The following is a 57,671-nucleotide window of genomic DNA, read 5'->3' on the forward strand; positions in this document are numbered from 1 at the left end:
TAATACGAAACCAGATCTTTCATTAACTGCTTCCACGCCAGCTTCATCATCATCTACAACAACCGTGTTCGTAGCTAAATTTTCTGTTAATGAGATCGTTCTTCCCTTTGTATCAGCATTTACGAATACGTAATAGGTTCCTGTACCGTCCGTTGATTCATTTTTGTAACCAATGAGTAAGTCTTCTTCCTTAACCTCAGGTGCATCCACCAATGTAACGTGTTGGTCCACCTCATCCATGCTCCCAAGACGGAAGGCATTTGTTGACCTTCTTAATTCAATTAAACCTTGTGTATATTCCTGCGTTAAATTATTAACAGGATAAGCTGTTTCGTCTGTTACTTTGTCCCATTCAAACATGTTAATTGCATCGGAAGAATCATACGAATCAGGAACAAAATATGGATATTTAAATGGATCACCATTCTCACCTGTTAACTCATGATATTTTTGTTCAGGTACTCCTTCCGCCTTCCATTGCTTCGTTCTACCATATTCTTGCCCTGCATGAATAAATGCTGTACCTTGTGAAGTCAAGACAAGCGCGTTCCCAATACGTATTCTTTTATGGATTTCCAAGTCATTTTCCGGTATAGATGGATCCTTTTGAATGGATTGTGCAATCACATCATATAAAGGTAAATTATCATGTGCTGCAATGTATGGAACCATATCGCCGGGGTCATCTGCAGGTGTGTTCGACGGTTGACCTTTGATGTTATTTAAGATGGTCTCAATCTTTCTCGCACCACCTGTAATAAAGCGTGGCTCACCTTCTGAACCAAAGCCAGATTTTAATTCATTACGCAATTCGTCTGAAAAAACACCAACATCATCGGTTTTATCCATCCAGTCTTGGTCTGCTCCCATTCCTTCAAGGGATGGATCATCCAAGTGACCTGCAAATGTTCTCCAACCTTCTCCAATAAATAAGGCATCAGGATTAATAGCAGCGGCTGCTTCATATGCATTTTGGATCGAAGGATAGGTCGCATCCCCCATCATGTCAAAACGCATGCCATCAATTTTATATTCGTCAAACCAATATTCCACAGAATCAACCATAAGCTTTTCTGCCATTTTACGGTTTGTAGCAAGATTGTTTCCAAAACCTCCAAGAAAGTTGCCATCATCATCTTGAAATGCATAATAATTTGGCACAATGTCATTTAATATGCTTGTTTGAGCTGTATGAGTATACACAACATCCAGAACAACACCCATGCCAGCATCATGGATTGCATCAATCAATTCTTTCGTTTCTTTTACGCGTAACGCTGCATCCGCAACATCTTCTGAATAAGCACCATCTGGTGAGAAGTAACTGTGCGGATCATAACCCCAGTTGTATTTATTCCCATTCGCAGAATAATCAAGCTCTCTTTCGTCCATTTTTGTTTCATCGCCATAATACCATGCCATTACCGGTAGTAATTGAACGTGCGTAACTCCTAGCGATTTGATATAATCCAGCTTATCGATAAAGCTCTTATAAGAACCCCATCTCGCGTTTAAATCGTCTTCTATGGAAGGATCAGACGTAAAGTCACGAATGTGAACTTCGTAAATCACTGCGTCTTCACGCTTTTCATAACCATCAATCGATGCATGACTAAACCCTTCAGGATCTGTGTCACTTAAATCTACGATAGCCGCTTTACCAACGTTATCACCATCAGGGCCAGGGGTACCTTTTGTATCAACCGTGAAGGCTGCCATTGATTTCGCGTAAGGATCTAATACATTTTTCGTTACGCCATCATTGGTTACTTCATATTGATAATAATATCCTTCCAGGTCAGACACACCCAAGTCACTTGCAGCGATCTCTTTCGACCAAACACCATCTTCCTCTAACGTTAATGCTGCACTACCAATTGGTGTAGCTGCATCTTCTTTATCATAAAAGTTCGCTACTACCTCACTTGCTTTTGGAGCCCAAAGCTTTAAAGCAGCATCACCATTGTTGTAAGTTGCCCCTAAATCATTTCCTTCATAACCATATATGTCATCAATTAATTTCCAGCTTGAATCTGCCGAGACTGTTCTGCCTTCATAGGTAATTGATAAAGGTAGTTGATCCAAATCAAATGAAGCTGTTACTTTCGCTGTTTCATCTCCAGTAATCTCAGCACTATCTACTGTAATATCTGATCCATCTACACCTCTAATATCTAGACTAGATGTCAGATCATCGACATTTAAACCATCTGTCATCGTGAAGTTTAATAGAATGGTATCTTCAGATATAACCTCTCCAGATGTAATACCAGTAGCAACGTCCCAATAAGGAGAAACGTACACAGTATCATCCCCTTGCCGCACCCATAAGCGATTATATTTATCTAGTAAGTTGAATGTTTTATTTTCTCCTTCCTTACCAGCATCTCCTTTGCTTTCATCAAGGACAATAAAACCGATTTCTTTTGCATCTTCGGTTAGCTTAATATCTGCATAAGCACCATAGCGGTCTGCACCTGTGAAATCTGTAGCTCCTGTTGGCCAATTCTCTGATGGAGCTTCCACATCGCCCCAATTCCAAACACCAAAATTTTCATAGTCCGCATTATCACGAACATAGTGAATACGTACTGTGTCTTCTGGTAAATCAACAGGTTCGTAAGTGAATACCTTATCTGAACCTTGTTTAATCCAAATTTCATTTATCTCCGGGGAAGTAATGGTAAATCCTTTGTCCCCACCGTCTTTACCAGCATCACCCTCGGTCACATCCATGACAAGAAATCCAATGTTTTTTGCTCCTTCTGCAAGAGGGACATCAATGTAAGCGCCATAGCTATCTGTTTTTTCAAACATGGCAGCACCTTCAGGCCAGTTAGCTGATGGTGATTCCACATCGTTCCAAAGCCATGCACCATAGTTTTCATAATCTCCATCTGTACGTTGATAGTGGATACGAATGTTGTTATCTGGAATAGGATCTACTTCATCGCTATCCCCACTTGAAATAACATCAGTGATTGTACCACCTTCTACTGTTAACAATACCGTACCACCCTCAGCGTTAGACGGAACGGATAAAGTAACTTCTCCTGTTTCTGTTGCTTGATAAGTGTTACCGGAATAATGATCTGTAACAACTGCATCTGCGGAATCAACAGAAAGTGTAAGATCCCTCGCTTCCTTGGAAACGTTTAAACCTACATAAGCAGCTTTATTTTTAAATTCACGAGCAAACACTAAGAATTTAGAGCTATTAGATCCACCTACAGTAGTTCTGTCCCCTTTAGCAAAAATTTCAGCATGTGTTTTTCTAAAGTTAAAAATTTTCTTATAGTGTTCTAAAACATCATTGCCTTCTACTTGATCCCAAGCTAGGTCATATCTATTATCATAATATGGATAATTATTTGCTCCACTTTGTCCAAGCTCTTCTCCATAATAAATAACCGGTTGACCTTTGGCTGTTGCTTGAAGAGACGCTGCTACTTTCAGTTTACCTTCATCTCCACCAAGTGAATGTAAGAATCCTTCTTCATCATGACTTCCAAGAAACTGACCTAATGTCGCTGTGTTGTCAATGGAGTCGTTACGAGCACCTAATTCATTATGTGCTCCTGTTACATCACCTTTGACGAAAGATTGGGCAATATCTTTAAAACCGAAATCAAGAAGGGAGTCCATCATACCGGATTCCAAGTATCCATAGTCATTGTCCTCACTTGCACCCCATGCTTCACCAATCATCTTATGTTCCGGCATTTTCTCCGTAATGGCATTTTTAAATGCCATCCATGTTGTATTTTCTACGTGTTTTACTGTGTCTACACGGAAGTAGTCAATTGTGTTTCCACTAGGTGTTGTAGCTTTTTCAATCCAATCTGTTTGCCACTCGATAATCTGTTCACGAACGGAAGGATCCTCGGTTTTAAAATCTGGTAGTCCCGCTAACTCACCAACGACTTCATCCGTACCGACATTATCACCTTGACGAAGCATATCACTGAATTGACTGCGCTCCGCATTAGTTGGATACCCAGCTGGCTGCTCTTCAACTGGAACCTCTCCATCAATTTCTTTCAACCCATATCCAGTATGATTTAATACAACATCGACCATAATTTTAATGCCACGTTCATGTGCAGCATCTATTAGATTATGAAAATCATTCATTGATCCAAAATGTGGATTCAGCTTACTAAAGTTACTAGCCCAATAGCCATGGTTCGCATAATATGGCTGTCCTTCCACACCATCATTGGCATTGTAACGTACATCATATTTAATATTTTCCACAATCGGACTAATCCAAATTGTGTTCACACCGAGACTATCTAAGTAATCTAATTTTTCAGTGATCCCTTTAAAATCTCCACCTTGGTATGTACCACGCAAATCTGTATTGTAGTCAAGGCTATACGGATCATTATTAGATGCATCCCCATCAAAGAATCTATCGGTTAACATAAAGTAAATAATAGATTCATCCCAATCAAAGTCAGATTCTTCAACTGACTGTCTCGTTTTTACATTTACCTGTGTCGTTCCTTCATAATAGTTACCATATGAATCTACTACGGTTAAAGGAATCACCTTTGTTCCAGCTGTTACATCATGATCGACTGCAATCGTAACTTCTTTTAATGCTGGGTCAATTGCTAGCTTATCTGATCCACCTAATGAAGAAATATCTGCATAAATTTTTGATACATTTAAGCCTTTTGTCAGTCCTTCAATATTAACAGTAAGGACAGCGTTTTCATTATAGTCAATCTCTGTTGGTGATATAGAACCATTAACAGTCAAATCAGCTTTTTGAAAATCAATGATCGAAGTACCATCGACTGTATTGTAGGGGTCATTTTCCTCTGTCGTTACTCCATCTTTAGTAACAAGATATGTGTATGGATTTTCCCCATTTGGAATATTTTGATACGTAACTACGAACCTTTCATTTTCTGGCTCATAGGTCATTTCATGTGTTTCACCATTAAATTTTAATTCTACTTTATCAATAGTATCCATCTCATTACTTCTAAAAAGTTCTTTATCACGATAAAAGAAGGTTGCGTCTCCTTGATCAATTATTGGGGCCGATCCATCTGGTACTATTCTTATTTCTTCTTCCCCGCTTGTAATATAGGCCTTTGTTAGTGAGTCGTTCTTGTTCACTTGAATAAAGCGGTCACCAAACTCTTTTTCTGCAGTATCCCAGTCTTCTGTACTACGTAAAACAAACCCAAATTCATCCGTTTCAGGCGCAACAGCAATGTTGGCTACTGCTTTACCATCTTCATATAGATCAAAATCTATCTGATCATCCTTCACCCCTGTATTCCAAGCCCAAATGTTCCAGCCATCATATGTTTCATCATCACGAATATAGGTAAAACGGACTGAACGTTCACTTGTGTCAGTGGTTTCAAAAGATTCGTTCGTATTCGATGAATCTTTTGCAAAGGTATTTTGAACTGGAATATGTGGAATCCATAGACTGAGAAGCATAATTAGAACCATGAAAATGGACAACTTACAATTAATATGCTTTTTCATTTGAGTGTTCTCCTCCTTTAACTAATTCACACAAATGAAATCGTTTGCATCAATTGGTAAAAAAATAAAGAATCTATCTCAATATATTAGATCCCCCCTTTCTTCTTTTGTGCAAACGATTCCGTTAACTGTGTTTTTTAATTCTACTATACATTTCCTCTTCTATCAACCATAAATACCATCCGTTTTTCCAAACCACGTGATAAAACTTGCCGTATTTGTCACTTGGCTAACCTTCTTTAGGGCAATTTTCCATAGTTCACTCGGCTCGTTATCATTTCCCCTTTATTCCTTTTTCAATTTTCTATTATTTTATTTTCATATATGTAGTAGATTACCATTATACTTTTTCCACACATAAAAGTTGGAAATCCTTTTATGACAGTCTATTGATTTCTTCTAGTTTTATCGTCCTAAAAAAAGGGAACAGTAGAAAGGTCAACATATAATGAATAACCGAATTATTCAACGTTCAATCGTTTACTGCGCATATGCAAATTGTTTATACTTAATATAGGAGGAAAGCATTATGAGTACTTTTCAAACACCAAGATATATCTTAGAATCGAAACGACAATGCGAAGTATCAGGTATGGACCCTGATGAAATTTTAAGGCCGGCAGTTAATATGACCGATAGCCAATTAGAAGAAAAAAGAGAATCCTATAGTGAAATACTAGAGGTTGTGAGCTTTTTTTCGAATAAATTACTAAACTCCTTAAAAGGAACACCTATTCTATTAGTTGTTTCAGATGAGAATGGGTTTGTTCTGGATTTAGCAGGAGATAAAACGATAAAAGCGACAGTAAATCAATTAGGTATTAAACCTGGAGCGCAATTTACCCAAGAGGATATGGGGACAAATGTGATAAGTTTGGCTTTACAGCAAAGGCATCCCATACAACTTATCGGAACGGACCATTATCACAAATATTTACAACACATCGCTTGCTATGGGGTAAGTTTTCATTACACTGATGTGGATAACTTATTAGGCAGTATTTCTATAATGACAACGATTGAATTACAAAATCCGTTGTACCTAAATATGCTATCGAATGTGGTTGATTCCATTGAAAGAGAATTATTATTACGAAAACAAAATAGAAAATTAAATATTATGAATCAAGTGATGCTAACGAGAACAAGGAATGCCATTATCATCACAGATGCTAATGGTATCGTAACAGAATTTAATGAGTTTGCTGAAAAGTTATCAGGATTTACGAGAGAAGAAATAATAGGCAGGGATATTTATAAATCCCCAATAACAGGCAAGTATTTTCATGAAGTGATAAATAAACAAAAAAAGTTTACAGATGTAGAAATGAAATTTGAAAATAATAATGGAGACATGAGGATTTGCCTTTTTGATGCGCAACCGATTTATGACAATAAAAATTCAAAAATAATTGGAGCGTTTGCTCAGCTTCGTGACATCACTGAGCGTTACTTAATAGAAGAAAAATATAATTATTTAGCGTTCCATGATGAATTAACCGGACTTCCTAATAGGAGATACTTTCATAATGAATTAAATAAACTCTTAAATGACTATAACAACAATAAAAATATAGCACTTTTATTAATTGATTTAGATAGATTTAAATTAATAAATGATACTCTAGGTCATAGTAATGGAGATCGATTATTAAAATTAGTTTCTGAAAGAGTAAAAAATTGTATACAACCGGGAGATTTGCTTGCGAGAATTAGTGGAGATGAGTTTATTATCCTGCTTAAAAATATCAATGAAGTAAACGAAGCTACTAAAGTTGCTGATAAAGTCGTGGAACAATTCAAAAGTCCCTTTACTATAAATCATAACCAGTTTCATACAACAGCTAGTTTAGGGATTGCCCTTTATCAAAGTGACGGGACAGATATCGAAAATTTCATGGTGCAGGTGGATGCAGCAATGTATAAAGCTAAAGCCCAAGGGAGAAACGGTTATACTGTTTACAACCCTGATATGTACAAAGATTCTAGTAAAGAATTGTTTTTAGAAACTCATCTTCGAAAGGCAGTCGAACAAAATGAGTTTATCCTTCATTACCAGCCCATATTTGATATAAAAGCTGGTAAGGTTATCAGTTTTGAAGCATTGATAAGATGGGACCACCCTGAATTAGGTATAATACAGCCGAATGATTTTATATCGATAGCAGAAAAGACAGGACTTATTATACCAATTGGAGAATGGGTATTGGAAGAAGCTTGCAGAAAAAATAAAGAATGGCAAGACAAGGGGTTACCACCTTTTAAAGTTAACGTGAATTTATCTACTCAACAATTTCTAAAACAAAATTTAGTGGAAGTAATTAAAGAAATCTTGGAAAAAACGAAATTAGATCCTCAATATTTAGAATTAGAAATAACCGAATCAATGGCAATGGACTGTAAATATGCGGAAAAGGTATTAAGAGAATTAAGAAATATAGGTGTACAAATTAGCATGGATGATTTTGGAACAGGTTATAGTTCATTAAGTTATTTAAAACGTTTTGCTATTAACTGTTTGAAAATTGATAAAGCTTTTGTTCGTGATATAATTAATGATAGAAATGATGCACAAATTGTTCGAACCATTATAGCCATGGCACAAGGATTGGGCCTCAAAGTTGTAGCTGAGGGAGTAGAAGATAGTCATCAATTTCAATATTTAAAAAATCAACAATGTGATTATGCACAAGGTTATTACTTTAGCAAACCAATACCTGCTAAAGAGTTAGAAGATCATTTTTATACCATACAAAAAGGCTTTAAACTATTAAATTAATTTTGAAAGAAGTGGGAATAATGGAGAAGGTTGCGACTCTATTAGCTAAACATTTCAAAAAATGGGGCATATCTGATGTTTTTGGCATTCCTGGCAAGGCAGTAGTACCCTTAATTTTAGAAATAACCGACCAGGATATTAACTTTGTAACAAGTAAACATGAGTGTGGTGCCGGTTATCAAGCTGCTGGTTTTGCTTTATTAAGCCAAAAAATTGGAGTTGCTGTTGGTACTTCTGGACCCGGCGGAACAAATCTTATAACCGCTGCAGGTCAGGCCAAAGCATCTCACCTTCCCATTTTAATTATAACTGGTCATCCTTCCATAAAAGATACTGGAAAAGCACTTAGTCAAGACGCAACAGCATTTGGAACGGATATAGTTGAAATGTTTAAGCCTGTGACTAAGTTTAGTGCAAGAGTTGAAAGAGGAGATCAAGTTGAATCGTATTTTCAGCATGCATTAGAAAAAGCATTAACTGGATCAAAAGGCCCCGTACATCTATCAATACCAGCTGATGTATTAATAGAAGAAGTCCATCCCTTTGAAATGGATTTACCAGAACCCCAACATGTAATATCTACAAGATTAGAAGAGGTTATAGAATTACTGAATGATGCACAAAAACCCGTGTTATTCTTAGGAAAAGGTGTTCACTCCAGTAAAGCATATGAAGAAGTTAGGCAAGTTGCGGAATATTGGGATATACCTGTCATGACAACACCTGGTGGTAAGGGGAGTTTTATTAGTAATCATCATTTATCATTAGGAGCGTTTGGGCTTGGGGGCCGCGATGAGGCTCACGATTACACAGAACATGGTATAGATTTGATGGTAGTCATAGGCAGTAAGTTAAGTGATATGTCATTGGCTGGACTGCAAAAAAATCAATACCCTGAAAAGGTTATACATTTTGATTATGATCAAACATTTATTGGAAAGTCTATTAATGTACCTACCCTATTCATATCTGGTGATATAAAAGCAAATCTTAATATAATATTAGAAAATATAAATAGAAGAGAAAATCAGAGTAGTAACTATATATCTGCTAAACACGAAAAATCTATGAACGAGATAGGCATAGAAAATGGCATTTATATGTCCTCCAAAAGTGCTATTGAAATAATGAATGAGGTACTGCCAGAAGATACTATCATTTTTGGAGATGATGGCAGCCATACTTTTTATGCCATTCAATCTTATGATATTAAAAAACCTGGAACGTTCTTTTTTGATGATGTTTTTGGAGCAATGGGGCATGCTATAGGTTATTCGATTGGCGCTAAATTAGCATCTCCTAGTAAAAAAATTGCCTGTTTAACAGGAGATGGCTGCTTGCTTATGCATGGGTCCGAAATATCAACTGCTGTTAGCTCCAATTCTTCCGTGATATTTATTGTGCTTAATAATAGCGGATTGGATATGGTGGATAAAGGGATGAAAGTAAATATAGGTAAGTCAGTGGGTACAACTTTTGATCCACCAGTAGATATCTATCAATATGCTCAATCCATGGGTGCAACAGCATTTAAAGCTAGAACATCCAATCAATTATCAGACGCGCTGCATACAGCTTTAGTTATTAATGAAACATCCGTTATTGAGGTTATTGTCGATAATAATGAAATTCCACCAACTATGAGGAGAGGATAAAAATGACTAATCAAAATGATAACTATAAAAGAGGTATGGATATACTAAAAAAAATTACAGATGAAGAAGGTATAGATACCATAAAAAGTTTTGGTGATTTTTATCCGGATTTTGAAAAAATGATGGTCTCTTTTGGTTATGGAGAGATTTACGCTAGAAAAGAATTAGATTTAAAACAAAGAGAATTAATCACTCTTTCATCTTTAATTACACAAGGAGCATTTGAACAGTTAGATTTTCATATTAATGCTGCACTACGTGTAGGTTTGGAACCAAAAGAAATTGTAGAATTAGTGACACATTGTGCGGCATATGCAGGTTTTCCTAAAGCTTGTACAGCAATGGTAAAGGTAATGGAAGTATTTAAAAAACAAAATATAAAATTAAACGATGCTTAAATCATACAGACCTGTCACAAGTGGCCACCCCTCCAATCATGGCTGAATGAATGGACAAAAGTCACGCCTGAATTTTATTGGCCAATACTTTGGAGATAATGCGTTTGTTGCTGTTGGCATGGAAACGGAAACAACATTCGAATGCTTCCTCCCTCTTCCTACATTTACACCATCAAACAAGGATCTATTATGGTTCTAATGAGGATACAATATAACTTTCTATCTACGATTTTTCTTCGCTCGGTAAATGATGTATTGACATTATTGCTGTATGCGTTTACAATATTTTTTGATGATATAAGTTTATTTTATCAAAATTTTTCATACATACTTTCCATATCTTTTTTTAATTGCAAAATAACAACGTTGTTATAACTCCACTGTCTTCATAACCCTATCTATTAGCATAGTAGTTTTGCTACCTAAATATAAATAGTTAACATGCTTCATTTACTTTATCACGGTGAACAACCGTCCGTAAGACCCTCACATCAAGACTTTTATTAATAAAAAAAGTATAAGTAAAGGATAACGGACGCTAGGACCCTGATAAGTTTCGCTAACCATCGCGGGGGTGAACCCCCCACTGATAGAAGTCTCTCTTTATTCATTGTCATAGAAAACTTCATCAAGAAATATCCAAAAAGTCTAATCCATTTGTTTCTCATTGTTAGGCAACAATGTTGTTCTAATTTTAACAACGTTGTTATTCATAAATAATAGCCTAAATCTATTCAGAAAGGGGGATCAGGTTTTAACCTATTATAATTGAAAACCTATTAAAAAGTTAGGAGGCATTTTTTTGAAAAATCACAAACGTATGCTAGCAATATTAAGTATCTTTGTATTATTGTTATCAAACATCCAAGTCACGGCACTTTCAGCAAACACGGAAGATGCAGAAATGATCGACATCTCTAGTGATTGGCAAGGCAGCATCATGGGGAATGTAGGTGGTGATAATAAAATCACCTCAGAAAACTTTGGGATTACAGAAAATGATGATGATTCCGTTACGCTAAAAAGTATCAATAACCGAGGTAAAATAGAAAGTGGTTCAGAAGGAATTGCTTACTATTTCAAAGAAGTTCCAACAGATACAAACTATACGATTTCTGCTACAGCAAAAGTAGATTCCTGGGACGCAAACAGCCAGGTTGGTTTTGGTATTATGCTTAGAAGCAATGTTCTAGATAATGAAAACGATAGTAGTTTTACTGGGGATTATGTTGCTGCAGGTAATATCAAACAGGAAATGAGAGGATTTTATAAGTACGCAGATGAGGATTTTAAGCATCCAGAAGATTTATATACGGGGCCTGCTCCCGCTGTTGGTGAAGAATATGAGCTAAGTATTCAAAAGTCAGCAAACTTCTATACCATAACGATTGATGGAGTAGAAAAAACACTTGAACATACAGAAGATCTCAATTACGCTGGTCTATTCACATCAAGAAACACCGAAGTTACATTTAGTGATATCAAACTAGACATTGAAGGCCAACATAACTTAAGTGATCTTGACTTTAGTGTATTTGGTTCTAACACAGGGGATGATAAGAACCCAGACCCTACCTTCCATCCAGACAATTCCGTTACGATAGAAGCGAACGGTGGTAAGATCTCAAGTTCTGTAGATGGTATATCATACTTGCACAAGGATCTGCCGGCAAACGCTAACTTTGAACTAAAAACAAAAGCAACCGTTCATGATTTTGATGGAAGCGATAGCCAAGTATCATTTGGATTAATGCTCAGAGACGAAATTGGTGAACATAGAGATTCAAGTGGGCATGAATCTACATATGTATCCGTTGGTGCGCTTGATAAGGTCATGAAAGGTTTTTACAAGCAAGACAGCCGTCAAAAACTTGATGCTTTTGCCAATAACAGTGTACCTGCTGCAGATGAAGTATACGATCTAACTATTAAAAAATCAGGTGATACGTATGTGGTTACCTCTAATGGTGAAAGTGAATCCATCAGTGCTGAAAATTTATTTACAGATGAAGTGTACGCAGGGATTTTTGTAGCTAGAGGAGCTACGGTAACTTTCAGTGATTTTTCCATTAAAGTTGCTAAGAATGTAAACGGTTTATCTGTAGACGACAGTAACATGGAAAAATCAGAATATTTAATTGGAGAAGAATTAGATGTAACAGGTCTGGAAGTAACAGCTGAATATGATGATGGATCCACGAAGGTCCTCTCTCCATCTGATTATATTGTTACCGGCTTTGACAGCAGTGAAGCTGGGACAAATACGATTACCATTAATTATAATGGGATAACGGCAACAGTCGATGTCGAAATTGTTCCATTAACGGTTACAGAATTGCAAGTGAAATATTATCCAGCAAAAACTGTCTATTACAAAGAGGAGTCGTTTGATTCTCAAGGGTTAGTGATTACGGCTGATTATAATAATGGTTATAAAACAGCAGAATTGACAGATGATTTATATACGATATCCATTTCTGGTCAAGAATTACAAGAGGATGGCTATGTTTTTGAAAATGCAGGCACAAAAACGGTAACCGTTACATCAACGGAAACACCGGAAGAAACAACCACATTCAACGTCGAGGTAAAAGACGCTGATATTACAGGTCTTGACATTCGAAATCAGCCAACAAAACAAACGTACTTCCTAGGTGATGAATTAGACCTTTCCGGTATGTCTGTCTATGCAACATACAGTGATTCAAATGATGTACAATTAATGAAAGGTGAATACGACGTAACAGGATTTGATTCTACTACTGTTGGTGAGAAGGAAATAAAGATCTCCTACAAAGGCGAAGAAGCAACTCTCACAGTGAATGTAAAAGAAAAAGAGCTTCAAAATCTAGAAGTAACTTCCTATCCACAGACTACTTTTACAGTGGGTGAAGCGTTCAATCATAATGGACTAGACGTTTCCAAAGTGTATGACAGCGGGGATAAAGAATTGCTTGATGAATCTAGCTATACGGTCGATGCATCAGCATTTGATTCTACTACTGCAGGGACTTACGACATAACCATTCAACCAAACAATGAGGATATCTCCCCTATTTCTTACCAAGTAACCGTAAGAGATGCAGTAGATTATGAGTGGAAAGAGATTCGATTTGGACAGTCCACATCGCATGATAAAAACACGATTACGTTTTTAGACGATAATACAGTGGAACTTGCCGCTGTGGGTGGTGCTGGTAAAATTACTGGTGATCACGATGGTATCACGTTCTACTATACAGAAATTGATGCGCAAAAAGATAACTTCCAGCTATCTGCAGATATTAAAGTAAAAGAATACGCAAAAACGCCACATGATGGACAAGAATCATTTGGGATCATGGCGAGAGATGCCATCGGTACTGATGGTGATTCATCCGTATTCGCTTCTAATATCGCAGCTGTAGGTGGATATAGCGGCGGAACCAAGAATGATAATGGTACACAATTATTTGCTAGAACCGGTGTTGTATCTTCTGATGGGGAAGGCAGTCAAGGCATTCAAAAAAAAATGCTAAACAATGAAAAGCCTACCGCAGAAAATACGGAAAGCAACTATCGTTTAACCCTTGCTAAAACAAACAGTGGTTTCACAGGCCAATTAAATGATGGAGAAGAAGAAATTATTTTTGAGCCTGAAATATTAAACGTACAAGATGATAAATTATATATCGGCTTCTATACGGCACGTGTAGCAACCATTGAAGTGAGCAATATCGACTTCACTGTAAGTGCTGCACAAACAGATGCACCGAAAGTGGTACCACCGGAAGAACCTGTTTCCCCTTCATTTGATATTTTATCTTTAGATAAAACGTCAGATACTGATTATACATTATTGGCAAAATCTAATGTAGATGGAACGATTTCCGTGAAGGAAGGACAGGAAGTGATTGTCGAGGAAGCTCATGTAACAGCTGGAGAATTATTTGAATTGCCGACAAGCATTCATGAAGAACAAGACACAAACTTTAGCATTGTATTCCTTCCAGATGATACGCAATTCCTTACTGATTATAGTAAGATCGTTCGTAACTTTACCGTGACAAATAAAACATATGCAGATGCGGATGGGAATATCTATGTTTCTCCAGAAGGAACAAGCGCTGGAGCTGGTTCAAAGGATAACCCGCTAGATTTAGATACTGCGATTGAATTTGTGCAAAAAGGACAAACCATTATCGTACAAGAAGGGACATATGTACGTAACTCACCATTACACATTAAGAAATATAATGATGGTACAGAAGATGCGATGAAGTATTTAATCGCTGACCCTGAAGCAGAGACAAGACCTGTCATAGATTTTGATAAAAAATCAGCAGGTGTCGTACACAGTGGAAATTACTGGCATGTGAAAGGGATTGACTTTGCACGCTCAGCAGGAAACACAAAAGGCTACACCGTTGGCGGCGATCATAATATCATTGAAAATATAGCTGCATATGAACATGGGGATACAGGGATTCAAATTAGCCGTACAGATGGTTCAGATAATATCGAGGATTGGCCATCTTATAACCTGATTCTAAATAGTATCTCTTTTGATAACCGTGACCCTTCTGAAAACAATGCGGATGGTTTTGCAGCTAAGCTAACTACTGGTGTAGGAAATGTCTTTAATGGAACAATTGCACACAATAACATTGATGATGGTTGGGATCTATATACGAAGGTAGGATCCGGTGCAATAGGTCCGGTTACGATTGAAAATAGTATTGCCTATGATAACGGCTTTTTAACGGATGGCACTGTAGGATCTGGTGATAAAAACGGCTTTAAGCTTGGTGGAGAAGGTATTCATGTACCACATGTTATCAAAAACAGTGTAGCATTCGGAAATGGTGCCTCTGGTTTCACAAGTAATAGTAACCCAGGTATCATTGCGGAAAACAACTATAGTTTTGATAATGGTGGAGGAAACATAAACTTTACCACTTACAGTAATATTGAAGAAGATTTCTCTATTGACAACTTTGTTTCATTCCATACAGAAGCAAACCAAAGCCAAGACAGCTATCCATCTAGGCTAAATGCGGATCATAACTTTATGTATGATGGTTCCAACACTTCTAATGAGTCTGGCGATCAACTAACAGACGAACTGGTGGAGACATTAACATCTATCACCAATGTTCAAAGAGATGAAGATGGCAATATTCTTTGGGGCGACATTTGGGATACATTTAATGCCTTTATGTCTCAATATGAAACCACTCAACCTGATGATGAAGATGGTGATAGCAACTCAGATCAAGATGAACAGGAAAATGAGGATAGCAACACTGATCAAGGTGAGCAAGGTAATGAGGATAGCAATGCTGATCAAGATGAGCAAGGGAATGAAGACAGCAATGCTGACCAAGATGAGCAAGGGAATGAAGATAGCAACACGGATCAGGATAAGCAAGGGAATAATGGTAACAATACAGGTCAAGCTGATCAAGACACAGTTGTTACGAATCCAGTTGTAAATAACCAAGAAGCAACGGTAAACAACGACGACATTCATAACATCAAGCAAAATGGTCAGATTGTACTGGATCTAAGCAACCATAATTCTTCGGTAAATGTTCAATTGACCAAAGATCAAGTGAGCACGTTAAAACAGAAAAACGCCACTATTGATGTTCAAAAACAAGATGTTGAGATGAATGTTCCAGCAGCCTTGCTAACAAATGGTGAGGAAGCTGTTGAGATTTCGTTTGAAAAATTGAGCGATATCGAAAACATGGAAAACGCCTTGAGTGCAGTTTATGACTTCACCATTAACCAAGGCGGAAAGATCATTAGTGAATTTGGTGATCATACAGTTACACTGACATTTACAGTAGATGCTGATCAAGTTAATAATCCTGATAATGTATCTGTTTACTATTGGAATCCAGATACGGAAATATGGGAGCCTGTAGGTGGTCAGTATGAATCTGGCAAGATTAGAGTGGAAACGAGCCACTTCAGTACGTATACAGTATTTGAATCTACTGATGATGAATCACAAACGGATAAACCAGGAACAGATGCAGGAACAAATGATGGAAGTGATCTTCCAGATACCGCAACAAATGCATTTAATTGGTTAATCCTAGGTTTGTTAGTACTAGTTACAGGTGCATGCTTATTGTTTATGAACAAAAGAAAAGTAAAGCAATAATTTAAAAGGGGTGTCCTAGGCGGGCACCCCTTTTTTACACGTTAGGAAAGATAAGAGCAACTAGGCTACCGCACTGCGCCATAAGGCTTGGCGGATAGCCAAGTTTTTCTTTAGTTGGTCGAGAATCCCTAATACTTAATGCTACCAACAATTTGTAACACTAATTGTTTTTGATCTGATCTCTGAGGATAAATATTATTAATTTCACTTAATGTTTTTAATACAACCTGTCTAGAGTTTTGGACCTTATTGATTTCATCCCGAACTAATTCAAAAAAGCAAAGAAAGAGGCTGACGTTCAATCGCAACTAACTAATCACGATGTAAACGTCAGCCTCCCTCTTTTATTCTTCTTTGCTATCAGTAAAGGCCGTCACCTTCTTTCTGGTAGTGCTGATTTTTAAAAAGATTATGTATTCTTTATCATCCATCTCAATTCACGTTATATTTTCACCCGATATCAACGATTCCTACCTTTTTGTCAAAATCATTACTTCTATTAGTATAAATAATTACTCAATATATTACTTTATGAAGTCGGATATATGTCCAAGATAGAAACCTTATAAAAGCCCTTCTTATTCACCCCAAAAGTACCAGATATGAATTAATTTGTCATCAATTTAAAAGATTTATCGATCGGAGAAATTAAATTCACTTTTACACTTTTCGTTTTTGGATCTAACATAGGTTGACCAAGCTGTTTCTGCCAATGTTCATAGTTACCATCTTCCAGCATGAGTTTATTTTTCATTTGAGCTACTTGTAACCCATTGCTTTTCCAAAAGTAATCTCGACCCTCTATTTCTTCTAGCCCACTCCCCTCCAATACTGTATCCGGATGGAAGATAAACACAACTTGATAAAATACATCCTCTCTGTTATCTGATCGAATATGCAGATACCATTCATCGTTTTCTCTTGTAATATCAACTGTGACAACGTGTTTTTGATTGTGTGTCTTCATTCTATACTGATGTGGAAGTAAATACCATATACTTGTATCCGAATCAGACAAATATTTCTTCGGTATCGGTCCTGTGTAACCTTTTTCCAACTCTTTAGAAAGTCGATATCCGCCATTTATTCGCTCTATTTTATCGAATTCAACAATTCCTGGAGAAAAACTATTGTAGAGTTGAACTCCCAGTAAACTAGCATCACCATTGTGCAGAGAAAAGAAAGATGAATTTCTTCCCATGATAGTGGCGCTCCGTTCTTTATCACGATAGCGAACGATTGGTGCTGCAAAGGATGTATGCATACTGCTATGTTCTATTTTGGAATGATGTCCGACCTCTTCCATTTTTTCCAAATTGTCAATCAAGGGATAATTTTCATTAATAAATACTTCATATTCTGTTGGCAGATCTGTACTATCCACAAATGTATGTTGGATACTAGGGAAAGACAAATATCCGAGCATGATATGGTTATTTACTGGTCCTATGTCCGATAGGTGATCGAAGGCTAAGTTTGCCATTGCCATATATTGCTCATTATTATCATGAACTGCCATTAATCGATATATTAAATGATATGGTGATAAATCATATGTATGTGCTAAATCCTGTCGTCCAGAATAGTCTGTGACAACTTGACCGTTTGGGTGCACTAGATACATCATCATATTTAAGTTCTTTCTAACGTAATCAAGTAATTCAGGCTTTTCCAGCTGCACAGCTGTATGATAAAGACAAATATTACTGACCGAATTATATATACCATTACTTCTTTCTGTCCATTCACCATCTTCTGAAATATCGATACCTTCCGCTAACCATTCTTCTGCTCTTTCCTTTAAATCATCTCTATGATAGATGGCATAAAGATTCGCCAATGCTGAAGCTAGCACCCAACGATGATTCGGTGTATGACAGCCTCCGGTTATCATAGCAGGTATGGTATTTCGCAAGAACCATTCCATCTTTTCGGTTAACTCACTATCTCGAGTACTATGCAACAACTGATAAACTTGAGCAAAACCTGTTACAAGAAATGCTGTATCAGGAGGCGAGTGGTAATTGGTCCAGCCAGGTGAAATGGTGCCATCGTCATGTTGCTGGGCAAGCATATAATCTAAAGCGAATCCTATATTTTTCTTCAACTCTTCGTTTTGATAAAAGATAGAATCGCTATTCACATAAGAGCTAACCCAAGCCCCGATTACACTGCCAGTGCCAGTATGACTCGGGCTAGGAATGCCAGTCTTTTGATCAATTACACCTCCAAAGTAACGACTGTTTCTGTCTAGGACTTGATCCTTCATATATTTTTCTGTGTTCTGATCATTTTGTTTTACTAATTGATTATAGAAACTCATCTAAAAACCTCCTTGAGAAGGGATTTCTTTAAACCCGCCTAACCTTTCAAACCAGATGTTGCACTTGTATCCATAATATATCGTTGAAAGACAATAAAGATAATAATCATTGGAACTAAAGATATAATGGATGAAGATAGTAGTAACACCCAATCAATATTATCTGCACCTACTATACTGCGCAACGCGATTTGTACGGTATACTTATTTGGGTCACTTAATACAATTAACGGCCAAATATAGTCATTCCATCTCCACTGAAAGGAAAAAATCGCTAACGTAATGACAACCGGCTTTGCAATTGGTAACATTAAATTAAAAAAGATTTTCCCTTCATTTGCACCATCAATTCTTGCTGATTCCAATAGGTCATTTGGTACTGTCATGAAATATTGACGGAACATAAATATACCTGTTGCTGTGTTTATCGATGGAATAATTAAACCTGCTAAACTATCATATAACCCTAAATCTAAAATAACAGAAAAGGTTGGAGTCATAATAACTTCAGTCGGCAGCATTGTAGTTGCTAACATACATATTAAGAATACATTTAACCATTTATAGTTATACTTAGCTAAGGCGAATCCACAAGTTGCACTAGCTATAACCGTTAATACGGTCGTCAAAATTGCTACAATCAATGTGTTTATGAAATATTTAATAAACTCCATCGTACTCCATGAGTAAACATAACCATCTACTGTAGGATTTTCAGGGAGTATGTTTAAAGGATAAGAAAACAATTCACTACCAGGCTTTATAGAACTAAGTAATAGCCATACGATAGGAAAAAGATACATTAATGCCACGATAAAAAGCGCCGTTGTTAACATTATAGTAGAAAATCTATCATTAAGCTTATTCATCTACTTTCCCCCCCTTAGCAAAGCGGAATTGAAGTAAAGAGAATGCTAGAAGTACGACAAACAGTACCATGGATGCTGCACTTGCATATCCTACTTTCAATTGATCAAAACCTGTCTCATAAATATACTGCACAATGAATGTTGTATCTGAACCAGGTCCACCGTTTGTTAGAGATTGAACCATCGGGAATTCCTTCATTAGATTAAATACAGCCAATAAAATAACTAAAAAGGAAGTGGATCTAATAGATGGTAAAGTAATATGCCAGAACTTTTGCCAGCCTGATCCACCATCCACATCTGCCGCTTCGTAAAGTGATTTCGGAATACTAATTAATGCTCCGATAAAAATCAGCATATTAAAAGCTGTGCCAGCCCAAGCCGTTGCAAATAATACAACTAAAAAGGCGAAATTACCATCCGAAGACCATGGTATCGGATTCCCGCCAAGCAATTGAATCATATAGTTAATAAACCCAAAGCTTTCTCCAAACATCCATCGCCAAAGCACACCAACTACAATTGGCGAAACTAACCAAGGAAAAAAGAAAATAATTTTTGCTACGTTTTTCCCTTTTGTAAATTTACTAACAAGTAGCACCGAAACTAGAAGCGATGAAACATATACTAATGGAACACCTAACAATGTATATAAAAAGGTTCTTGACATTGCTTTATAAAAACTAGGATCTTGAAACAAATTAATATAGTTCTCTAGACCAATAAATGTTGCTACATTTCCGTTATACTCGGTTAAAGAATAATAAACACCTAGCAGCGCTGGCCATGCAAAGAATATGATAAATAGTACCAAGTTGGCAGCTATAAATAGAAATGCCCATTTTTTATTCGTATCTTTCATGCTACATAACCTCCTCTATTATATTAGACTGAAAGATGAGGAAGAATAGCGACCATTTTTCATGGTCGCTATTGTAAAATCCTATTCTACGTAAGCGTCAGTCATTTCATTCTTCACATTTTCAATGGCATCATCTACACTTTGCTCATCGTTTAATGCATTAATCACTTCGTCTGCTAGTGCACTACCTATACTTCTTTTAGAAACCAATTGTTTTTTAACTAGTTCATTACGTTGTTGACTTGCAATTGGGTCAGAGGCAGCAATCTCATTTTGGTAAATGGTATAAGCTTCTGGAGCAAGTTCATATTCTACTTCTGCATCTTCTGTAACAGGTAAATAACCACCATATGTTGCTAATTCCTCATAGTTTTCTTTTTGATATAACCAATCCATAAACTCTCTTGCTTGCTCCTCTTGTCCAGATCCTTCAAAACCTACTAAATAGTTACCACCAAGGTTTGTTGCTCTAACTTCTTCATACGGCATATATACTGATTCCCACTCAAAGTCTTCGATATTAGCAGCGAAATCAGTAATTTGCCAAGACCCAGACATATAAACAGGAACTCTGCCACTCTTGAACATCGATGAAGCATCTTCGCCCGCTGTCCAAACAGATTTTGGCATGATCGTATTATCATTTAGTTCCATAAATTTTTCTAATGCATCTTTTGTCTCTTCATTTGTTGTGTATTGATCTCCTTCTTTATAAAAACCTTTACTTCCATGTTGATAGAGGAAAGCGTTTAATCTGTGATCAGAGTTATCCATAACCATACCGTACTGAGCATCTGTTTTGTCTAAAATTGTATTTATCGAGGATATTAGTTCATCCCATGTCCAAATATCATCTTCACTTGTCGGATAACTTACGCCTGCTTCTTCAAATAAGTCTTTGTTAACAAACATACCCACTGCTGTAAGATCTAATGGCGGTGCAACTAATTGATCGTCAACGGTTATCCCCATATCTGTCATTACATTATTGTCCTCTGCAATTTGTGTTAGATCCATTAATTGACCATCCCATGCCGAGTTAAACCCTGTGACACGAGCTAGTGCAGGCGGTTCTCCAGCTCGGATCATATTGGTGATTTTCGTGACCATATCGCTATATGGTACATCAACAACTTCGATTTCTACACCCGTCTCTTCTGTGTATTTTTCAGACATTTTTGTTAATGCAGAACCTTCTACCTTATCACCTGAAACATAAAATTGCATAACTTCGCCATTTGTATCAGTATTGGATGATGCATCTGAATCATTATCACTTCCAGAACATGCCACTAAAATAGTAGATATTAATACGAAAATCATCAAAAATAATTTTTTCATAGTCTACCTCTCCTTTTTTCTTATAAGTAAAGCGTTTCCAAAACAATGTAAGGGTTTTCCTTGTCTTCTAAAAAAACACCACCTCTTAACTCTAAGTAAAATTAGTTAAGCGCTTTCTTGTTTTATATACTATCAACTTTCGCATAGTAACACAAGTGCTTTTTCGACTTTTTTTAATTAATTTTGATAAATGTTGCTGTAACAAGACATCTTATGCCATAAAAAATGACATAATAAAGAACAGCACATAAAGAGAGACTTCCAACAGTGGGGGTTAAAAGACGATTGTTCACCGTTAAAACGAGTGCTATCCTTCAAAGAATTTCGATTATTTAGTTAAGCGTTTAATTTATTGACCAAAAAAAAATGGTTATACCATTTTTTTATTAACATACTGATTCCGAGCCGATGTATTCCTCACCATTAACGTAGGTTTGAAAAGGATTCGTTCTGTTGTCGGCTCTTCGTTATTAATATTGTCAACAATCACATCCACAACTTTTCTGCCCATTTCATTAATTGGTTGAGCGACTGTTGTAAGGGACGGAACCGTGGTTGTCGCTAAAATAGTATTATCGAATCCAACAATCGACAAGTCTTCTGGTATACGGATACCATTTTCTCTTGCTCCTTGAATAACGCCAATAGCAATTAAATCATTACACGCAAATATTGCAGAAGGGAGCTCATCTCTATTAAGCATCTGTTCTAAACATTTCTTTCCATTAGCAATCGAGGCAGTTGTCCTAAGCACCATATCACTATGGTATTCATAGCCATGTGTTTCATAGGCTTCCTGGAAGCCATAAATCCGCATTTTACTGCTTAGCCTTTCTTCCGCAATAATTACTATCTTCTGATGACCTAACGACAACAAATGTGAAGTTGCATCATAACCACCTGTGAAATCATCGACAGATACAGAAGTAACACCTAGTGAGCCAGCATCTTGTGTCAGCATTACCATCGGGATTTGCGTACTTTTTAAATCCTGTAATAATTTTTTATCATGAAAGGAGGAAGCAATAATAAAGCCATCGACTTGTTTTCTTCTTAATAACTCTAAATATTTTTTCTCTTTATCTTCATCTTCATCGGTACTACACATGATCACACTTAGCCCTCGTTCATGTGCACGATCTTCAATCGTTCGAGCCATTTCCGAAAAGAAAGGGTTTGATATATCTGGAACTAATAAACCAAGTGTCTGTGTCCTTTTTCCTGTTAAGGCTGACGCCATTACACTTGGATAATAATTTAATTCTTCCATCACTTTCATTACTTTCGTTCTAGTTGAATCCCGCATATTCCCAGTATTATTGATTACTTTTGATACTGTAGCAATCGATACTCCTGCTTTCTTCGCCACATCATAAATCGTAACCTTCACTTTATTACCAACTTTCCGTCCAGATCTCGTATAAATATCTCAGATAAAATTTCAATACTATATTATCATATTGTAATGACAATATAGTATTGTATCCATTTATAAAGATGCCTATTTTTATGATCCGAAAAGGTTGTAAAAAACCGTTTCGCTGATTGCTGAATCATTTGCTTCTTCACTACATTTGCTACGCCAACATTGAAATACAAATCTTGTGTTGGATTGACCTTATGATAATATGTATCTTGTTCTGTTTGCGGGGACGAAAACTTGATGTGTTACCATCAGGGCAATACTTCTACTTTATTTATATCTCACTTAATAGTACAGGGCGCTTTTCTTTCCAAGCTTTTTTTGTTGCAATGGCAAGCCTTTGTGCTTGAAGCCCATCTTCCCCAGTACAAGTTAATGCTTCCTGATTCATAACTGCTTGTGAGAATTCTTGAATTTCCTGTTGAAAGGCGTCTTTGTATCGATCTAAGAAAAAGTACTTTGGTTGATCCATTTTTACGGCATCTTGTGTTGCGACTTGAACATTTGATTTTCTCTCATTGTCAGCTGTAACCATACCTTTTTCCCCAAAAACCTCTATCCGTTGGTCATATCCATATACCGCTTTTCTGCTATTATCAATCACTGCGATCGATCCATCTTCAAAAGTTAATGTTATAATAGCTGTATCAACATCATCATGTCTTTCAAAACGCAAATCGATTAAATTAGCGGTCGCTACGGATACCTCCTTTACTTCACTAGGAGATAAATACCGAATCATATCAAAATCATGTATCGTCATATCAAAAAACATTCCACCGGATGATTGGATATATTCCTCATTTGGAGGCTCAGGATCTCGTGATGTAATTTTAATGATATGGGGCTTTCCTATTTGGCCACCTTGAATCGTATGATATACCTTTCTGAAATGTGTATCGAACCTTCTATTAAAACCAATCTGTAGTTTCACGCCTGCTTCTTTCACTTTTTCCAAAGCCGCTTTTGTTTGTTCTAAACTAAAACTTATTGGCTTCTCACAAAAGATATGCTTGCCCGCATTCGCACACTTTTCAATATAATCACAATGTGTATCAGTAGACGAGCAGATAAAAATAGCATCAATCTCATCGTCTTCAATTAACATAGAAGCATTTGTTGTAATCATTGGAACATTGTGTTCAATTGATGTATCCTTTAAATGAGCAATTTCTAGATCACAAATTCCTTTTAGCCTTAGCGATGAAGAATTGATGATGTGTTCTGCATGTAACTGCCCAATCCTACCTGCGCCTATAATTCCGATTGTCATATTCGCCATAACATGCTCTCCTTTTCAAAAAGTAACAAAATGAAACGCTTAAATATTTAAGAATAAATTACTTACAAATTCAAGCAAGGTAAAATTCAAATAAAAGGAAAGCGCTTAACTTCCTTTATCATAATATGTATTACGGTGTAAGTCAATATCTATCCTTTCATAATTTTCTATTGTTTTCTTTATGTATGACTTGTGATTTGTTAATCAGAGATCTATCTAAAGAACAAAGCATATATAATAAACACAACGATGATCACCACTAATAAAATCCCTGTTCCTTTCCATCCGAGACTTCCTACTAAATCGACAAGGCTGCCACTTTGCGCACGGTCAAACCCATCTCCGATATTACTTGCACGATTTCTTTTGATTTCTTCTTGTCTCATTCTTTCACGTCTATCTTCAGGACTTTCATTATTTCTATTCATTTCATGACCTCCTATTCTTTACATAGAAAATAGTGGTAGGTTTCCTTTCCTTATTACCATATCATTTACGATTATTAATAAATAAAGTTTCATAGCTTTGCTTAGGAATATTACAAACAAATGAATAAAACAATACAAAACTCCCTCCACCCTTTCAAATTAACTCTCTAATTAACAGGTATAAAGCGATTACATCCCAATATTTCTCTTCCTTTTTTTGTAATATATTTGTAAATGGGGTGTCATTGCTTTTCCACAGTTTTGATACAAGTCTTTGTTATGCTTTAAGAGAAGTCAAAATTGAAAGGAGATTGAGGATGAGAATGAATACTAACAAGATTCTAACAGGTGTGATTTCCATCGGTACTGCCTTGACTTTAGCTGCTTGCTCAGGAGATACGAATGAAGAAGATAACATGGAAACTCCACCGGAAACGGATCCAGGTATGGAAGAAACAGATCCTGGCCAAAATCCTGAATCAGATTCTGAAGAGCCTGCTTCAGGGCCAGATTCCGAATCAGATTCTGAAGAGCCTGCTACTGGGTCAGAATCTGAATCCAATCCTGAAGACCCTGCTGCTGGGTCAGAATCTGAGTCTGAAGAACCTGCTGCTGGATCTGACTCTGAGGACCCTGCTGTTGAGTCAGATGCGGAATCCGAGTCTGAATTCGAGCTAGAATAATAGTAAGTTAACTTTCATTTCCCCCTTTATATAGAAGACTGTCTACAGGAATGTAGGCAGTCTATTTTTATTTATAATTTTTTAATTGTTTAATCACATGTTCATTAAATCCATTTTCATATGAATGATCGATTCGAACACTTTTGCCAAAATGGTACTCGCTCGCACCAACGTTTTGATGGATTTGCTTGATATTGTCCACATTAAGTCCTGATCCTGGCATGATAGCTGGTCCGTTTGATTCTCTTGCCATTTTCACTAATTTTTTCAAGCTATCCATTCCTTCCACACAATTCGTTTTCCCACCAGAAGTTAAGATACGTTCCACTCTCCCTTGATAATTCGACAATGTATCATAAGCCTCTTCTAAAGAACGGACATGGTCAAAGGCCCGATGGAAAGTGAAGCGAATCTGATCATTTAAAGCGATTACCTCATCTACCAAACGAAGATTGATCGTGTCATCCTGATGTAATGCACCAAACACAAAATGGGTTGCACCTACTTCTAACATTTTTTGAAATGATGTTTTAATATTGTCCTCATCCTGTTTGTCATAATAAAAATGATGATCATGCGGCCGTATCATCACCTGTACAGGAATGGATACGCTATTTACCACTTGTTCTACCATTTCCACACTTGGGGTCAATCCATCCTTATCGATTCGAGAAACTAATTCTAATCGATCCACGCCCAATGATTCAGCTTGTATGGCTTCCTGTTTATTTTGTACAATGACTTCTAAAAACACCTTTCACCAATTCCTTTCATGAGTGTGCTACCACTAAAACTTTCCGCATTTGTTACTAGATCCCATTATACTATTTTGGAATGAGAGAAGAAATAACTTTGGCGGACATTGGTTCCTTTATTCAGCTAAAAGGTATTTGTTTTTCTAAGGTTTTAAGCATATAACGTACCTGATGTCCGCAACTCCCTTTATAAAGCTATTTTTTTAGAAATTAGGAATCCTACTGCGCCTCCAACCGTATTTAAAATTATATCGTCACATTTATTCAACGTGGCTAGAGTAAACTGTAAAAAAGCTGACTTCCAATTAGAAAGCCAGCTATTACCCTCTTCATTCATCACCATATGGATCAATCGTTTGAATTGTTCCGTCAACGTTATATTGGATTTCCGTAAATTTCACCGAGCGCTTATGGTTCACGCCATCGGATAAGGAGCAATCATGATAGAACAAATACCACTTATCCTTAAACTGAACAATCGAATGATGTGTCGTCCATCCAATCACAGGCTTCAGAATCGTTCCTTTGAAGACAAATGGCCCCTGTGGATTCTCGCTTACCGCATACACAATTTTGTGAGTGGTTCCTGTAGAATAGGATAGATAATACAGGCCATTGTATTTATGAACCCATGCCCCTTCAAAAAATCTTCGGTCCTCATCACCTGCAAGAATAGGATTGCCATCCTCATCCACAATCGAGATTTCCTGCGGCTCATTTTTAAACGTTTTCATATCTTCGCTTAATTCAGCTACTATTGGGCCTAAAGCAGGTTCTGTCGGTGCTGGACCTTCAGCATCCGCTTGATATGTTCGGGTCTGCCACTTTTCTAATTGTCCTCCCCAAAGACCTCCAAAATACACATAGGCACTTTCATCATCATCCACTAACACAGCGGGATCAATGCTGAAGCTTCCTTGTATATAATCTTTCTCGGCTTGAAATGGTCCTTGTGGATTCGGGCTTGTCGCAACACCAAGTCGGAAAATACCATCTTTATCTTTTGCAGGAAAAAATAAATAATAAGTGTTATTTTTATACGCAGCATCGGGTGCCCAAACCTGTTGACTTGCCCAAGGTACATCTCTTAAGTGAAGCACTTCTCCGTGATCTACACATGGTGCGTTCACATCTTCCATCGATAAAACATGATAATCTTCCATCGCGTATTGGTCACCATTATCATTAGATGGCCCATCATGATCAAGATCATGTGATGGATAAATATATAGTTTTCCTTCAAAAACATGCGCAGAAGGATCTGCAGTAAAAATATGTGTCACTAATGGTTCATTTTGCTTTGTCGTTTTCTCCATCCAATACTCCCCCTTTATATAATAGTGAAGTTTTGTACAATGCTAATATACTAGATTTTTGTAACTTTGTATATTAAATGAACGAACTTTTGTAAAAATAATAAAAATAGTTTTTTCTTACCGAGACTAGCAAGAAAAAACTATCTTTAAGAAACAACATATTTACCGTCCTCTACGCACCTCATGTCCGGCAAACCGATAAATTATTTATTATAATGAAAGTAAGCATGCTTATTCATGCCATAACAGTATTTTTGAATGAGAAGAGGAGGACTATCTTTGCCACAACGTTTACTGCAAGTGATTCATTCTTATATTCCTATAGGGTTGATGATATGGGTGCTGACTTGGCTTGCTCCAAGTTATCACTTTACAGAGCGGATTATCTTATTTGCTGTCTTTGTCGTAGTGCCCTTAACTTTATTTCGAGTCATGTTATCATTTGAATACATCAAGGAACATGTACGTTTTATCAAACTATTAATCTATCTTCTCCCGATTGGAGCATTTGCTTTGCTTTTCTCTTTTGCCATGCATCCAGGAATCACGGCTGGATTATTTTCCATTCCTTGGAGCCTAGTAACTTTTACTGTTGCCATAAAAGGAATGGCATTACTGAAGAGATCTTCTACTCTTTCTGAAGTATCAAAAGCAATTGGTTTTATATACATAAGCATTAGTGGCATTTGGCTGATAGCTTACCAACTCTCTGTACCTCTTTTGGGATTTCAAGGAGAAATCATGTTATTAACGGTTAATCATTTTTTATATAGTGGATTCGTCGTTCCTATATTATTTAGCTATTTATACGAAAATGTGAGGAGCACCCTCCTCTCTAAGACGATCGTCTTTATTGGGACTATTGCTCCGATTTTCATTGCACTTGGCATGACCATTTCTCCATTACTCGAGTGGTTATTTGTCGTTCTTTATGTGGGGGCACTTCTATCCTATAGTGTTCTTGTCATGATGCACATCATTCCAACCGTTACAAGCTGGACGAAGGTATTACACCTCGTATCAAGTGGAATCATTGGGATAACCATGTTATTGGCAATGATATATGGCTATGGAGAATGGACAGGCAATACAACAATTCCGATTCAAACGATGGTTTTATTTCATGGTTGGGGGAACGCGATCCTATTTTCTTTCTTAGGTGTATTAGCATGGCATGCTACGATCATGGATCGAGAAACGAAAAGCATTCCATTCAGTCAAATTCAAGCGAAGGGAAAAATAGGTTCAAATATATTCTCCCAAACAAATGTGATAGATTCCTTTACCCAAAAGCCGCCAAAAGGATTAGTAGATAACTTAGATGACTATAAAAGCAAGCATCTTGACCCTAAGCAGCTTCACAGGGAAATCATTGATTTCTATGAACATACCGAGGATTATGAATTACTGCTCTCTCCTCATTGGAGCAAACCCTTTGCTCTGTTAGCTATATTTTACAAGTGGATCAGTAATAGGTTAGAGCAAATGAATTTTCCTCTTACAGCAGAAACAAGTGAGCAACAAGTGACAAGCAGGATTTTACCTATTGATGACAAAAAGGATGGTCGTGACTATGTTCGGGCATGGGTGCGCACTTATACAGAAACGAATAAAGCGATTTATGCTGCTCTCTATTCCACACATATCTCGAACCAGATTCGCTATATGAATATTGCATTTCCATTGCCGTTTTCACAAATGACGAGTATTTTGTTTCTGGAACAAGGCAACGATGATTCCTTATCCTTAACCTCTTGGGTGAAAGCACCAAATCAAGACCAGGGAGTTTACCTTTTCATCAAGCAGAAAGCGGTTCGTCTTCCGATTAACGAAACCATAACGGTTTGGAAAGATCTAAATAAACCGAATGGTCAAATAGAAGCCAAACATGACATGTGGTTATTTGGGATTAAATTTCTTACCTTAGATTATAGTATTAAGGCTCGTACTGATATTGAATAATCATATAATTTTAATTAGCAAGAGGGAGAGGTAAAATGGAGCTATTTGCATAAAATTTTCATACCAAAAAAATAATGAGTATACTTTTCTTTTTTAAAAAATATTCTATACAAACTGCTCATATATACAAAAGATCAAACGATACAATCCAACCAAGTTGGAGGTGGGAGGTTGGAACATAAACCAATTCGTATTCAAATCAGAAGTCGCTATAACACAAAAAATGCGTTAATTCTTTATGGTGGTGAAGGTCACCAACCATTGGCAGTATCTGAAATTCTTAGTGAGCTACTAAAAAAAGAGAAATTTAGTGTTCAGATGTCCAATACGCTGGATATCCTCCTAGATAGTCATCTTATGAAACATTTAGATCTGATTGTTTTTACATGGACTAGAGGAACTATTAAAAAGCAACAATTAAACTCATTACTCCGTGCAATAAAAGGAGGAACTGGATTTGTAGGAATTCATGCATCAGTGGGTGCATTTCGTTCAGAACTTAAGTACCATGAAATGATTGGAGGTCAGTTTCTGTCCCACCCCGGTGGGGACAACGTCACTTATAAAGTTTCCATTATAGATAGGTTACACCCTACTATGAAAGGAATGAACGACTTTACAGTTAAAACGGAAAAATACTATATGCTTATTGACCCTGCCATTCATATTACAGCCGCAACATGTTTTGGAAGTGTACTTATGCCAGTGGTATGGACCAAAAATTACGGAAAAGGAAGAGTGTTTTACAATGCTTTAGGACACTCACTTGATATCGTTAAGCAACTAGAGGTTTTACAAATGATGAAAAACGGCATGGTCTGGGCAGCAAAATAATATTTTAAAGTAAATCTAGGAAACTTGCTTTGAACTTGATCTTTCCATGTATGAAACTTCTTTATAACTTTTTTCAAATTTGGAATAGAAGGAAAGGATGTAGTTCATTGATGAGCATGGGAATTCCTTTTTGCCCGACAGATTTTCCGGATGATTATATGGAGGAATGGATTCCGACAGTCCCTCTTTCTGAAATGGAGGAAAAAGAGTATGATGTTCTTATAATTGGTAGCGGGGCAGGTGGAGGATCACTCCTTTGGAGACTTTGTCAAAAGTGGAAAAATACAGATAAGAAAATAGGAATGCTTGAAGCAGGAGATGCCTTGCTACCTACACATGTATCAAATATTCCAACAATGAATATTGATAGGTTAAGAAAATATTTAAGCAATCCGAAAATTTCAGAAAAAATAGGTGAACAGCTTCCTCAATATAAAGGGGCTATGATCCTTAAGATTTTAGGAGGAGCAACTGTATTTTGGGGAGCTGTTTGTCCACGTATGCCTTATTCTGAACTAAAAACATGGCCCATTCCTTTATATGAGATGGATACATATTATAATATAGCAGATGAAGCGATGAACATTACACCCGATTATTTTCAAGATTCTCCTTTTACAACCGTTTTATTAGACCGGCTTCGGTCAAATGGCTTCCCTTTATCTGTACCTATGCCAATGGCAATGAATCTGGAACCGACTCAATATGGCATCATTCAATCTAACGTCATATTTAGTTCTATCGAATTTCTCGGTAAAGCGTTACAAATGCACTCCTTTGATTTGGCCATAAATGCCCGTGCCACTCGCCTTTGTTATGAAGGTGACTCCATAACTGGTGTTGAAGTGATGTCCCTTGAAAAAAAACTGTATAAAATAAAAGCTAAAAAAGTGGTGGTTTCAGCTGGAGCACTAGAAACACCTCGTCTATTGCTGCATTCTAACATTCCTGGGCCTGCAATCGGTCATTATTTATCAAACCATTCGATATCTATTGTGTCTTCTACCATAAATAGAAATACTTTTCCAGCATTGTTAGGGGCACTCGGGATTTTGATCCCATCTGGTCCTAACAGAGACTATCAAATCCAAATTGAAAGTAGTAAGTGGGATCAGCCGAAAGAGTCACCCTTAGAGAAGAAATTAGATATTGGTTTAAGTGCTTTTGGTAAAGTAGAATCTCGTTTTGAAAACAAGGTCACATTGGATCCAAACCGTGTCGATGAATATGGAGTTCCTAAAATTCAGGTACAATTTTCTTATAGTAAACAAGATGATAAGATTATTCACGAGATGTCTAAAGCCTTACTATATGCGAGCTCAGCTATGGGCTCCAACCTAGTAGTAAAAGATGGGTTTTTAGATCTATGTTTAAGGCAACCTGGTCGACCCTTTCATGATTTAGGTACATGTAGAATGGGGGTAGACTCTTATACTTCAGCTGTAAACCCTTACTGTAAAATTCATGGAATTTCAGGATTATACGTTGCTGATAATAGCATTATTCCTACTGCTGGTGCGGTGAACCCAACACTGACTACAGTTGCACTCTCAATCAGAACTGCCGACCATATTGCCTCATCTCGATAAAAAAATGACCTCAATCCAATATCGAGATCATTTTCTACCATCCAACACTATATAAACTTGTCCCGCGTACTTTACCCAATCAAATCCTTAATCTCCTTCACCTGCTCCCTATCTAACTCCATCACATCACTATTTTCCATACTAGTATCAGGAGCCTCTATTAACGCTAGTTTGGTATCTTTTTGTGTAATCGTATTATGCCACAAGGTCTTCGGAATGTTATATACTTTATTCTGCTCCATCTGAACACTGCTGAATGCAAGCCTTCCATCCTCTTCTTCTGCATAAACCAAATGGCATTCTCCTGAAAGCAAGACAAACAATTCATCTGTTTCATTGTGTCGTTCTAAGTTGTTGAATCCATTAATATCATTCTCTGGCTTCCAATTCTTTAACCCTACCATCCAATTGTCATTCACATACACCTTTTTCATGCCGTCTTGATCAAACGCAAATTGTTCAATGTTCATTCACACTACCTCCTATACAGAATCTATCCTTTCACAGAACCTGATGTCATGCCTTCAATTAATTTCTTCTGTGCAAAGAAGAACATAATACAAACAGGGATAATCGTAATAATACCGCCAGCTGTTAGCAGGTCCCACTGAACCCCTAATTGACCAATTAAATTTTTCAATGTTACGGGAATGGTCCTTGTATCTTCATTCGTAAATAGCACCGCAAACGTATATTCATTCCATGACTGAATAAATATATAAACCCCTGTGGCAATAATCGAAGGCATCAGTACTGGTAAAATCACTTTAATAAATGCTTTCGCTCGATTTGCACCGTCTATCAAGGCTGCCTCTTCTAGAGATGATGGGAGGTCTTTTAAATAACCTGTTAACATCCAAACCGAAAATGGAATAGTAAACGTTGCATAGGCTACTACTAGTGAAGTAGGAGTATATAATAAGTTCACACTACGCATGATCGCAAATAGCGGGATCAATAATAAGACATGCGGAAACATATTATTCGTTAAAAATAATCCCATAAATAATTGCTTTCCTTTAAAATCGAATCTAGTAAAAGCATACGCTGCAAGTACAGACACTGTTAATGTGACAAGTGTTGTAATGGTTGCAACTAAAAAACTATTAAACATCGGTTGTAGGAAATTAAACTCTCCAAATAGTTTTCGATACGAATCAAATGTCATATTTTCTGGCCAATAGGTGACCGTTGGGCCATATAATTCTTCTTCTGGTTTGATCGACGTAATAAACGTCCAATAAAAAGGGAACAGTAGAAAAATTAAAATAGTGGATATTGGAAGATATAGCATGAATAATTTTTGTAATAGACTTTCTTTTTTCACTTTGTCCCCTCCTTAAATGAGTTTTTCAGGTATGGAACAGCGACTACTGCTAGCATAAACATTAGGAAAAGCGCCATACTAGAGGAATAGCCTAAATCTAACACATTAGCTTTATTAAAAATGTATACACTTAAGGTTTGCGTAGAATAAGAAGGGCCACCGCCTGTTATGTTGTGGATAATATCAACAGAGTTCGCTACCCAAATAACTCTTAATAGGATTGTAATAAAGATTACATTTTTCAGAGAAGGGATCGTGATTCTAAAAAGTTTCTGCAATTTGGTTGCACCATCAATATCTGCTGCTTCATACATTTCTTGAGAAATCCCTTGTAACCCTGCCAAAATCATAATGGCAAAGAAGGGAATACCTTGCCAGATAATTGTTACAATCACCGATCCAAAAGCAGTAGAAGTTTGCGATAAAAACATGATAGGTTGATCAACCAATCCAACCTTCATTAATAGATCATTTAACACACCATAATTCCCATCATAAATCCACTTCCACATTAAACCGATTAAAACCCCTGGTGTAGCCCAAGGAATCAAACTAACAGACCGAACAAGTCCACGTCCGATAAATTTTTGATTTAACAACAGGGCTAAGATAAAACCAAAAAAGAACTGCAGCCCAACACCGAAAACGACCCAAATTACTGTATTTTTAAAAGCTAACCAGAAAATAGGGTCTGCAAACATTTCGGCAAAGTTTTGAAAACCTATATAAGCGATCTTATCTGGCCTTCTTAGATCATAATTTTGAAAACTCATAAAAATCGCTTCAAGTACTGGTAAAAACACGACAAAAGTAACGATTAATAAGGCAGGGGATATTAATAAATAGGGCCATATATTAAATCGCTTTTTTTGCAAGGATACTCACCTCTGCTTTCTATAAAGAGTTCATGGGGTTGTATCAATAGCTAAGTTTGCGGATGAATGAAATATTCAGCAACTGGAATATGCGAGACTCCTGTGGGAAAGCGAGCCTAAGAGACCCCGCAGTGAGCGGTTTTTGCTCACGAGGAGGCTCGTGGGGAGCCCACGGAAAGCGAGCATATTCCAGTTGCGTGTACAGTGAGCTATTTTTGGAACAACTCCATGTTCCATTGAATCGTTTACAACTTATTCTTCATGTAACGCTTCTTGTAATGTTTGCATCGCTTCCTCTGCTGATTGATCACCTAATAGAGCAGCTGAGGTTGTATTAGGCCATATAGTACTGATCCATTCTGTCGTCGTGTCTTTAATTGGGATAATCCCTGCATATGGCATGCCATCAATCGACGCTTTCATAAATTTATTGTTTTGAAAGTGATCCAGTTGTTGAACAGTTTTACTAACTGGCACATTACCAGTCGCAATCGTCCAATCTTCTTGCCCTTTTCCAGTTGCTAAATAAGATACCCATTCAAATGCTGCTTCTTTATGCTCTGTTGATTCAAAAATGACGTTTTCTGTGTCACCCATTGATGTCCATTGGCCTTCTCCAGCTGGGAAAGCAAATGCGGAAACATCATCGCCAAACGTTTCTACCATTTCTGCAGATGATCCAGTATGATGAATCGTCATTGCTGTTTTGCCTGATTTAAAGTTCGCAATGATTTCATTAAATCCATCTGTTGTAGCAGTCGGCGGGACATAACCATTTTCGTATATGTCTATGAAATCTTGCATTCCTTTAATTGATGCTTCACTATCTAACTCATCAAAACTGCCGCCTCGACCATGAATAAAGCTTCCCCATGGCTCATGACCACCTGTAGCTCCTCTCATACCAAACCCATAAACGTCAGTTGTGCCATCACCATCTGTATCCATAGTCGTTTTTTCAATCGCTGTCAGGAATTCTTCATAGGTAGTTGGAACTTCCACACCAGCCTCTTCGAAAATAGATGGGCGATAATAAACATATAAGATCTGCGTATTCCAAGGCATCACATAAATGCTGTCCGTTCCACTAGCCTTTTTCATTACGTTATAGAGATTTTCGTCAATTTCATCCTTGTCTTCCCAATTGTTAATAAAGTCATCTAGATTAACCAGCAAATCATTTGCCGTGAATAGTGGAGTTGACGTTAATTTAAAGGAAGCTACATCTGGTCCACCACCGCCTACTGCGGCTGTAAATAATGTTTCACTATATCCTCCACCATCCCAAGGATATTCTTCCCCTACAACGGTAATCCCTTTATCATTCGTTTCATTAAACTCTGCGATAATATCTTGCATTAACTGCGAATACTCGGAATTATCTGCCCAATACCAATAGGTGATGGTGGCCCCTTCTGAATCATCAGAGGCCTCTTCTTCATTCTCACCTTCATTTTCTGCTTCATTCTCTGTTGGCTGTTCATTTTCCTCATCCTGATCAGACGAATTCTGTGCAGCTGTACAACCTAATAGAGCTGCACCGCACCACAACATAATAAATAATAATAATAGCTTTTTCACAAATATCATTCTCCTTATAATCATTTTTTGATGATATCCATTACTTCGAAAAGCCTAAACGTTCACATTATTTTTCTTAGACATCGCTTGTTTGGTTACTTCCACTATTTTTTCACTTGTTAAACCGTATTTTTCTAATAGTTCTTCAGGAGGCCCTGATTCGCCAAATGTATCTTTCGTACCAACACGAAGCTGCGGAACCGGATGATTCTCTGCAAGAACTTCTGCAACAGCACCTCCAAGTCCACCAATAATGGAGTGCTCTTCAGCGGTCACGATACAGCCCGTTTTTCTTGCTTCTTGAATAATCGCCTCTTCATCAATCGGTTTGATGGTGTGCATGTTAATAACAGTAACCTCAATCCCTTGAACCGCTAATATTTCACTTGCTAGAAGTGCTCTCTCCACCATAATGCCACAAGCAATAATCGTAGCATCTTTTCCTTCACGCATTTTTCTTGCTTTGCCAATTTCAAAGTTCCCTACGCCCTTTGTCAAAGCAGGGACAGGGACTCTTCCTAATCGAAGATACACAGGTCCGTCATACTCGGCACTTGCCTTCGTTGCTTCATATGCTTCATCCGCATCAGCAGGAACTAACACGGTCATTTCTGGCATGGCTCTCATTGAAGCAATATCTTCTAACGCTTGATGGGTAGCCCCATCTTCTCCGCATGTTAGCCCAGCATGACTAGTCGCAATTTTAACATTCGCTTGATTGTAACAAACCGCTAGCCTGATTTGTTCATTTGCTCGTTGTGCAGCAAATACGGCATACGTTGTTGCAAATGGTACAAAGTCGGATAGTGCCAAACCTGCTGCTGTTCCAATCATATCTTGTTCGGCAATCCCAATTTGAAAATATTTCTCCGGATATTTTTCTGCAAAATAATGTACTTTGACTGACTCCGCAAGGTCTGCACATAATGCAACCACCTTTTCATTCTCGCTTCCTAATTCTAATAATGCTTGCCCAAACCCTTCACGACCTGCTTTTCCCATGAAAAAACCTCCTTGTCATTAATTAAAAATTAAATCGTTTTCAAAATTACTTTCGCCAATCTCATCCAATGCTTTTTGTGCTTCATCTTCTGATGGAGCTTTCCCATGCCATATCGCTTCATTTTCCATATAGGAAACGCCATTTCCTAGCACGGTTTTCGCAATCACAACAGTTGGAGAACCAACATTATTCTCAAACTGATCAAATGCTGATTTAATTTCCTCTAAATTGTGTCCATCTATTGATATCACATTCCAACCAAATGATTTGAATTTTGCGTCGATTGGCTCAATATTCATCACATCTTTAACATGACCATCTATTTGGATATTGTTCCAATTAATAATCAGTGCTAAATTATCCAACTTGTGATGGGCTGAAGTCATCATGGCCTCCCAAACCTGGCCTTCTTGCAGTTCTCCATCCCCGACTAAACAATAGATATTGGCATTACTCTTGCGTAATTTTTGAGCTAGTGCCATTCCATTTGCGACAGATAAACCCTGCCCTAAAGGCCCGGAGGCTGTCTCTAACCCTGGTAAATCATGTCTAGAAGGATGTCCTTGAAGTCGTGAATTGATTTTTCGGAAGGTAGCTAACTCTTCGGAGCTAAAATACCCTGTTCTAGCCATAGCTGAATATAGTGCGAGGCATGTATGACCATTGCTTAAAACAAAACGATCTCGATCTTCCCAATCTGGATTTTTCGGATCATGCCTCATGCGACTAAAATATAACTCCGCAATTATTTCTGCTGCCCCAATCGCTCCACCTGGATGACCTGTATTGGCTGAGGATATTTGAATAATATCCCGTTTAATACGTGTAGCTATTTGCTTTAACTCCTTAACATTTGCCATTACACTGATTCCTCCTCTTTATGGTTAAGCTTCATCAGAAATCTGGTTGCCCATATATTCCTTAATTCTTTCTCTAATATCTTCAAATTGCATTTCTAATAGCTTTCCTGCTTCTTTTGTATCTTGAATCACAATTGCTTCATACAGTTGTTTATGAATAGATGCTGCTTCTACTAAATTTTCAGAACGTTGGATATCACTCATTTGATCAAATATATCCCAGAAAGAATTGAGTAATTGATCTAATAACATATTCTCTGTTCTCGAATATAAAATTCTATGAAAAAGTTGATCCTCTTCTTTAAATATTTCGTTTCGTGATGCTTTTGCTTCCATTCTGTTTATCAGATCCCGCATCATTTGCAAATCCTCTAGCTCTAGTGAATGAATCACAAATGGGAGAAACCCTTTTTCCAAGATATAGCGAACGTCTAACAATTCTAATAAAGTTTTTGGTCTGGCTCTCAATAATATATTCCATCCGCCAGTTATCGATTGACTTACATCTGGTAATCTAACCTCCCTTCCTTTACCTTGTGTTGTCACAATAATCCCACTTGCCTCAAATTCTACTAATAATTCTCTTAAACCAGACCTGCTTACATCTAGTTGTTCCTTTAACGCCTTTTCTGATGGAAGCTTGTTCCCTGTTGATAAACAATCTACAATAATGTCAACAATTTTGTTTTTCTTCATACTTTTTCTATCTTGTATGTTAGCCATTGATTATCCCTCTCAAATATCAGCGTTAATACATGTTATACAAATGAGTTCATTTGTATGACAACTTTTTAATTGTTCATACAAAAATACAAAAATAAAAGTAGTTATGGAATTTGTCAGACAAAATTTTCCTTTTACTACCACCTCACTATGAACTAAAAGTGACTGGGACAAAATAAAATAATCTGCTCAAAAGACGAACATTGAACCGATAAAAATATAAACGCAAATATTAAGCGTAGTCAAAATACGTAGACTCCGAGGTATAGAAATCTTGGCTTATCGCCCAAAATGGCGAAAGCCTTAGATTTCTTATACTATGTACCATTCGTTTTTATAAGTCATAGTGGAACAGCACGAGCTGAAGATCCCGCAGGAAAGCGACTTTTGCTTTCCGAGGATGTAGTGCGTGCCCGCGGAAAGCGAAGTATTTTGACGGAGCGATGCATAAAACTCCTTTTCAATAAACAAAAATCCGAACTGATTCGAGGAATCGTTCGGATTTCCTATGATTAAATTAATTATGTCCCAGCCACTTTATTACTAAAAAAAGTATTGACTTTTATATTCGTGACCACTAAAATTCATTAGGTGTTTTTATTACGTATGAACGGGAGTGTCATCTAAATGAATTATGTATATAAATATGCTGTGCTTTTTGTCTTTTCTATTATTCTAGGACTTGCTTTTAATATGTTCCTGCTTCCACATGAAGTATTAACAGGTGGAGTAACAGGTCTAGCTATGGTGTTTGGACTGCTATCTCCCATAAACCCTGGTATTTGGCTTGTTGTCTTAAACATTCCGATATTGATTATCGGCTGGATGAAGCTAGGCAAGGAATTTATTTGGAACAGTATCTTTTCTGTCTTCATTACCTCTATGACGATGCAATACACACCCATTTTTCAATTAACCGACGATGCGTTGTTATCGGCCGTATTTGGTGGAGTCATTGCAGGGATAGCTGTCGGATTTATTATCAGATTTTATGGATCAACGGGTGGGTTTGATGTTATCGGACTTGTGCTTACTTTAAAAAAGGATATCCCTTTAGGCGGATTGATTTTCAGTTTAAATAGTGTCGTAGTATTTATATCTGGATTTGTTTTTTCTTGGGATCAAGCGTTATATACGATGGCGTCAATCTATATTACAGGTATTGTGATTGACCGTGTTCATACTCGTCATATCAAACTAAATCTAATGGTGATCACCAATCGAGGAGAAGAGCTGAAGAGTGAACTAATTAAAAATTTAATTAGAGGAATTACAGTAATGGATGGGCAAGGCGGCTATTCGAATACGGAACGCAAAGTGCTATATACAGTGATTTCCCGCTATGAACTAGCAATCGTGAAATCTCTTATTAAAAGTGTGGACCCAAAAGCGTTTGTTAGTATTAGTGAGACAGTCGAAGTCATCGGGAACTTCAGGAGGTAATTAGATGTCTGTCATTCTCTTGTGAATTTTAGGGGATCTTGTCGAACATTCGTCAAGCTCCTCCCTAAGCACTATATCTTCTTAAACCTTAAATTCCCTTTCACCACTTGCTTCCCTTCGACTGTCCCTCTGATTTCCACCCATGGTGAAGGGCTTGGATCCTTCACCACCAGTTCAATGACGTCATCGACATATACTGGTTTCTGGAAATTCATTTCATAATCTGATACAAAAAAATCCTTGTTACGTAGAACAGAACAGATTTCTGCTCCCATTCCCATAATGAGCATTCCATGTGCAATGGGCCGCTTAAACCGGTATTTCTTTGCTTCCTTCTTATTTTGATGAATCGGATTTTGATCCCCTGATAATAACGAATATTGCTTTACTTTTTCTTCTGTTATCTTAACCGTACAGCGAGTTCGGACACACATCGAAAACACTCCCTCCCTTTGGAATCAAAGCCGACAAGAGATTGTTTATAAAACGTGTTCTTTCCTCTTTTGACTTTTCGATCAAGCGTGACTTCACATACATAGCTCTCTCCTATTAGCAATTTCCTCTGACAAACACAACTTTGCTTGCGATGAATCGGGACTGCTTCATACTCCCAAGGTATATCGATAAACTGGTAAAATATCATTGGGAAAGTCGGAGGCAGGTGGTTTTGTTGTCCAAAAATCCCTTCATACCTATCGACCATTTCTTCTGTGATAGTAATGTTCACTTTTTCCGATTTCATCCTACCATCTCCCACAATACCGCAATCCCAAGTCCACCGCCAATTCCAATCGTGGCAAGGCAGTAGTTGGGCTGATACCTTTTTGCCTGATGAAACAATCTAGTCACCAGATTCGCTCCAGATGCGCCGTAAGGATGACCCATTGCAATCGCGCCGCCTTCTCGATTTATCTTGTCATAAGGAATAGAAAACTCTCGAGCAAATAATGCAACTTTCACGGCAAAGGCTTCATTTATTTCAATCAGATCAATGTCTTCTATCGTCAGATTATTTTTGGCCAAAAGCTTAGAAACAGCTGGAATTGGACCTGTGGCCGGAAAATGAGGATCTACCCCGATGACGGTACTATCTACAAACCGCAGAATAGGCTGGAGATGTAATTCTTTTGCTTTGTCCTCTGACATCACTAAAACAGCAGCTGCACCATCGTTAACCCCAGACGAATTCCCCGCTGTCACTGTTCCATTTTTCTTAAAACAAGAAGACAATCGCTTCAGCATCCGTTCATAATTCAAACCCGGCTTTAATCCTTCGTCTCTAGCAGGAATACCGGTAATGCTGACCAACTCATCAGAAAAGTACCCTTTCCTTAAGGAATCCAGAGACCTTTGATAGCTTAACCGTGCAAATTCATCTTGTATTTCCCGGGAAATTCTATATTTTTCGGCAACATTTTCGGCTGCTATGCCCATGTCAGGGTCTCCGATATGCTTTGGAGAAAAACGAGCTCGATTTTTGTATGGGGAAGTGCTTGTGCTTTCGACACCACCCGCAACATAAGTGTCTCCTGCTCCCCCTTGAATCAGGTGACAGGCTAAACGTATCGCTTCTAACCCTGACCCGCATTGCCGATCCACGGTCATTCCAGGTGCAGATAATGGCTGGCGGCTTTCTAAGGCAGAAAGGCGAGCAAGATTACCGCCAGGGCCAACTGCATTTCCTAATAGGATATCATCCACTGGTTCATGCAGATTTTCAGTTAGTTCTTGAATAACATAGGACGCTAATTGTTCAGGTGAATAGTTCTTCAACACACCATTTTTCTTTCCAATTATGGTTCGCTTTGCATTCATGATCACTGCTTTATTCATATAGAACTCCCTATTTCTAAGCCTTTTTTCAATGCTTGGCGGGAAATCTTCCCACCAGATGTCTGAGGAAAAGCATCTATTTTTCGCCAAATTCTAGGAATCTTGTAAGCAGCTAGGTTATCCAAACAATAGGCTTTCAAGGAACGAATAGATACTTCTCCCTTTACAAAAGCCGCCACTTTTTCTCCCCAATAGGGATCTGGAATGCCAACCACCGCTGCTTCTTCCACACCATCATAGTTTTGGAGCACTTTTTCTATCTCCTGTGGATAAATATTGTGCGCTCCATATAAGATCATGTCATTTTTCCGGCCTAAAATATAAATATAACCATGTTCATCGACTTTAGCGATATCATTCACCGTCGCCCAATCTCCCGTTAAAACTTCCTTTGTTTCCAACGGATTATGGAGATAACCGTCAAATAACATATTACTTTTTACATATAAAAGGCCTTCTTGTCCAACTTCTGCTTCTTCCCCATCTTCCTTTCGAATCGAAACTACGACATTATGAAAAGGTCTGCCCACCGATACATCATATTTCTCTTCGTCATCATTTTTTATGACCGACACAAAACTAAGTTCGGATGCACCGTAAAACTCATGAATCACAGCGTTAGAAAAGCTCCGACGAAATAGTTTCTTTACACTTGGCAGCAGTTTAGCACCTGTTGAAATAAAAGCCACCTTTTTTTCACTCAAGTAATTTTCCTTTAATAATGCCTGTATCATCGTAGGGACAACATAGACTACAGAGATGGGATATTTGTCTATACATCTCATGACATTTCCCGCAGAAAATTTTCTCAGCAAATAAACTGTTGCCCCTTCAAAAAGCGTGCTGATTGCTCCATAGAGAAAAGTAGAATTAACAAATGACCCCGGTATCAACACATGATCATCTTCTGTCATGCCAAGATCTTGCTGATTACATCTAAATGTTTCCACCCAAGAAGCATGAGATCGTACAAATGCTTTTGGAGTTCCCGTCGATCCAGACGTAAAACCAATATAGAACGGGACATCCTCCTCCATATCCTTTGGATGAAACTTTTCATCACTAATCCATTCATCTATTTCATCCGAAAAAAGTACTTTACACGGTATGTCTGGAAGCACTTTTTTCATCCGTTTATCCGCTATAATCAGATCAGGTGACGTTTGCTTCATTCTTTCTTCGATTTCAGCCTTTTTCCACCTCATATCCCCAACAATACTGGCCCATCCAGCTTCACAGGCACCAGCAAACACCAGTAAGAACAACTCATCATTGGGAAGAAAAATAGCCACTCTTCTAGTGGCAGCATTTTCCCTCCCAAAAGCGGATGCTGTCCGCTGTACGCTATCATACCAATCGCTATAGGTGATCATTTTTTGATCTGTTACAATCGCAGGCTTGTTGGGATGAATTTGTTTATATTTTTGATAGGTACTCGTCACTTTCACTTTATGCCCTAGCCTCCTTCAAAAGCGGGACACTGTTTTGCAATTTGACAGCAAAAAACGCTGCAACAAATACTTTGGTGAAATCACCTGGAAGATATACAAGATTTAATATCGCAGCATGTCCGATCGAAATCTCCATCATCATTGCCTGATACGGTATTCCGAATAAATAAACTACTAACATACCACCAATAATGTTTGCAAAGATTAGTTTCAAAAAGGAAACACCTTTCATTTTACTACATATGTACCCAATCAGATAGGCACCTGCAATCCAACCAATCAAATATCCTCCTGATGGGGTTAAAAATATTCCAAGTCCACCTCTGCCGCCGGACAATAATGGCACACCTGCTGCTATTAATAACAAAAATAAGACCTGACTATATGCAGCATATTTTGGTCCAAAACGCACCCCCAGCACACTGCCAGCAAGCATGACGCCAAGCGTTTGAGGAGTTACCGGAACAGGTGTAAACCCTAATGGAATAGGCGGCATTAGCCCTAATACCCCCATAACCGTTGCAAATAAAGACACATAAACAAGTTTTCTTATATCCATTTTATCGTTAACCACCTTTTCACACAAGTTAACAACAGTGTATAAGGAATTGCCTTTTTTGTAAATACTTTTTATGATGAATGCAATACTCAACTAATAAAAAGTCGCCTTAAGAATCAGGCAAAACCCGCCCGATCCTAGCGTGGCTTTCTACCATTCTTTCTTAGGTGAGTGCTAGTCCTACGCTGCGGAAAAACGCTCCCTTTCACCCAAGGGCACAAGTGCGACAAGTATCTTGCCGGAGCGATTCTTAGCACTCAGCTTCGGGAGAATGGGGAAAAATCTCTTCTCTAAACCGCAGTTTATATTTTTGTTCACTATTTTTATACTATTTAAAAAAGAAAAGCATCATTCCAAGTACTAGAATGATGCTTAATCGCTCCTGCTCTACCTCATTACACTGCCTCCTGAGATTTTCACTGATTCGCCTACAATATTTTTTGCAGCATCGGTTAGCAGAAACGCTATGGTGTTCGCGACCTCTTCAGCTGAAGTTAAACGACCGGAAGGAAGCCCTTTTTTCACTTTATCTAACGCTTCATCATAAGAAACTTGGCTGCGCTCCGCTTTTTTCCGAATCAATCCTTTCGCCATATCCGTCTCCACAAATCCCGGACAAACGGCATTGACCCTCACATTATGCTCGATCGCCTCCACTGCCATCGATTGTGTCCATCCGACTAAGGCAAACTTGCTCGAAGCATAAGCACTATTGCCATAAGTCCCTCTCAACCCCGATAAGGAAGCAACATTGACGATATCACCTTTTTGATGCTTGATCATATCACGATAAATCGCTTTGGTTAAACTAAAAGTAGAAAAATAATTGAGTTGCATCATATTTTCGATATAATCTTCATCCAGCTCCTCCACTTTTTCACCACCAGCAACACCAGCAGAGTTAACTAATCCGGAAATGAAGCCCAGCTTTTTTTTCGCACCCTCGATTAACTTAGTCCGATCCGCTTCATCCGTAATGTCAGCTGCCACACTATACAATCTCTTTTCATCCGTCAGATCAAGCAACTCTGCTTCCAATTGACTCAACTTTTCTTGATTTCTACCCGTAATCGTCACCTTCGCCCCCATCGTGGCGATGACCTTTGCTGTCTCATAACCAATACCACCCGTTGCCCCAGTCACCAATATATGTCGATCCTCTAAAGCATCCTTCGCAAATATTGTCATTGAAATCCCTCCTAATCGATTCCTCTCTCTTTTATTCTATATAGAAAGGCCGGATAACCGCAAATCTCCTTATTCTTTTAACTCCTTCCACCGCCAAAAGGTACATTTCTTGAGACTCCCCTTCATCTTCCACCCATTGCCTATAGTCCATTTCAGCCATGGCACGATCTTAAATGCATTAAGATGTATACACTAACCCCCCTTTTTCCCAAACCCTTCCTTTTTCTTACGCATAACTTCATCAATGATTGGAATCCTAAAACGGAAAAAGCAAAGGTTTGAGGTGGAAAAAGTGAAGGCTGTTACATATCAAGGAAAATATCAAGTGGCGGTTAAGGAGGTTTCTTTTCCGAAAATAGAAGATGAAGAAGATGTGATTGTCAAAATTACATCCACCGCGATTTGCGGGTCTGACCTGCATTTATATCAAGGAAATTTCCCGTTGCCAATTGGCTATCAAATCGGGCATGAACCGATGGGGATTGTAGAAGAAGTCGGACCGAAAGTGACAAAAGTAAAGAAAGGGGATCGTGTCGTGATCCCGTTTACCGTCGCCTGCGGAAAGTGCCCTTATTGTGAATCCCATCATGAAAGCCAGTGCGATAACGCAAATCCACACTATGATTCCGGTGGGTATTTAGGTTACTCCGAAAAATTTGGCAATTATCCAGGAGGGCAAGCGGAATACTTAAGAGTGCCGTTTGGGAATTACACCCCTTTTTTAATTCCACAAGATTGCGAATTAGATGATCCGTCCCTTCTATTCTTATCAGACGTCCTGCCAACTGCTTTATGGAGTGTGGAAAACGCTGGCGTAAAAGCTGGCGATACCGTGATTGTCCTCGGCTGCGGCCCAGTCGGGCTGATGGCACAGCAATTCGCCTGGCAAAAAGGAGCAGAGCGCGTCATTGCGGTCGATTACATTTCTTACCGATTACAGCATGCCAGAAGAGTGAACCAAACAGAAGTTTTCGATTTTACCGAATATGACGATATGGGTGAAACACTAAAGGAAATCACCAAAGGCGGAGCCGATGTTGTGATTGATTGTGTAGGGATGGATGGGAAGAAATCCCCGCTGGAGTTTGTCGAACAAAAATTAAAGCTCCAAGGTGGTACACTTGGCCCAATTCAAATTGCCACCAAAGCAGTGAAAAAATGCGGCACTTATCAAATTACAGGTGTCTACGGCGGGAACTACAACCTCTTTCCATTAGGTGCTTTTTTCTCCCGAAATGTGCAGATTAAAATGGGACAAGCACATGCCAGAACTTTTATGGAGCCGATTTACAAACAAATTGTGAATGGCGACATTGACCCAACCAAAATCATCACACACCAGCTCCCATTAGAAGACGCCGCACACGGATATGATATTTTTAACAAAAAGGACGATAACTGTATGAAAGTGGTGTTGAAACCGTAGTGGAGATATATCTGAAGAACAGCATACATGCTGTTCTTTTTTATAAAGCGATTCTGCTATAGATATTCAAATGGCTAGAGTGGCCATTAAAGGCAAATGATCTGAAGCTAAGGGGAAAGAGTCGATGACCTGCACATCGATTATTTTTATATCTTCACTAACAAAAATATAATCTAACCTTTTTCTTGGTTTCTTCGAAGGATAAGTAAAGCCAGATGTATTTCCGGCTGTTTCCCATACATCTTCATACTCCTCGACAATCTTTTTCCATCTCTTGGAGAGTCCTTTCATATTCCAATCTCCTAAGATAATCGCAGGTTTCTTCGCTTTTCTTATGATAAAATCACTTTGCTTTTTATGAAGATTAGGACTCAGGCTTAAATGGGTCACATAAACGTTCACTAATTTTTGATTTAGTTCAATGGTTGCTTCAAGTATAGCCCTTCCTTCAATAAAACAAGGTCCTTTGTCAAACAAATGATTATGAGATGTTTGTAGTGGGAAGCGCGATAGAATGCCATTCCCATACTCTGGAATAAAACGCTCCTTTTTGGATTTTAATGACAAGGAGGGACCAAAAGCATAGTAGTAATTTAATTTATTCGCCAGAAAATCCATTTGATCCACATAATCACTTCGTTTTGAAAAGTGCTTATCCACTTCATTCAGGCCGATAATATCTGCATTACTTTTCGTTATCACATCAGAAATTCGGTTAAGGTCTAATTTTTTATCTATGCCTTCCCCATGATGAATGTTATATGTCATGATCTTGATATACATCGTTGGGTCCCCCATTGTTCATTCTTTACTGTTGCGCATCTTCCTTTAATATCCTTAATATCCAACCTTTCAAATCAACCATTCGCTCATGATTTGGTTTTAAATCGGTTCCCGTAACGACCATAGGAAAATAGGAATCATCCTTATATAAAGAACCATGGCTAGCTCCATTCAAGTGAGTTGGTGACCCTTCTCCAATAAATTCAAATCCAGGCTTAGCATCGACTACAAGATAATTACCTGTATGCGAATAAAAAGAACTATACAATCGTGCAAGTCCATCAGGAAAGTCTCCGTAAGAAACCTTATTGTCCTCCGATATGGAGAGATCTAAAATGTTCATATTCCCTTCTATCGTCCAATTTTGCCCATAGGAATCGGTGAAGTCTCCTCCAGGTTTAAAGGAAAGCTCATTTTTCTTATCTCCTGAAATGACCTGAACCATTTCCCCATTCTTCCACGCAATGAAATTTATTCGTTTATCCTTTTGTAAAAGTGCAGCAATACTCTCTTGTTTTATTTTTTGATCTAGCAAGTAAATAAAAGACATTCGTTCATTTAATCCAAGCACAATTTGATCGTGTTCTTGGATCGGGCCGCTAATTTGATGTATCCTGAATTCTTTCAGTAAATCTCTTAAATCAATGAATGCCTCCTCTTTATCTTCTCCAATGTCACTTTGACCACTATCTCCCATGACGATCCAAACGTTATCCTGAATCGCTTCTTCCCATGAAGGATGAGTATTAAAGAGTTCTTGTAATTGTTTATCTGCGTCTTCTATTCCTTTGGTTTCCTTTGTTCCATTTTTATGGACAACTTTGTCATTATCAGAAAAATAAACAAGAGAAAAAGTCGGAACACTTTTTTTCTCCATTAAAAATTTTAACTCTTGAGTCGAAAATTTATCATTAAAGCCAAAAGCCTGCCAAAATTGGGTATTCTTATTGTGAGGATTCATCTTGGACAATAATCCATACGAAAAATAGTGAGGTCCCTTTATCGAATCACCTTTTTCTAGAAAACCTAACAGATTTAAAATTCGTGGTACATTTAGTTGTTGAGATTGATTCGCCCGGTATACAAGCGTATTGATGGAGGCAGATTTTCCATTCAGTTCCTCATGAATCGTTTGGACATCTTGACTTAAGTGATTTTCATTTAAATGAAACAAACTATTCTCAAAAACTTGCTTTGGTCCTAGTTTCATTATTTCTTTTCGGGCGCTTCCATAACTAATAAACTGTTTATTTTGTTCATCATACCAGACAAGTGCAGGAACCTTATGTTCGTTTGAATACGTTCCTGTTAATAATGTGCTGTCAATGGTAACCGACATGGTCGGAAAACTACTCACCATATTTGGGTAGTAGTCTCCCTTTTTTATCAAAAATTCTAATGCAGGTGCTTTTCCTTCTTTTATCGCTTCTTGTAACGGTTCGTCCATAATCGAATCAATAACAATCATCACAACCGGTTTAGAAGTAGGACTAGGAACATGATTTATTTTATTTGTTTTCCCAATTGGTTGTATCACATAGATATAAATAAGAGTCAATAGGAACAGAATAATGAGAATAGATATGGTTAGTTTTAACAAAGCCCGTTTCATCTCCTTCCTAAAAATACATGCTAGAACCTGATCACACTAAAGTGAGCTTTCCATCAGTGAAGGTTCCTTCATCCCCCACTGATGAGCGAAACTTAAAATCTACTTTCCATGGCAGAGTTTAACTCGTTCTCCACCAGCGATAAAAAGGAATCACGATGATTATGAATCCCAAATATATGGAAAGACCTAAAATTAACGATTGAATCGATTCAAACAACTGATTTCCTATGTAGGCATACATAATCATGGCCGGAATTTGGCCAATGGCTGTTGCTAGAATATACGTTTTAAATAACATAGAACTTAAACCAGAATAGATGTTAACTACAGGTGGAGGAATAATAGGAATCATTCGACTGAATAAGACAGCTAAAAAAGCATTATCACTAATAAGATCATCAAACTTTTTCAACTTGTTAAACCTTGATACAAACTGCTGAAATTCTTTAATAAAAACAAAACGAGCAAATAAGAATATGATAGCTGAAGCTCCTATTGTTCCTGTCCAATTAATGATTGCACCAACCCAAACCCCGTATTTCACACCCATCATCCCACCGAAAACTGTAAATGGAACAACAGGTATAATACCGAATAAAACAGCAAAAAAAAACATGAATGGAAGCTGTGATGAATCACTTTCGTTTAACCAAACTAATAACGAATCTCGAAACAAAAATGCTATGAACAACATCGTTCCATATACAATGACAACACTAAAGACCTTTCGCATGTCCATACTCCTTAACCGGTTTCAACCTCATTCCGTTTATATACCCATTATCACTTCTTCCTAAATGTTGCCCAATATGGTGTGTTTTTATGAATAAAAACCGTCGTGGTAATCGCTCTATCAGCAGTTTTATTTCTAGTACCAAAACAAAACTTTTATTAGATGCGCTTTATCGGCAGTTTTTTACCTAGTCTCCAATCAAAACTTCTGTTAGACACGCTCTATCAACAGTTTTTTGCCTTGCCTCCAATCAAAACTTCTGTTAGACACGCTCTATCAACAGTTTTTTACCTAGTCTCCAATCAAAACTTCTGTTAGACACGCTCTATCAACAGTTTTTTGCCTTGTCTCCAATCAAAACTTCCGTTAGACACGCTCTATCAGCAGTTTTTTACCTAGTCTCAAATCAAAACTTCCGTTAGACGACCTCTATCGGCAGTTTTTTGCCTTGTCTCCAATCAAAACTTTCATTACAATACCTCTATCGGCCTTGAACTTATCACAAACCGCTGAAAAACCTCACCTAAAAAAGCTGACGACTCCTCCCTCAAGAGGTGCCGTCAGCTCACCATTTCCGCTAATCTATCTTCATCCATTTTCGCTCTTTTGCTGATTGCTCAATCGCTTCTAATAACATCTGATTTCTCACACCATCTTCAAAGCTTGGGGCTGGCTGATAATCTTCGGCAATCCCTCGAAAAAATTCATCAATCAAATGAATGAACGTATGCTCATAGCCGATAATATGCCCCGGCGGCCAATACGCACCAACATATGGATGCACTTCCTCCGTACAATTGATCAAACGAAAGCCTTGCTCCCCCTCTTCATCATCAGCAAAATATACCTCAAGATTATTCATATTCTCCATATCCCAGCGAATCGAGCCTTTCTCACCATTAATCTCAAATTGGTTTTTATTTCGGTTCCCTGCCGCAAATCGCGTTGCTTCAAACGTTCCTAATGCGCCATTTTCAAAGCGAGCTAAAAAGGTCACCGCATCGTCCACCGTCACTTCGCCCATTTGATTGGCATCGCCTTTAGCGCTCAAGCCGCCAGTCATTTCTCCAACAGGTCGTTCCTTAATAAACGTCTCCATCGTCGCCGTTACCTCGGAAAACTCGCCAATTAAAAAGCGTGCCAAATCAATACTATGTGCACCAATATCACCTAACGCACCAGATCCAGACACCTCTTTCTTCAAACGCCATACAAGTGGAAAGTTCGGATCAATAATAAAATCCTGCAAATACTGACCACGATAATGATAAACTCGCCCAATCCTGCCATCGTCAATCAATTTTTTAGCAAACTGTACGGCAGGAACAAAGCGATAGTTATGACTTATCATGTGCTTTACTCGATTTTTTTCAACAGCAGCTAGCATTTGCTTCGCTTCGTCTACCGTTAGAGCTAATGGCTTCTCCGTTATAATATGTTTGCCGGCCTCAGCCGCAGCAATGGCGATTTCCGCATGCGTATGGTTAGGAGTGACAATATCGATCACATCGATATCGTCACGCTCGATTACTTTTCGCCAATCGGTTTCATAGCTTTCCCAACCCATTTTCTCCTGTGCTTCTTTGACTGCTTTTTCATTTCGCCCGGCGATTGCCTTAAGTTCCGGCTTCAACGGATTATCAAAATAAAAAGGTAAGTCGCGATATGCATGGCTATGCGCCTTGCCCATAAACTGATAGCCGATCATGCCAACTCGTACCGGTTTTGCTCCTATGCCCACCATAATTCCTTCGCTCCTTCTGCGATCAGCATATCTTCTAGAAAATCAACCGCTTTAGAGAATCCTTCTTCCACACTCATCAGTCCGTCTTCATGCTCAATACTAACTGCGCCATCATAGCCTATCACTTGTAAGGCACTGATGATATCGCGCCATTCTCTTTCATCATGCCCATACCCTACCGTTCGGAACACCCAAGAACGATTGGCAATATCCTTATACGTTTTCGTATCGAGTACGCCATTCAGCTCGGTATTACGCGGTTCGATCTGTGTATCTTTTGCATGGAAATGATACAGTGCATCACCAATTTGTTTAATGCTCTGTGCTGGATTCATGCCTTGCCAGAAGTAATGGCTTGGATCAAAGTTGACACCGATTTGCTCCCCGCATTCTTCACGAAGACGCAACGCCGTTTCGTTATTGTAGACAACAAAACCAGGATGCGGCTCAATCGCTACTCTAACATTATGTTGTTTTAAAAAGTCATTCTGTTCTTTCCAGTAGGGGATCGCTTTTTCCTTCCACTGCCACTCCACGACATGAGAAAAATCTGTCGGCCATGGACAAGTGATCCATACAGGATTTTCCGAATACTCCGATTCACCTGGACAGCCGGAGAATGTCACGACAGTATCGACATTTAAGAGTTCCGCTAATTTGACGGTCGCGACAAATTTCTCATGAAAATCCTGCGCGATCTCTTGATTCGGGTGTAACGGATTGCCGTGACAGCTTAAGGCACTAATGTTAATATTACGTTCCTCGAACGCTTGTTTAAACCTCGCAAGTTTTTCCGAATCAGCTAACAGCTCGATTGGTTTACAATGCGCATCTCCAACGAATCCGCCCGCTCCAATTTCAACGGTGTCGATCCCTTTTGCCTTGACGTGATCTAACATTTCTTCTAATGACATGTCGGAAAATAATACGGTAAATACTCCTAGTTTCATAGAAAACCCTCCATAAAAATTATTTTTCTGAACCAGCGGTGATTCCGCTTACAATATGTTTTTGAAACACAAGGAATATGATGATGATTGGTGCTGCTGCGATGGTCGAAACGGCCATCAGGTTATCCCATTGTGTTCCATATTGCCCAATAAATTTTTGAATCCCCATCGTTAACGGCCGTACCTTTTCATCTGTCGCAAGAGTTAAGGCAAAGATCAAATCCCCCCATGCGAAAAGAAAACTAAATGTGCAGACGGTCAGGATAATCGGCTTCGTTAACGGTAAAATAATGCGAATAAAGGATGTGAAGATGTTACATCCATCAATGACCGCTGCTTCTTCTAGCCCACTTGGTATCGATAAAAAGAATGGGCGCATAATCACAATAGCGAATGGTAAGGCCGTCGTGGTGTTCCCTACAATTAATGCGAGATAGCTGTTTACTAGATCAAATTTACTGAACATGATGTACAGCGGCATAGCCATCATAATCCCTGGTATCATTTGCGTAACGAGTAAAATAAGCAGAAAACCATTCGCCCAAGCTAGTCGAAATCTTGCTAATGCATAGGCACATGGAAGTGCAAGCACTAAGGTAAATATGGCAGTGCCGGCTGCGATGATAAACGAGTTTCGAATATATGGCAGTAAGCTTTGATCTTTGATTAAATTATCGATATAAGCGTCAAATCGAATCGTTTCTGGGATGATCATCGGTGGTGATGAGAACACGTCCTCAATTGGTTTCACCGATGTTGTGATCATCCAATAGATTGGAAAGAGGAAGGCTGCGGTAATGATAATGGCGCAAACAAGTAAGAAATACTGTTTCGGTGTATACTTGTTGTTCATTGTGCTTCCTCCTTTTTGATCATGTATAAATAAAGTGATGCAATAGCTAGCAAAATGACTAGTATAACGGTTGCGACAACACCACTTTCGCCAAAGTTGAAGTTCACAAAGGCAAGCTCATAACCATAAAAAGGTAAAACGGTTGTGGCATTTACTGGCCCGCCACCTGTCATAATTAAAATCAGGTCAAATACTTTAAAAGTGTAGATAATCCCTAACACTAAGATGACTAACAACTGTGGCTTTAATAATGGTAACGTAATATGCCAAAAGGTTTGGATTCTTCTGGCACCATCTACAGTAGCTGCTTCGTACACATCTTTTGGTAAGGATTGCATCGCTGCTAGAATCAGGATCATATTAAAAGGAATCCCAATCCAGATGTTCGTGATAATCACGGCTAATAATGCCGTATTTTTTTGGCCTAGCCAATTAATCGGTTCTTGGATGATGTTTAAGCTTGTTAGAATGAAGTTGAACACCCCATAATCGACATCAAATAACCATGTAAAAAGCGATCCGGTAATGACTAATGGCGTCATCCAAGCTAATAACATAATCGAGCGAAAGAAATTCCGGAATGGAAAATCTTGATTCAAAAAGACGGCTAATAAATAACCGATGACAACCTGAAAAAATATACAGGAAAAAGTGTAGATCAACGTGTTCCTTAAAGAGATAGCAAATTTATCGTTTTGTAAAATCTTAGAATAGTTGTCCAGTCCTATAAATTCCGCTCCAACTTGTAAGTTCATTAAGGTTAAATTTTGAAAGCTTACGATAATGTTGTAAATAATCGGGTAGATCATAAAAGTTAATACAAAGAGAACAGCAGGCAGCAGGAATAAATATTTCGGTACTCTATTTCGTAATTGCCCATACACTGAAAAAAACCTCCTATATTGATGAGAGGGGAATCCCCCCACTCCTTCTTCATGTTATGGAAGTAGCGGGTTGATTTCTTCCGCTGTACTTTCCATCACGGTGTCTACGTCTTCACCAGTCATGACACGCTGGATGGCTTCTTGTATATGTGTGGAGATTTCCGGATAATTCGTGCCGTAAGCTCTTGGCTTCGCTGTTTCCAACTGTTCCATAAACACTTTGACATGTTCATCCTGTGCCCAATTATATTGCTCATCGTTTGCAACATCCGCTCGGCTTGGAAGTCTTCCGCCTAATTCATGCATTGGACCTAATACGTCTGGTTGCTGTGTCCATTTGATGAATTCCCAAGCTTCGTCTTCTACTTCTGAATTAGCCGTAATCGCCCAGTTTTCTCCACCTAAAATCGATGCCGTTCCTGCTTCGCCTGCTGGCATTAAGAATACGCCCCAGTCCAATTCAGGAGAGTCTTCTTTTAGGATCGGAATTTGCCACGGACCATTTTCCATCATCGCTGCTTTTTCCGTTTGAAATTGTACCATGACATCAGACTGATCCCAGTTAATCATGTTAGAAGAAACAAGACCGTCCTCTACCATGCCGTGTACAAAACTCATCGCATCTTTTGCTGCATCACTTCCAAAGCTATCTATATCTGCTCCTGCTTGCCATAGGTATGGTAGAAATTGAAACGTTCCTTCTTCACTTTTGACACCTGACATAGCAAATCCTTTGACGTCACCTTCTGTTAAAGTTTCTGCAACCGATCGGAATTCTTCCCAAGTAGTCGGAAGCTCAGTGATGCCAGCTTCTTCAAACATTTTTTTGTTATAATATATCGCTAGTGCATTACTGTTATTTGGAATACCATAATATTTTCCATCTAACATCGCAGACGACATTGGGCCGTCAAAATATTGACCTGCCTCGCCCCACTTTTCGACTTTTTCTGTGATATCAGCAAACACACCCGCTTGGGCAAAAGATTGATGATCTGGGTTATCAATCACGACAATATCAGGTAGATCGCCTGCTCCTAACCCTTGGAGCAGCTTGGTTTTCAAATCAGCAAATGGCATGTAGGTCCTTTCAAAGGTTACGTTAGGGTTTTCTTCTTCGTATTGTTCAATTAGGGCTTCTTGTTCTCTTGCACTAGAAGAATCCGGTGCTAAATAGTCCCATATTTTAATGGTTACCTGTTCTTCCTCTGTGTTGTTTTCTTCACTCCCATTTGTTTCATCGTTACCACTTCCGCTTTCACTAGTCTCTTCGTCACTAGAACAGGCTGCTAACACGACCATAACCATCCCAACCAATAATGCCATTAACCATTTTTTCATTGAACTTCCTCCTTCTGCTTTAAGTTAATTTCTTTCCCTTCTTTAATCGAATCCAAGGAAGCGCTTACTATTTCAAAACTATGAATATTATCTGAAATATCAGTTAAAGCTTTTCGATTTTCATCGATTGCTTGAACCATCTCCGTGATCGAGTATGCTCTATCGACTACTTTCATCTCCGGTATGGATAACGTTTCTGTCGTATTATCTTCTTTAATGATCATCGGCTTATCGCCGATTAGAGCAATTACGCCGTTTTCTCCGTACAACTTACATTCGCCATTCCAAGACGTTTCCGGTCCGCTTGTCACCCAACTGCCCATATAGTGTACGAGCACATTTTCTAGCGTCATGGTCACACTTGCCGTTGGATTCCCGTTAAACCAGCTCCATGATGGACGCATACTTTTCGCATAAACGGTCGTTGCATTTTTTCCTAGGATGTAGCGCATTAAGTCAAAATGATGAATGCTCATATCTTCAATTAAAATTTCATCATATTGATCTCGCCAGCCACCGAATTTCGTAGCCCTGCGGAAATTCCACTCCACATATTCAATCTCGCCCACGATTTGGTCATCAACTGCTTTTTTGATTGCTTGGATTTCTGGACGATAGCGATAATTTTGACTCACCATCACCGATTTTTGATAGTTTTGAGATAATTCTGTTAACGAAATAGCATCTTCTTTGGAGTGGGCAATCGGCTTTTCCATAAACACATGGAGATCGTGTTCCAGTGCATCCAGTGCAATTTTTTTATGTGTCTGCGGCGGCGTCACAATCACGGCTATATCAGCTTTCACCTCTTGAAAAGCTTCCATATGATCGAAAAAATATTGCACATTTGCACCATTTAATACTTCTTTTGCCTTCTGTTTATTTTCTTCCACAACATCTACTACAGCGACTACTTCTACTTCCTCATGATCACGCAAAATTTTTAACCATGATAAGCCAAATCCTCCCGTTCCAATTTGAATGATTTTCTTTTGACCCATTCTACTCACCTTCTCTTTTTATTTTTAGAATTTTCACAAAAATGATGAACGTTCATCATTTTTGCTTAAAAAATTAAAAGAAGCATGTAACTTCTTTTATAAAATGTGAAAGCGCTTTACATTTTATATCATAAATGATTGAATGATGAACGTCAATCATTTTTAGTAAAATTTTTCAAAAGAAATTAATAATCAGATGAATCCAAGTAATATTTCGCATTAGATGGTGTAGCGATTTCAAGCTTCACAATGTGGTCCTTAACCTTTTTCTTCTGATCTCCTAACATATAATCCGTCACTTTCTGCAAGGTTATCGTCGCTTGCGCCATCGGATCTTGACAAATGGTTGCGGTCACCACTCCTTGTTTCATCGCATGGTAAATTTCTTGATTAATATCATGACCGATAATGATATGTTTTTTTGACCAAGAAGACCAATAGTTTTCAATTTCCCCGAGAATACCACTCGCTACATAAACCGCATCCGTTTTTTTTAATTGTTCTGTTTCTTTCTCCATGACTTCTTTAATATGACGTCGATCTGTATAAGCGCTTTGACTGAAATACAAGGTTTGTATTTCGACATCAAGGTTATGCTCCTTGAAATAAGCGAAAAAACCTCTTTCTTTATGGGTCATCTGATAGGTGTCTTCCGAATCTCGGATTAACGTAATCGATCGCAAATTTTCCTTAAATAAGGAAATAAGTTCTGCAGCTAAGTAACCTGCATCAAAGTAATTGCTCCCAACATACGCGATTCGGTTACTATTTGGCACATCTGTGTTCACCGTAAAAACTGGTATATCTGCTTCCACCGCTTGATTAATTAAGTCAACGAAAGGATCTGCATCATGAGGTGCGATCGCGATCGCATCATATTTCCCCTCTTGGATCAAATTTTCTAAGTATAATAGCTGCTCATTTTCCGGAATGGTATGTACACGATGGACTTCGATATGAAAACCAAAATCTTCATACATGTAAGATGCTTTTTTAATTTCTTTGTCTAACTCCCTCCAAAAGTAATCGGGCACCACTGGTAAAATAAATGCCACATGGATTAATCGTTGTGTGGACATAAACTTTGCGGCACGATTCGGACGATAGCCTAATTCTTTTGCTTTGTCGCGAACTTTTTGAATCGTTTTATCGCTCACCCCTTTTCGGTTATTCAACACACGATCCACGGTTGCTGTGGACATGCCCAATTCTTCTGCAATCATTTTTGCTGTGACCTTCATGCTTTCTCACCTGCTTTTGTCTGTTTGTTTCATCACACTTTTATTATAACTTATTACACGAAGGTTGTTGTAGCAAAGTGATTCTTAGCTGGT

At 38.1% G+C, this 57,671-nt stretch carries 43 protein-coding genes (1 of these 43 running past the window's edge); 10 read left to right on the forward strand and 33 right to left on the reverse strand.

Going from position 1 to position 57,671, the window contains the following annotated elements; genetic code table 11:
* A protein-coding gene (locus tag GHD00_RS01965; RefSeq protein WP_205600696.1) for a pullulanase crosses the window boundary here: on the reverse strand, positions 1 to 5,514 show its 5' portion. The gene continues 885 nt to the left of window position 1, outside the view; the window shows 5,514 of its 6,399 coding nt (coding positions 1–5,514); the start codon lies at positions 5,512 to 5,514; the stop codon falls past the left edge of the window.
* A 529-nt stretch (positions 5,515 to 6,043) separates the two neighbouring features.
* On the opposite strand from GHD00_RS01965, the gene GHD00_RS01970 reads away from it, so the two are divergent.
* From GHD00_RS01970 to GHD00_RS01985, 4 genes are all read left to right on the forward strand, one after another.
* Positions 6,044 to 8,293, forward strand: a complete 2,250-nt coding sequence (locus GHD00_RS01970; RefSeq protein WP_163536399.1) for an EAL domain-containing protein — start codon at positions 6,044 to 6,046, stop codon at positions 8,291 to 8,293.
* 20 nt (positions 8,294 to 8,313) lie between these two features.
* The gene (locus GHD00_RS01975; protein ID WP_163536400.1) at positions 8,314 to 9,948 is read left to right on the forward strand and encodes a thiamine pyrophosphate-binding protein; all 1,635 of its coding nucleotides are present in this window, start codon (positions 8,314 to 8,316) and stop codon (positions 9,946 to 9,948) included.
* A 2-nt stretch (positions 9,949 to 9,950) separates the two neighbouring features.
* Entirely contained in the window at positions 9,951 to 10,346 is a 396-nt protein-coding gene (locus tag GHD00_RS01980) for a carboxymuconolactone decarboxylase family protein (RefSeq protein WP_163536401.1), read from the forward strand.
* An 802-nt stretch (positions 10,347 to 11,148) separates the two neighbouring features.
* The gene (locus GHD00_RS01985) at positions 11,149 to 16,500 is read left to right on the forward strand and encodes a bacterial Ig-like domain-containing protein (RefSeq protein WP_240468565.1); all 5,352 of its coding nucleotides are present in this window, start codon (positions 11,149 to 11,151) and stop codon (positions 16,498 to 16,500) included.
* A gap of 607 nt (positions 16,501 to 17,107) precedes the next feature.
* Here GHD00_RS01985 and GHD00_RS01990 read toward each other — a convergent pair.
* The 7 genes from GHD00_RS01990 to GHD00_RS02020 form a co-directional block, all read right to left on the reverse strand.
* Complete coding sequence (locus GHD00_RS01990) at positions 17,108 to 18,823, reverse strand: prenyltransferase/squalene oxidase repeat-containing protein (RefSeq protein ID WP_163536402.1); 1,716 nt, start codon at positions 18,821 to 18,823, stop codon at positions 17,108 to 17,110.
* 38 nt (positions 18,824 to 18,861) lie between these two features.
* A complete protein-coding gene (locus GHD00_RS01995) occupies positions 18,862 to 19,692 on the reverse strand; it encodes a carbohydrate ABC transporter permease (protein WP_163536403.1) in 831 nt (276 codons plus the stop codon).
* Positions 19,685 to 20,554 (reverse strand): carbohydrate ABC transporter permease, encoded by an 870-nt coding sequence (locus GHD00_RS02000; protein WP_163536404.1) that lies wholly within the window; start codon positions 20,552 to 20,554, stop codon positions 19,685 to 19,687. The genes GHD00_RS01995 and GHD00_RS02000 overlap by 8 nt, the downstream gene beginning before the upstream one ends.
* Positions 20,555 to 20,635: 81 nt before the next feature.
* On the reverse strand, positions 20,636 to 21,895 hold the full coding sequence (locus tag GHD00_RS02005; RefSeq protein WP_163536405.1) for an ABC transporter substrate-binding protein: 1,260 nt from the start codon (positions 21,893 to 21,895) through the stop codon (positions 20,636 to 20,638).
* A gap of 370 nt (positions 21,896 to 22,265) precedes the next feature.
* Positions 22,266 to 23,285 carry a LacI family DNA-binding transcriptional regulator gene (locus tag GHD00_RS02010; RefSeq protein ID WP_163536406.1) on the reverse strand — a complete coding sequence of 340 codons (1,020 nt, stop codon included), beginning with the start codon at positions 23,283 to 23,285 and terminating at the stop codon, positions 22,266 to 22,268.
* A gap of 307 nt (positions 23,286 to 23,592) precedes the next feature.
* Positions 23,593 to 24,600, reverse strand: coding sequence for an inositol 2-dehydrogenase (gene iolG, locus GHD00_RS02015; protein ID WP_163536407.1), 1,008 nt, complete (start codon positions 24,598 to 24,600; stop codon positions 23,593 to 23,595).
* A 212-nt stretch (positions 24,601 to 24,812) separates the two neighbouring features.
* Positions 24,813 to 25,028: a DUF6366 family protein gene (locus GHD00_RS02020; protein WP_163536408.1), complete on the reverse strand. Its 216-nt coding sequence runs from the start codon at positions 25,026 to 25,028 to the stop codon at positions 24,813 to 24,815.
* 323 nt (positions 25,029 to 25,351) lie between these two features.
* Here GHD00_RS02020 and GHD00_RS21215 point away from each other — a divergent pair, with 323 nt between their 5' ends.
* Positions 25,352 to 25,711 carry a hypothetical protein gene (locus GHD00_RS21215; protein ID WP_205600697.1) on the forward strand — a complete coding sequence of 120 codons (360 nt, stop codon included), beginning with the start codon at positions 25,352 to 25,354 and terminating at the stop codon, positions 25,709 to 25,711.
* A 67-nt stretch (positions 25,712 to 25,778) separates the two neighbouring features.
* Here the strand turns inward: GHD00_RS21215 and GHD00_RS02030 are convergent, their stop codons facing one another.
* Together GHD00_RS02030 and GHD00_RS02035 are read right to left on the reverse strand one after the other, a co-directional pair.
* A complete protein-coding gene (locus GHD00_RS02030; RefSeq protein WP_163536410.1) occupies positions 25,779 to 26,465 on the reverse strand; it encodes a copper homeostasis protein CutC in 687 nt (228 codons plus the stop codon).
* 330 nt (positions 26,466 to 26,795) lie between these two features.
* Complete coding sequence (locus tag GHD00_RS02035; protein ID WP_163536411.1) at positions 26,796 to 27,782, reverse strand: glycoside hydrolase family 43 protein; 987 nt, start codon at positions 27,780 to 27,782, stop codon at positions 26,796 to 26,798.
* Positions 27,783 to 28,061: 279 nt separating this feature from the next.
* On the opposite strand from GHD00_RS02035, the gene GHD00_RS02040 reads away from it, so the two are divergent.
* The 3 genes from GHD00_RS02040 to GHD00_RS02050 all read left to right on the forward strand — a co-directional run bounded on the left by GHD00_RS02040 (position 28,062) and on the right by GHD00_RS02050 (position 32,167).
* Positions 28,062 to 29,744, forward strand: coding sequence for a YndJ family protein (locus GHD00_RS02040; RefSeq protein ID WP_163536412.1), 1,683 nt, complete (start codon positions 28,062 to 28,064; stop codon positions 29,742 to 29,744).
* Positions 29,745 to 29,915: 171 nt separating this feature from the next.
* Entirely contained in the window at positions 29,916 to 30,578 is a 663-nt protein-coding gene (locus tag GHD00_RS02045) for a ThuA domain-containing protein (protein WP_240468566.1), read from the forward strand.
* Positions 30,579 to 30,688: 110 nt separating this feature from the next.
* On the forward strand, positions 30,689 to 32,167 hold the full coding sequence (locus GHD00_RS02050) for a GMC oxidoreductase (RefSeq protein WP_163536413.1): 1,479 nt from the start codon (positions 30,689 to 30,691) through the stop codon (positions 32,165 to 32,167).
* Between the two features lie 71 nt (positions 32,168 to 32,238).
* On the opposite strand, the gene GHD00_RS02055 is transcribed toward GHD00_RS02050, so the two are convergent.
* The 7 genes from GHD00_RS02055 to GHD00_RS02085 all read right to left on the reverse strand — a co-directional run bounded on the left by GHD00_RS02055 (position 32,239) and on the right by GHD00_RS02085 (position 38,536).
* Positions 32,239 to 32,637, reverse strand: a complete 399-nt coding sequence (locus tag GHD00_RS02055) for a cupin domain-containing protein (protein ID WP_163536414.1) — start codon at positions 32,635 to 32,637, stop codon at positions 32,239 to 32,241.
* Positions 32,638 to 32,660: 23 nt separating this feature from the next.
* Positions 32,661 to 33,494, reverse strand: a complete 834-nt coding sequence (locus tag GHD00_RS02060) for a carbohydrate ABC transporter permease (RefSeq protein WP_163536415.1) — start codon at positions 33,492 to 33,494, stop codon at positions 32,661 to 32,663.
* Positions 33,491 to 34,369 (reverse strand): carbohydrate ABC transporter permease, encoded by an 879-nt coding sequence (locus GHD00_RS02065; protein ID WP_163536416.1) that lies wholly within the window; start codon positions 34,367 to 34,369, stop codon positions 33,491 to 33,493. The genes GHD00_RS02060 and GHD00_RS02065 overlap by 4 nt, the downstream gene beginning before the upstream one ends.
* Positions 34,370 to 34,621: 252 nt before the next feature.
* A complete protein-coding gene (locus tag GHD00_RS02070) occupies positions 34,622 to 35,950 on the reverse strand; it encodes an ABC transporter substrate-binding protein (RefSeq protein ID WP_240468567.1) in 1,329 nt (442 codons plus the stop codon).
* Positions 35,951 to 36,004: 54 nt separating this feature from the next.
* A complete protein-coding gene (locus GHD00_RS02075) occupies positions 36,005 to 36,952 on the reverse strand; it encodes a transketolase family protein (RefSeq protein ID WP_163536417.1) in 948 nt (315 codons plus the stop codon).
* 18 nt (positions 36,953 to 36,970) lie between these two features.
* Entirely contained in the window at positions 36,971 to 37,813 is an 843-nt protein-coding gene (locus GHD00_RS02080; protein ID WP_163536418.1) for a transketolase, read from the reverse strand.
* Positions 37,814 to 37,837: 24 nt separating this feature from the next.
* On the reverse strand, positions 37,838 to 38,536 hold the full coding sequence (locus GHD00_RS02085; RefSeq protein ID WP_163536419.1) for a FadR/GntR family transcriptional regulator: 699 nt from the start codon (positions 38,534 to 38,536) through the stop codon (positions 37,838 to 37,840).
* Positions 38,537 to 39,163: 627 nt separating this feature from the next.
* Between GHD00_RS02085 and GHD00_RS02090 the strand changes: the two genes are divergently transcribed.
* Positions 39,164 to 39,979 (forward strand): YitT family protein, encoded by an 816-nt coding sequence (locus GHD00_RS02090; protein ID WP_163536420.1) that lies wholly within the window; start codon positions 39,164 to 39,166, stop codon positions 39,977 to 39,979.
* 71 nt (positions 39,980 to 40,050) lie between these two features.
* Here the strand turns inward: GHD00_RS02090 and GHD00_RS02095 are convergent, their stop codons facing one another.
* The 6 genes from GHD00_RS02095 to GHD00_RS02120 all read right to left on the reverse strand — a co-directional run bounded on the left by GHD00_RS02095 (position 40,051) and on the right by GHD00_RS02120 (position 45,010).
* Positions 40,051 to 40,413: a MaoC family dehydratase gene (locus GHD00_RS02095; protein ID WP_163536421.1), complete on the reverse strand. Its 363-nt coding sequence runs from the start codon at positions 40,411 to 40,413 to the stop codon at positions 40,051 to 40,053.
* Positions 40,380 to 40,721: a hypothetical protein gene (locus GHD00_RS02100; RefSeq protein WP_163536422.1), complete on the reverse strand. Its 342-nt coding sequence runs from the start codon at positions 40,719 to 40,721 to the stop codon at positions 40,380 to 40,382. Before GHD00_RS02100 ends, GHD00_RS02095 begins: the two co-directional genes overlap by 34 nt.
* On the reverse strand, positions 40,718 to 41,812 hold the full coding sequence (locus GHD00_RS02105; protein ID WP_163536423.1) for an acetyl-CoA C-acyltransferase: 1,095 nt from the start codon (positions 41,810 to 41,812) through the stop codon (positions 40,718 to 40,720). The genes GHD00_RS02100 and GHD00_RS02105 overlap by 4 nt, the downstream gene beginning before the upstream one ends.
* Complete coding sequence (locus GHD00_RS02110) at positions 41,809 to 43,260, reverse strand: AMP-binding protein (protein WP_163536424.1); 1,452 nt, start codon at positions 43,258 to 43,260, stop codon at positions 41,809 to 41,811. Before GHD00_RS02110 ends, GHD00_RS02105 begins: the two co-directional genes overlap by 4 nt.
* A gap of 1 nt (position 43,261) precedes the next feature.
* Positions 43,262 to 43,822, reverse strand: coding sequence for a biotin transporter BioY (locus GHD00_RS02115; protein WP_163536425.1), 561 nt, complete (start codon positions 43,820 to 43,822; stop codon positions 43,262 to 43,264).
* A 387-nt stretch (positions 43,823 to 44,209) separates the two neighbouring features.
* Complete coding sequence (locus tag GHD00_RS02120; RefSeq protein WP_163536426.1) at positions 44,210 to 45,010, reverse strand: SDR family NAD(P)-dependent oxidoreductase; 801 nt, start codon at positions 45,008 to 45,010, stop codon at positions 44,210 to 44,212.
* Positions 45,011 to 45,302: 292 nt separating this feature from the next.
* Here GHD00_RS02120 and GHD00_RS02125 point away from each other — a divergent pair, with 292 nt between their 5' ends.
* Positions 45,303 to 46,436 (forward strand): zinc-dependent alcohol dehydrogenase, encoded by a 1,134-nt coding sequence (locus tag GHD00_RS02125; RefSeq protein ID WP_163536473.1) that lies wholly within the window; start codon positions 45,303 to 45,305, stop codon positions 46,434 to 46,436.
* A gap of 66 nt (positions 46,437 to 46,502) precedes the next feature.
* Here the strand turns inward: GHD00_RS02125 and GHD00_RS02130 are convergent, their stop codons facing one another.
* The 10 genes from GHD00_RS02130 to GHD00_RS02175 form a co-directional block, all read right to left on the reverse strand.
* On the reverse strand, positions 46,503 to 47,219 hold the full coding sequence (locus GHD00_RS02130) for an endonuclease/exonuclease/phosphatase family protein (protein ID WP_163536427.1): 717 nt from the start codon (positions 47,217 to 47,219) through the stop codon (positions 46,503 to 46,505).
* A gap of 25 nt (positions 47,220 to 47,244) precedes the next feature.
* Positions 47,245 to 48,819, reverse strand: a complete 1,575-nt coding sequence (locus tag GHD00_RS02135; protein WP_240468568.1) for an alkaline phosphatase family protein — start codon at positions 48,817 to 48,819, stop codon at positions 47,245 to 47,247.
* 130 nt (positions 48,820 to 48,949) lie between these two features.
* A complete protein-coding gene (locus GHD00_RS02140) occupies positions 48,950 to 49,564 on the reverse strand; it encodes a TVP38/TMEM64 family protein (protein ID WP_163536429.1) in 615 nt (204 codons plus the stop codon).
* Positions 49,565 to 50,141: 577 nt separating this feature from the next.
* Complete coding sequence (locus tag GHD00_RS02145; RefSeq protein WP_481810368.1) at positions 50,142 to 51,308, reverse strand: Gfo/Idh/MocA family protein; 1,167 nt, start codon at positions 51,306 to 51,308, stop codon at positions 50,142 to 50,144.
* A complete protein-coding gene (locus tag GHD00_RS02150; RefSeq protein WP_163536430.1) occupies positions 51,296 to 52,258 on the reverse strand; it encodes a sugar phosphate isomerase/epimerase family protein in 963 nt (320 codons plus the stop codon). The genes GHD00_RS02145 and GHD00_RS02150 overlap by 13 nt, the downstream gene beginning before the upstream one ends.
* 19 nt (positions 52,259 to 52,277) lie before the next feature.
* On the reverse strand, positions 52,278 to 53,111 hold the full coding sequence (locus tag GHD00_RS02155; protein WP_163536431.1) for a carbohydrate ABC transporter permease: 834 nt from the start codon (positions 53,109 to 53,111) through the stop codon (positions 52,278 to 52,280).
* Complete coding sequence (locus tag GHD00_RS02160; RefSeq protein ID WP_240468569.1) at positions 53,108 to 53,995, reverse strand: carbohydrate ABC transporter permease; 888 nt, start codon at positions 53,993 to 53,995, stop codon at positions 53,108 to 53,110. The genes GHD00_RS02155 and GHD00_RS02160 overlap by 4 nt, the downstream gene beginning before the upstream one ends.
* Before the next feature lie 54 nt (positions 53,996 to 54,049).
* Entirely contained in the window at positions 54,050 to 55,336 is a 1,287-nt protein-coding gene (locus tag GHD00_RS02165) for an ABC transporter substrate-binding protein (RefSeq protein ID WP_163536432.1), read from the reverse strand.
* Positions 55,333 to 56,337, reverse strand: coding sequence for a Gfo/Idh/MocA family protein (locus GHD00_RS02170; RefSeq protein WP_163536433.1), 1,005 nt, complete (start codon positions 56,335 to 56,337; stop codon positions 55,333 to 55,335). The genes GHD00_RS02165 and GHD00_RS02170 overlap by 4 nt, the downstream gene beginning before the upstream one ends.
* A 185-nt stretch (positions 56,338 to 56,522) precedes the next feature.
* Positions 56,523 to 57,578 carry a LacI family DNA-binding transcriptional regulator gene (locus tag GHD00_RS02175; protein WP_163536434.1) on the reverse strand — a complete coding sequence of 352 codons (1,056 nt, stop codon included), beginning with the start codon at positions 57,576 to 57,578 and terminating at the stop codon, positions 56,523 to 56,525.
* Positions 57,579 to 57,671 lie beyond the last annotated feature (93 nt).

Source organism: Gracilibacillus sp. YIM 98692 (assembly GCF_010993965.1).
Classification (GTDB): Bacteria; Bacillota; Bacilli; order Bacillales; family Amphibacillaceae; genus Gracilibacillus.

Bases quoted from the DNA above. Each gene is read 5' to 3' on its own strand.
- GHD00_RS01970 (WP_163536399.1), top strand. From the start codon at position 6,044: ATGAGTACTTTTCAAACACCAAGATATATCTTAGAATCGAAACGACAA.
- GHD00_RS01975 (WP_163536400.1), top strand. From the start codon at position 8,314: ATGGAGAAGGTTGCGACTCTATTAGCTAAACATTTCAAAAAATGGGGC.
- GHD00_RS01980 (WP_163536401.1), top strand. From the start codon at position 9,951: ATGACTAATCAAAATGATAACTATAAAAGAGGTATGGATATACTAAAA.
- GHD00_RS01990 (WP_163536402.1), bottom strand. From the start codon at position 18,823: ATGAGTTTCTATAATCAATTAGTAAAACAAAATGATCAGAACACAGAA.
- GHD00_RS01995 (WP_163536403.1), bottom strand. From the start codon at position 19,692: ATGAATAAGCTTAATGATAGATTTTCTACTATAATGTTAACAACGGCG.
- GHD00_RS02000 (WP_163536404.1), bottom strand. From the start codon at position 20,554: ATGAAAGATACGAATAAAAAATGGGCATTTCTATTTATAGCTGCCAAC.
- GHD00_RS02005 (WP_163536405.1), bottom strand. From the start codon at position 21,895: ATGAAAAAATTATTTTTGATGATTTTCGTATTAATATCTACTATTTTA.
- iolG (WP_163536407.1), bottom strand. From the start codon at position 24,600: ATGGCGAATATGACAATCGGAATTATAGGCGCAGGTAGGATTGGGCAG.
- GHD00_RS02020 (WP_163536408.1), bottom strand. From the start codon at position 25,028: ATGAATAGAAATAATGAAAGTCCTGAAGATAGACGTGAAAGAATGAGA.
- GHD00_RS21215 (WP_205600697.1), top strand. From the start codon at position 25,352: ATGAATACTAACAAGATTCTAACAGGTGTGATTTCCATCGGTACTGCC.
- GHD00_RS02035 (WP_163536411.1), bottom strand. From the start codon at position 27,782: ATGGAGAAAACGACAAAGCAAAATGAACCATTAGTGACACATATTTTT.
- GHD00_RS02050 (WP_163536413.1), top strand. From the start codon at position 30,689: ATGAGCATGGGAATTCCTTTTTGCCCGACAGATTTTCCGGATGATTAT.
- GHD00_RS02055 (WP_163536414.1), bottom strand. From the start codon at position 32,637: ATGAACATTGAACAATTTGCGTTTGATCAAGACGGCATGAAAAAGGTG.
- GHD00_RS02075 (WP_163536417.1), bottom strand. From the start codon at position 36,952: ATGGGAAAAGCAGGTCGTGAAGGGTTTGGGCAAGCATTATTAGAATTA.
- GHD00_RS02080 (WP_163536418.1), bottom strand. From the start codon at position 37,813: ATGGCAAATGTTAAGGAGTTAAAGCAAATAGCTACACGTATTAAACGG.
- GHD00_RS02085 (WP_163536419.1), bottom strand. From the start codon at position 38,536: ATGGCTAACATACAAGATAGAAAAAGTATGAAGAAAAACAAAATTGTT.
- GHD00_RS02090 (WP_163536420.1), top strand. From the start codon at position 39,164: ATGAATTATGTATATAAATATGCTGTGCTTTTTGTCTTTTCTATTATT.
- GHD00_RS02095 (WP_163536421.1), bottom strand. From the start codon at position 40,413: ATGTGTGTCCGAACTCGCTGTACGGTTAAGATAACAGAAGAAAAAGTA.
- GHD00_RS02100 (WP_163536422.1), bottom strand. From the start codon at position 40,721: ATGAAATCGGAAAAAGTGAACATTACTATCACAGAAGAAATGGTCGAT.
- GHD00_RS02105 (WP_163536423.1), bottom strand. From the start codon at position 41,812: ATGAATAAAGCAGTGATCATGAATGCAAAGCGAACCATAATTGGAAAG.
- GHD00_RS02115 (WP_163536425.1), bottom strand. From the start codon at position 43,822: ATGGATATAAGAAAACTTGTTTATGTGTCTTTATTTGCAACGGTTATG.
- GHD00_RS02120 (WP_163536426.1), bottom strand. From the start codon at position 45,010: ATGACAATATTTGCGAAGGATGCTTTAGAGGATCGACATATATTGGTG.
- GHD00_RS02130 (WP_163536427.1), bottom strand. From the start codon at position 47,219: ATGTATATCAAGATCATGACATATAACATTCATCATGGGGAAGGCATA.
- GHD00_RS02140 (WP_163536429.1), bottom strand. From the start codon at position 49,564: ATGCGAAAGGTCTTTAGTGTTGTCATTGTATATGGAACGATGTTGTTC.
- GHD00_RS02145 (WP_481810368.1), bottom strand. From the start codon at position 51,308: ATGGTGGGCATAGGAGCAAAACCGGTACGAGTTGGCATGATCGGCTAT.
- GHD00_RS02150 (WP_163536430.1), bottom strand. From the start codon at position 52,258: ATGAAACTAGGAGTATTTACCGTATTATTTTCCGACATGTCATTAGAA.
- GHD00_RS02155 (WP_163536431.1), bottom strand. From the start codon at position 53,111: ATGAACAACAAGTATACACCGAAACAGTATTTCTTACTTGTTTGCGCC.
- GHD00_RS02165 (WP_163536432.1), bottom strand. From the start codon at position 55,336: ATGAAAAAATGGTTAATGGCATTATTGGTTGGGATGGTTATGGTCGTG.
- GHD00_RS02170 (WP_163536433.1), bottom strand. From the start codon at position 56,337: ATGGGTCAAAAGAAAATCATTCAAATTGGAACGGGAGGATTTGGCTTA.
- GHD00_RS02175 (WP_163536434.1), bottom strand. From the start codon at position 57,578: ATGAAGGTCACAGCAAAAATGATTGCAGAAGAATTGGGCATGTCCACA.